We start from the raw sequence: 57,671 nt of genomic DNA, 5'->3' as shown, positions 1-57,671 counted from the left end.
CGCTCATCAATTTGGCTGGGCACAGGGTGTTGTAGCAAAATCCCATGCACGTCTGGATTGTTGTTAAGCTCGGCAATTTTTGCCAATAGTTGCTCGGTGGTGGTGGCTTGTGGCATGGCAACTTTTAAAGAATCCATACCCACACGTTGACAGGCATTGCCCTTCATTTTGACATAAGTTGCAGAGGCAGGATCATCACCCACCAAAATCGTTGCCAAAATCGGCGTGCGTCCAGAGTCTTGTTTTAACTTGGCAACCCGCTCGGCAAGTTCAGCTTCCATTTGTTTGGCATACGCTTTGCCATCTAACACTGTCGCAGTCATGGTGGTTCCTCAATCAATAACGAATCGGTCAACAAAAAGTTGGTTAGCAAAAAATTTGCGTTATTTTAACCGATTTTGCGGTGTGATAACATCCATTGAAAATGTTTAACCGCTAATTTAGCGCTCTAATACCCTTCACCATCCTTCATTACATTGCTCAAATGGCTAAAAAAGTCCTTGCACTTTTAAAAATTTTTGCTATCATAGCAAACCTAAATGAAATGGCTGGGTAGCACAGTGGCCATGCATCGGATTGCAAATCCGCGGACGCCGGTTCGATTCCGGCCTCAGCCTCCATTTTCATTTTGCGGTACTATTGTTTTATTATTATGGGTGTTTTGTTATTATGAGTCAGCAATAAACGCGAAAAAATATCGTAAAAAATTGCTTGCAAAGTTAACAAAACTGATTATAATAGCACCCACTTCTGACACAGACACCACACGACGCCAAGCGTCAGTGCTGTGACTACCCTGCCCGGGTGGTGAAATTGGTAGACACAAGGGATTTAAAATCCCTCGCTCTTACGAGCGTGCCGGTTCAAGTCCGGCCCCGGGCACCATTGATTAAGCCTAAACTTTTACGTTTAGGCTTTTTTGTTGCCGGTTATTTTTTAATTTTTACTTGTCATTTTTCAAATAATGTTTAGCTGCCTAATTTAACGGCACCACTCTCATCACTTCTTCAAACGTGGTAATACCTTCAGCAATCTTTTTCGCGCCTGCCAGTCTTAACGGCTGCAACCCATCTTGGTAGGCTTTTTGCGCGATTTGCGACAAGTCAGCGCCTTCGCTAATCAATTTTTTAAGCGCATTACTAAGCACCATGATTTCATACAATCCCACTCGCCCAAGATACCCGGTATTACGACAGTGTTCACAGCCCACGGCATGATTGATGGTATCTGGGGCTACGGCTTTCCAAGGACTGACTAACGCCTGCCAAGTCTGCTGCTCAATGTCATTCATGGGCTTATTGGATTTACAATGTGGGCAAAGGGTACGCACCAAACGCTGTGCCATGATGCCTAAGATAGTCGCTGAGGTTAAAAACGGCGCAACGCCCAAATCATGTAGCCTTGTTAACGAACTGGGTGCATCATTGGTATGTAAAGTCGATAACACCAAGTGCCCAGTCAGCGAGGCTTGTACCGCCATTTCTGCGGTCTCGGTATCACGAATCTCGCCAATCATGATGATATCGGGGTCTTGACGCATCAATGAGCGAATACCGTCAGCAAAGGTCAAATCAATATTGTTTTGAATTTGCATTTGGTTAAACGACGGCTCTACCATCTCAATGGGGTCTTCGATGGTACAGACATTGACTTCTTCTGTCGCCAGTTTTTTGAGGGTACTATACAGCGTCGTGGTTTTACCCGAGCCTGTCGGACCTGTGACCAAAATAATACCATTGGCTTTACGGGTCATGTCATCCCATTTTTGCAAATCTCGCCCTGTCAGCCCCAACTGTTCAAAAGAGCGCACCAGTACTTCTGGGTCAAATACCCGCATCACCAACTTTTCGCCAAATGCAGTCGGGAGTGTCGATAGCCGCAGCTCGGTTTCTTGACCTTTGGGGGTACGGGTTTTGAGCCGTCCGTCTTGCGGTTTACGTTTTTCAGCGACATTGAGTCTTGCTAAAATTTTTATCCGAGCCACTACCGCGGTCATAATCCCAGTCGGCATTTGATAAACGGTATGCAAAATACCATCGATACGAAAACGCACGTTGCTTTTATCTCGGCGCGGCTCTAAGTGAATGTCACTGGCACGTTGGTCAAAAGCGTACTGTAATAACCAATCGACAATTTTGACGATATGTTGGTCATTGGCATCGGGGTTTTCAATATTGGCGGCATTGCCCAGTTGTAATAACGCTTCGACATTGGTGATATCGGCATCCGCGCGTTTTTGCTGATGGTTTGCCCCGGCAATGGCTTTGGTGACTTGATAAAATTCTTGGCGATAGCGGTTGATTTGCTCGGGACTGATTAATACGGTTTTGATTTTTTTGGGCGACACGATATGCGCAATATTGAGCTGCCAATCTTGATAAAATGGCTGGTCAGTACCGATTTCCACCGTATCTTGGGTGACGGCGACTGGCAAAATGTGCTGCGAGCGCGCATATTCAAATGACATAATCGATGTCACTGAGGGCACATCGGTTTTCAGCGGGTCAATACGTACATAATCAACGCCTGCTTTTTGTGCCAACCAGCGATTGAGCTGGTCCAGACTGAGCGCCATGTGCGTGGTTTTATCGACTAGATGAAAGCCTGCAATCACTTGCAGGGGATGCAAGGTTTTGCGGTTATGGGTCATCACCAAATTATAATCACGTTGGTCAATGACGCCATCTTTTAGCAGTTCATTAAGACACCAACGGGTATCAATTATCATTGAAAAAGCATGGGATAGCATAGGGTTTCCAAAACGATTGCGCCAATAGAATAGCAATTAGGGTCAATTAGGGACAATCGGGTTAAAGGATTAAAATTATCATAAAAATGAGTGAAATATAAGGCCGACTACTGGTATAGTCCTTTGCCATCAAATCGGTGCAATCGCAAAAAATACAGCCCAGATAAAATCGTCATGATACCCAATATGATAAAACTGTATGAAAACGCGGTTTGCGTCTGTGCCAGCGAGGCGCGAGCGGGCGTCAGTAAATGTAACAGCATCGCCCCAAAGCCAATCCCAAAACTAATCGCCAACTGTTGGTTGACGGACAATAAACTATTGCCACTGCTGGTTTGACTTGGGCGAAGCCGTGCGATACTGATGGTGTTCATCGTGCTAAATTGTAGCGAATTACACGCCCCCATAAAAGTCAAAAATGGCACACTTAGCCAAATCGGCGTGGTTTGATTGAGTTGTGATAGCAGCATGATATTAACCCCAATCAACAAGGTATTGCCCGCCAATGTTCTACGATAGCCAAATCGCTTCACAATACGCGTGACCAGCGGCTTGGTCAACAGCGCGCCCACCGCAATCGGTGCCAACATCCAACCCGCTTGTGACGGCGAATAACCCTGCACCACTTGCAGCAGTAGCGGCAGTAGAAAAGGAATCGCACTCATCCCCAAACGGGTCAGCAAATTGCCAACAATGCCCACCCGAAAGGTACGCACTTGAAACAAATCCAAGCCAAATAGCGGTTGTTGCCCATTACGCGATTCTGAGTATTTGGCATGATAATAATAGCCAATGAGCAGCATAATCGCCAATAAAGCAACCATCACGGGAAAAACCGCTGAAGCCAGATTATCGGCATGAATATTATTGGCAAACTCGAGCGCAAAGGTAAAGCTTGCCATCGCGCCACCAAACAGCAAAACCCAAGCAAATCCATACTGGGATTGCGCTGTAGATAGTTGGGCATCAGTTTCCACCCTGCCCACATCCCCAATGCCCCCATGGGAATATTAATCAAAAAAATCCAATGCCAGCTTGCCAGCTCCACCAAATACCCCCCGACCAAAGGCCCAATCACTGGCGCAATCATCGCAGGCATCACCGCATAATTCATCACCGACAGCATACGTTCTCGCGGATAGCTTTTAATCAGCGTTAACTTGCCCACAGGCATGAGCATCGCACCGCCCAATCCTTGCACCACGCGAGAAAAAATTAGGCTATTGAGGGTTGGTGACACCGCACACATCATCGAGCCTGCGGTAAACACGCCAATTGCCACCATAAAGGTGGTCTTAGTGCCATACTTATCGGCAATAAAACCACTAATCGGGGTAAAAATTGCCAAAGTGAGCGCATAGCTAATCACTGTCCACTGCATTGATAACGCAGGCTGATTTAAATCATGCGCCATCGCAGGCAAAGCGGTATTGAGCACCGTTGAGTCTAAAATTTGCATAAACAAAGCGATTGCCACCACGATTGGCAAATATTTGGTTTGCGCGGGGGTTAAGGCAGCTATAGCAAATAGGTCATGCTGTGGCTTTTTGTCTTCGGTAATGATGGAATTTGGCATGGTTAACTTTTAACAATTGCTAAAGGGGCTGTAGTGAAGTGCATGTAATCAAGTAGCTATATAATTGCTTGTAATAAAATCACTAGGGTTAAATGACTAGGATAAATTGGCTATAAGCAAGCAAACTTACGTAACAACGTGGTTCACGATAATTGTTAACTTTCTAATGTTTTGACAGCAAATCCGCTAGTTTTCACTGCTGTGCGCAATTAGGGCAGTCACATAGTGATTTTGTGGTTGGGTGAAGATATTGTCTGTCGTATCATACGCTTGTGTTTCGCCATTTTTCAATACCAGTATCGTTTGGCACAATGCCTTAACCACCTGCAAATCATGGCTGATAAAAATATAGCTTAAACCAAATTTTGCTTGAATATCTCGCAATAACTTGACCATTGCCACTTGGGTGCTGCTATCAAGCGCCGATGTGGGCTCATCGAGTAACAAAATTTTGGGTTTCATCACCAACGCTCGCGCAAGTGCCACCCGCTGACGCTGGCCGCCTGAAAGCTCATGCGGATAACGGCTGACAAAATCTCGTGGCAACCGCACCGTGTCTAAGGCTGCTAATACCGCTTTTTCACGCTCCGTTTTTGCCATACCTTGAATGGTTAGCCCTTCTTCAATTATCTCAAACACACTAAACCGTGGATTGATACTGGCATATGGATCTTGAAATACCATTTGCATATCCGAGCGATACGGCAAAAAGGCTTTATTCGACAACGCTAAAACGTCCGTCATGTGAGCATTGGCTGACAGCAAAATCTGACCTTGCACCTTGATAGCATTAGCCAATAATTTGATGAGTGCCAAAGCCGTGGTGGTTTTGCCAGACCCCGACTCGCCCACTATACCCAAGGATTGCCCTTGAGTAAGGGTCAAATTTAACCCTTTGACCGCCTCAAACCATTGGGTGGTTTGACCCAATATATTGTTTTTTTGGGGGAAAGCAATGGTTAACGCTTTAACTTCCAAAACACTGGGTGAATTGTCAATGATGGGCAAACTTTGTCCAAAATCTTGATAAATCAATGAGCGAGTATAACTCTGCTGCGGATGGTCAAAAATCGCTTGGGTTGCCCCCTGCTCCATGACTTTGCCTTGTTGCATGACGATGAGATTGTCGCTGTAGCGTTTGACAAGGTTTAAATCATGGCTAATCAAAATCATCGCCATGCCGCGCTCGTGTTTTAGCCGATGCAGTAACCGCAAAATCTCATGGCGTAAAGTCACATCTAGGGCAGTGGTTGGCTCGTCTGCGATAATAATGTCAGGGTCTTGCGCGAGTACCATCGCTATCATGATACGCTGTCGTTGTCCACCCGACAGCTCGTGCGGATAGCGCGCAAGTTTGCTTTCAGGGTTGGCAATGTTGACTTGGGAAAGCAGCTCTAGGGTACGCTGTCGCCAGTGTTTTTTTGCCACGCCAGCCAGACTTAACGATTCAGCGATTTGTTTGCCCACCGTGTGCAAAGGATTTAAGGCGGTCATGGGCTCTTGAAAAATCATGCCGATGCGTTTGCCACGGATTTGGCGAAAGACATTTTGGTTTTGCTTTCTGCTTTTGGAATAGGTGCTTAGGCTATTTCTTTCAATCGGTAAACTGATTGCTTGGTCAGTTTGGCTGTCTGTTAAATACGCTTGTCCTGTGATACTTAGGCTATTTGGCAGTAGTCCGAGTAAAGCAAGGCTTGAGATGGATTTTCCCGAGCCTGATTCGCCAACGATGGCGAGCGTTTCGCCTGTGTGCAGGGTATAAGATAGGTTATCGACCAGCGTTTGGGTGGCGGATTTGATTGTTAGGTCTTTGACTTTGAGTAACTCGCTCATTTATCATTTCCTTGAATGGTCAAACTTTTATCCGTATGCACGAGCGTCCCCGCCACAAAACCTGAACTCATATTTTTATCCTTTTAACTATTTATTAAAATATGTATAATATTAAATAATCATACACAAAGGCGAAATGATATGCGAACTAACATCATAATAGATGACAATCTAATGCAACAGACCCTACAAGCCACAGGCATTAAAACTAAAAAAGAAGCCGTCGAACAAGGGCTAAAGCTACTCTTGCAAAAAAGCCAACAACAAAAAATCCGTGACTTACGGGGCAAACTGCACTGGGAAGGCGACTTAGCCGAAATGCGTAAAACAGGTGTTGAAGCGTGAACTTGCCTATCATCGCTGATACTAGCGTTTGGATAGACTATTTTAACGGTCATTCAACACCTCACACCGATTTTTTGGACACGCAACTTGAGGCAAGTAATGTGGCGATTTTTGATGTGATTTTGATGGAAATCTTGCAAGGTTTTCGCCTTGATACAGACTACAATCAAGCCAAAAATGCCCTTGATAGTTTATTATGTTACGATATTTTGAACCAACAAAATGCGATTAAATACGCTGATTATTACCGCCAATTACGCAAGCAAGGCATTACCATTCGTAAATCCAATGATGTGATGATTGCTAGTTTTTGCGTTGAATATCAATTACCCCTGTTATTTTGCGATAGGGATTTTATTCCGTTTACTCAGCATTTTGGGTTGATTTCTGCATTGAATTTTAGTTAGTTTAAGACTGCCGTGGGTCAAACGCATCTCTTAACGCTTCCCCAATAAAAATCAACAACGACAACACAATCGTCAAACTAAAAAACCCTGCCAAAGCGAGCCACGGTGAATCCAAATTATCTTTTCCCTGTGAGATTAGCTCCCCCAAAGATGGCGAACCTGCAGGCAAGCCATAGCCCAAATAATCAAGCGTGGTGAGTGCCGTGATATTTGCCGTCAAAATAAACGGCAACTGCGACAGACTCGACGACATCGCATTGGGCAAAATATGGCGAAACATAATTTTGGCATCTGACACCCCCATCGCTTTTGCTGACCGCACATAATCAAAATTTCTCGCTCGCAAAAACTCGGCACGCACCAGACCAACGAGCCCCATCCAGCCAAAGAGCAGCATCAAACCAAACAACACAAACACACTTGGGCTAAACAGACTGACCAAAATAATAATCATAAACAGCTGTGGTAGACCGCCCCACACTTCCATCAGCCGCTGACCCACCAAATCCGTCCAGCCGCCAAAATACCCTTGCACCGCCCCTACTGCAATGCCAATGATTGACCCTGCCACCGTCAACGCCAACCCGAATAATAGCGATACACGCAAACCATACAATACCCTCGCCAGCACATCTCGACCTTGGTCGTCGGTACCGAGCCAGTTTTGGGCATTGGGCAGCGCAGGAAAAGGCACCGAGCGCATGACACTTGGCGTTTGGTCGGCAAACGGTATCACAGGCTCAATCATGTAGCCATGTTGGTTGATTAGGTCTTTGACCACAGGGTCTTGGTAGTTGGCTTCGGTTTCAAACACACCGCCAAAGGTGGTTTCGGGGTAAGATTTGACGATGGGAAAATACCAGTGATTTTGGTAATTGACCAGCATCGGCTTGTCATTGGCGATAAGGTTTGCGCCCATGCAGGCAAGGAAAATCAGGCTAAACATAATGAGCGAAAAAAATCCCAACCGATTACGCCGAAAGCGGTGAATGCGGGCTTGCCAAACAGGATGTTTTATCAGCATTAGCGACCCTCAAAATCAATACGGGGATCAATGAGATGATAAGTCACATCACTTATCAACTGCAAAATCAGCCCCATCAAGGTAAAAATAAACAACGTGCCAAAAATCACCGGATAATCGCGTTGCCCAATCGCTTCAAACCCCAGTCGTCCCAAACCATCCAAATTAAAAATTACTTCAATCAAAAAATTGCCGGTAAAAAATATTCCTACAATTGCCGACGGCAAGCCTGCAATAATAATCATCATCGCATTGCGAAATACGTGACCGTATAGCACTTTTTTTTCGCTTAACCCTTTACTGCGAGCCGTCAGCACGTATTGTTTGTTTAATTCTTCCATAAAACTAAACTTGGTCAAATATGCGAGTCCCGCAAACCCGCCAATCGTGCTTGCGGTGATGGGTAATGCCAAATGCCAAAAATAATCTTTGATTTTGCCAAACGTGGACAGCTTATCAAAATTCTCACTCACCAAGCCTTGCAGCGGAAAAATCTGCCAATAACTCCCCCCTGCCAACATCACCAGTAACACCACCGCAAGCACAAACACAGGCACGGCATAACTCACAGCAAGCAGCAACGCGGTAGTTTTATCCATTAGTGAATTATGGCGTCTGGCTTTGGCAATCCCTAGCGGCACAGCGATTAAATAAATCAGTAGCGTACTCCAAAGTCCTAGTGAAATCGACACAGGCATTTTATCCAAAATCAGCTGTGACACCGGTTTGCCTTTAAAAAATGAGGTGCCAAAATCGCCCTTGGCATAGCTTGTCAACATGAGCCAAAACCGCTCGGGCGCGGATTTATCAAAGCCGTATTGTTTTTTGATAGCCTCGACCATGTCGGGCGATAAACCGCGACTGCCTTGATAAGTGGTCGTTGACAGTTGGGTTTGGGTTGAGCTGTGTTTTTGTTCTGCTTCAATTTGGGATATTTTTTGCTCGACAGGGCCTCCGGGAGCGGCTTGTACAATGATAAAATTGGTGAGCAAGATTAAAAACAAGGTGGGGATGATTAATAACAGCCGTTTAAGAATATATTTGCCCATGGTTACCCCTCATTGTTATCTCTCATTATTAGCCTTAATGGTTACCTTTAATTGTTGCCCTTAAAAGTTATTTTTTAGTTGACGTAAGGCTTTAAATATCTCAAACGGGCTGTCATCCTCAATGCCTGTCTGCGTTTGTACGGTGTTTATCATTTCATCACTGGGTGCAATCACTGCACGTATAAATGGATTGATGGCTTTTTCATCGGCTAATGAAGTTGGCAAAGTTGGCTTATTCTGACTGCGTAACTGGTTGTCGTGTTCAATCGCTTTCTGTATGGCAGGATTGTTTGGCTCAATAAACTGAGCAAATTTTAGATTGGATAGCGTATATTCATGGGCAGGATAAAATAGCGCTTCATCGTCATGTAACTGCGCAAAACGGTCAAAGCTTTCAAACAACGTCTCAATCGTGCCAGTGAAAACACGGCCACAACCTGCGCGAAATAGCGTATCTCCACAAAAAATATGCAGACGGTTATCAAGCGTCACTAAGTAAGCTAAATGATTTTCGGTATGCCCTGCCACCTGCCACACCTGCACAGGACTGCCCCAAGCGGTTAATTCGCGCCCTTCAGCGACAGGGATTAACTGTGTGGCATTGATTAATGGGTGAATATTGGCATGCGCAAAAATCTGTGCGTTTGGAAACGCATTTGCCAATGCTGTTACGCCGCCGATGTGGTCGCTGTGATGATGGGTCACCCATATTTGGGTGATGGTTAGATTTTCACGGTTGACAAATTCTATAACAGGCTCAGCATCGCCAGCATCGACAATAATCACTTCTTGTATTTCATCATTGATCATCGCCCAAATGTAGTTGTCAGTGAAGGCCGGGATTGGGTGGATTTTTAGCATTTTTTATTCCTAATTATTTTCCTAAATACTGCATGACTTGTGCTTGTTTATCTTTGTTCGCCCACCAATAATCGATGCCGATGGCATTGCTTGGCAGCGGCCCATGCTCATAAAATTTCCAATACGCCACATTGTCAGTATGCTTGCCATAAGTTGGCACGACATAATAGCCCGCCCGTAGCAGACGGTCTAATACTTTGCTGTATAGCACAATATCGTCACGATTCTTCGACACTATGAGCTTGGCAATCACCGCATCAATGGCTTTGTTTTTGATACCCGCTGAGTTTTGGTTGCCTTTTTCGTCTGCGGCTTGTGAGCCCCACATATAGGTTTGCTCGGCGCCAGGTGACAAACTTTGGGCAAACATATCGATAATCATGTCATAGTCGTATCTGCGAGTGCGCTCTAGGTACTGGGGGACATCGGCTTGGCGAAAGCTGGCATCAAACCCGAGTCGTCGCAGGTTACGTAAAAAAGGCAACACAATGCGCGCATTCTTGTCATCGGCGGATAAAAATTCCAGTTTGGCGGGCTGACCATTGGGCTGATATAGCTTCATATTTTGGTATTTGAAACCTGCTTGTAGCAGCAATTGACGCGCTTTTAATAAATTGTCTCGATTAAATCCATCGCCAGTTGATTTGGGGGCTTGCCAATCGCTTAAAACAGCCTGTGTTTGAATGGGCTCAAGGTCAGGTAATAGCGGATTGATAACCGCCAGCTCTTGGGGCGTTGGCATGCCGGTTGCGGCAAGCGCTGACCCATGAAAAAAGCTTTGCAAGCGTTCATACTGCCCATAAAACATGGTTTTATTGAGCCATTCAAAATCATACGCCAGTGTCATCGCTTGGCGCACCCGAATATCTTGAAAAATCGGTCGGCGCAAATTCATCACAATCGCTTGCATCGGTACGGGGTTGTTATTGGCGATTTGCGCTTTGGTGATCATGCCTGCTTTGACGGCAGGAAAGTTATAACCCGTCGACCATGTCCGCGCTTTGTTTTCGGCACGGAAAAAATATTCGCCGGATTTAAAGCCTTCAAATGCCACTTCGGGGTTTTGATAATACACATACTTAATTTGGTCAAAATTATACCGACCGACATTCACTACCACGCCCGCTTCAGGTTTGGCGCCCCAATAGTTGGGGTCACGCACATAGGTAATGGCGCGTCCTGCATCGATTGTGCCGACTTTATACGCGCCACTGCCCATCAGTGGCGTCAGTCCGACTTTATCAAAATAGCCATCAATCGATTTTTTTGACCAAATCGGCATTTGCGCGACGGTCAGTTTGATTTCTTGGTTGTCTTTAGATTTAAAAATAAATTTGACGGTTTGTCGATCTATCACTTGCGTTTCTTTGACATCCGATAAGTAGCTACGCATACTCATCACGCCTTTTGTGAGCAGTGCATCCATACTGGCTTTGACATCTTGCGCCGTCACAGGCGTGCCATCCCAAAAATAGGCTTTGGGGTTGATGTGATAAATAACCCAGCTTGGGTCATCTGGGTCATAAGTGACTTTATCCGCCAGTAGTGGGTACTGCACAAACGCTTCAGAGAGCGAACCTGTCATCAAACTTTCAAACAAATAATCGGTGCCGGTCACAGGCGTACCGACATCAATCCATTTATTAATGCTGTCAAAGGTGCCGATGGCAGATAGGCTCAACACACCGCCTTTGGGGGCGTTGGGATTGGCATACGGTAAATGAGAAACATTGGCAAATTGCGCGGTGCTGTTGTGAGCGATAGATGTGCCAGTGATGATAGTAGTATTGGCAGCGGACGCGACCACTAATAAGCCCAGCACCCAGTATTTTTTGCCGAATGTTTGGCGAGTGATTGCCCTCATCCAGTGGGCTGGTCTTATCATCCTGTCTTTTTTCACTTGCATCCCCATGACCCCTTCAACTATTTTTCAAAAACCCTTGGTATGGCTAGCTGTTATCCCTCATATGCCCCACACCCGCCAACTATAAAAAAGACTTAACAAGCATTTTAGCTGTTAAGTCTTAATGTAGCATGATTGTTAAATCTTTTTATACGCTAGTTTGTTCAAACTGCTGCATAAATTTGATTAACTTTTCAATGGTCGCCAAATCAATCGCGTTATAAATACTGGCGCGCATGCCGCCCACTGACCGGTGTCCTTTAAGATTTAAAAATCCTGCTTCGTCGGCTTTAGCTAAGAAGGTTTTATCAAGTTGACTATCTGCCAAGGTGAAGGGTACATTCATGATTGAGCGGTTGTCTTTGTTGACAGGGTTTTGATAAAAATCGCTTTGGTCGATAAATTCATACAGCTTTTGCGCTTTTAACAAATTTTGTTGATAGATTGCCTCGACACCCCCTTGCTCAAGCAACCATTCAAACACCAAACCTGCCAGATACCAAGAAAAAGTTGCGGGGGTATTGACCATCGAATCATTGTCGGCTTGGTTTTTATAGTCCAAGATACTTGGGCAAACCAAGTTGGCATGACCGATCAAATCATCACGGACAATCACAAGTGTCAAACCTGCAGGACCGATATTTTTTTGCGCACCTGCATAAATCAGTCCAAATTTTGATACATCTATTGGGCTAGATAGGATGCAAGATGACATATCCGCCACGATGGGTACATTGACCGCTGGCACATCAAACATCGCCAAGCCATTAATGGTCTCGTTGGGGCAATAATGGAAATAATCGGCGTTGTCATTAAGTTGCCAGCTATCACGTGGAGGGACAATAGTATAGTTGCTGTCTTTGGCAGAAGCGACGACATTGATTTTGCCTAGCCCCGCTTGCTCATAGCGTTTGGCTTCGCTGATGGCTTTTTTAGACCAAATGCCGGTGTCTAAATAATCAGCCTCCCCTTTGAGTAAATTCAATGGAATGGCTGAAAACTGCAAGCTTGCGCCACCTTGCAAAAATAGCACTTTATAATTGTCAGGAATGTTCATCAGCTTGCGCAAATCCTGCTCGGCTTTTGAGGCAATGCCCACAAATTCACTGCTACGGTGGCTCATCTCCATCACCGACATGCCTGAGCCCTGCCAATTTAACAATTCGGCTTGCGCTTTTTGCAGCACTGCAGTCGGCATAGATGCTGGGCCTGCACAAAAGTTAGCAACACGTTGATCAAAGCTGACACTCATAGCACGTTCCTTTTTATCGTGTGAAATGTTATCGTGTGAAATGACATAAAAAAATACTTTACCACAATATGGCTAGTCGATGAATCATAAAGATAAGTCATCAATCGGAGGCTTATTGGGTTTACCTTGATAGCAACTGCCAAAGTTGGCGTTTTAAGCGATAATCATCGAGCATATCTACCAGATACGGCAGACGCTGTATCGGTTGTTCATCTAGACAGTCAGGCAATGGTGTCAATGCCCCCACCTTGGGATTGCCTTGATTGATACGGTATAAAAACCCCGAAAATCCTGCAACTGCCATCGGGTAGCTGCTCATTAATTGCACCGTGGCTTTGGGTAAATGCTGGCTATCGGTGAGCAAGGGAAAGTTAAAAAAATGCACTGACGCTTTTAATCCACTGATGATTTGTTGCCATAACTGCTGTTGGCGGCTGTCCGTTTGCAAAAAATGACTGTCAACCACCAGTGTCCACTCACCCACGACTATCGCCTGCACATCAAAACTGGCAGTGAGCAATTCATCATTGAGCTGTTCATTATTGAACAGCTCATCACTCTGCCCTGCATCACTGTACCTATCATTATTTGGCGCAGGGTCGCTTTTTAAAGGTGAATCATGGGGTAAAGATAAATCGTTGGGTAAAGGTAAATCATGCGGGTGAAAATCTGCCAGACTCGTTGGGGGTAATTCTGCTACGCTCCCAACGGCATCATCCGCAATAACAGGATGATTGAAGTCTGGCGTTGTATCAATGGGCGCAAGTTCGCTCGTTAACCCAGTTTGAGCTGGTGGTAACTGCTGTGGCATGGCAGCAAGCGTCTCAACCGCTTGATAGGAAGAAACAACCTCAAAATCTTCTAGATTAGCAAACGTTTTGACAGGGCAATCTTGGCGCACCCAACGTGTAATACCCATCTGCGCCAGTATTTCGCTTTGCCAGGCATCGTACTGCTGCTCATCAAGGGTAAGGTCAGGCACAGTCATACCAATGTTAACTCAAGTTGAATGGGGCAACGCATTGTAGCAACCTTATAGCAACCAAATACCCCTATTAAAAAATTATACAATCGGGGTGAGCGGCATAGTGACATCTGCATTTTGCCCACGATGACGCAGATAATGGTCTAACAGCACAATGGCAAGCATGGCTTCTGCTATCGGCGTAGCACGCACACCGACACAAGGGTCATGGCGCCCTTTGGTTAGCATCTCTACGGCATTGCCGTGAACATCAATGCTTTGACCCGGCGTGGTGATACTGGCAGTAGGTTTTAGCGCAATACTTACTACAATCGTCTGACCCGATGAAATCCCCCCTAAAATTCCCCCGGCATGGTTGGCATTAAAGCCGTCCAAGGTTAACTCGTCGCGAGATTCATGCCCAAACTGTCCCGCCACTGCCATGCCATCGCCAATTTCAACGCCTTTGACCGCATTGATGCTCATCATCGCATGCGCGATATCCGCATCAAGTCTGTCAAACACAGGCTCACCCAATCCCACAGGCACACCCGATGCCAATATGGTAAGCTTTGCGCCACAACTTGTCCCTTGCTCACGGCATTGGGTAATCAGCTGCTCAAACTTTGGCAAGGCATCTATATCCGCACAAAAAAATGGGTTGCTGTTGACAAATTCCCAATCAATCATATTTTCAGGTATTTGTTTGGCAACCACATCACCAATCTGGGTCACATAACCGCGAACTTCTACCCCTAGCCGTTGTTTCAAATATTTCTTGGCAATCGCGCCCGCTGCCACTCGCATTGCCGTTTCGCGCGCTGATGAGCGACCACCGCCACGATAATCGCGAAACCCATATTTCATGCTATAAGTATAATCGGCATGGTTGGGACGAAAGGTGTCTTTAATATCGCTATAATCTTTGGATTTTTGGTTGGTATTGCGAATCAAAAGCCCGATAGACGTACCTGTCGTTTTACCCTCAAACACGCCAGAGATAATTTCAACTGCATCGTCTTCACGGCGCTGGGTCGCAAATTTTGAGGTACCAGGCTTGCGGCGATCCAGGTCTATTTGCAGATCTGCTTCGGTTAAAGGCAACCCTGGTGGCACACCGTCAACGATTGCCATAAGTCCTGCGCCATGTGATTCGCCACAGGTGGTGACGGTAAAAACTTGCCCGATGGTATTGCCTGCCATTTACGCTCCGCTTACTATTTCATGAATGCTTGCAAATAAAATCATGGATTTGTTACACACTGTTCATATATTGTTTTTTTAGCCATTATCTAACTCGTTAAATCCTCAAGCCTAATCAACCAGTTAAAGATAGCAACCCTAAACGACTGCCTATTGAGATACACTCACATACTGCTCAAAATATGCCCGATTTTCCATCAATTCATCATAATCCATGGCAAAAATCCCATGCCCGCCATGTGCAAAGGTTAACCAATCAAACTGAATTTCAGGATAGGCTTGGCGCAGTGCCCATTCACTATCCCCCACCTCGCACACCAGCAAGCCGTCACGAGTCAGATAATCTGGGGCGTTGTATAAAATATGATGCACCAAATCCAAGCCATCTTGTCCCGCTGCCAATGCATGGTCTGGCTCATGCAAGAACTCGGGTGGTAAATCTGCCATCGTCGCCGCATCAACATACGGCGGGTTGGTCACAATCAAATCATATTGATTTTCTGCAGGCACTTTTTCAAATAAGTTTGACTCAATCAAATTGACTTGATGGTTCATATGGTGATGTTCCACATTGACCGCTGCCACTTCTAGCGCGTTTTTATCGATATCACTGGCATCGACCATTGCATCAGGGAAACGGCTTGCCAAGGCAATGGCAATACAGCCTGACCCTGTACACAAATCGAGCATACGCTCTGGTTGTGCTAACTGCTTATCATACAATCCGTGGTCATGAAATTTTTTGTCATTAGTAGTGCCACTGATTTTTTCAACCAAATCATTGGGCTCAAAATACGGATAAAACTGCTGACGAATCAGCTCAGCAATTGGCGAGCGTGGAATCAATACCCGCTCATCCACATAAAATGGCAAATCGCAAAAATAAGATAAATTAATTAAATAGCTCAAAGGCTTACGTTCTACGATACGGCGCTGCAACAATGTCAACACTTCTGATTTTTCGCTATTGGTCAGGCGACAATCTAAAATTTGCTCATCGGCAGACCAATCAAGCGACAAGGTTTGTAGCACAATGGCAGAAGCTTCAGCAAACTCATCTGTGGTACCTTGCGCGACTACCACATCATGCTCGCGTAATTTACTGACCCCAAAACGGATAAAATCGCGAATCGTTTTTAGGGTTTGGTGTGCTTCAGCAAACTCTTGTTGCATGGTGTCAAAGATGTCATCTGATTCGCTTTCTTCATCCATATCAAGTGTTTGCAAATCGATTTGCAAATCATCAAGGTTTTGTAAATCTTGATTTTGGTCAAAAGATGGCGTGTGAGAAACATTGGCTGATGCAAATGGCGATGATGACATAGTGGTTAACCTAAAAAATTTTGAATTAAAATTATAATATACTTTGATTTTTTTACAAATTATTTAACGAGCTAAAGTCATTTAACAAGCTAAAAGGTCGCAGATTTGTACAATTCAATTTTTCATCATCGAGCTGTTCAATAAACATGGTAAAAATAAATGTTGCGCGCAGGTCTAAATGTTTCAAACCCTTTTTTAGGTTAACCTTGCTATAAAAATACCGCTTGGTTAAAAAATTTTACCATTGTCTATGGCGCGATTTGTTAATGTTAGACTTAAAGCATGTAAATTCGCCTATGGGACAATTTATCTATACAACATTTTAACGGCGTAAAAATTAAGTGTGCAGCGAATTTTCATGGCGCAAGGTTATTAAACGCTTTGGCAAACGCTACTTAGACTTAAATTGCTGTGCTGCCAACAAATGAGCCATTGCCCGAAAAGTTGGTTTTTATAGTATAATTGCTGCCAATTTATGCTTTTATTGTACGTTATTTATATTGTCCCTTATTTTTATTTGTTATTGCCGATTATTGAGTCAATCTATGAAAAAATTTGTACTGTCTACCCTAGCTTGTCTGATTGCCAATCAAGCATTTGCATCCACCAACACGGTCTCAGACACCACTACCGCCAAAACGGCACCCGCCACCAAAGCTGTGACCAAAACAACGACAACGACTAAAACTGCCACAACTAAAACTGCCACAACTAAAGCGGCCAGCGCCTCTACCGCAGCTGCGACTGCTAAAGAAACTACTACCGATAGTAAAACGGCTAAAAAATCGCAAAGCAAAGCCGCAACCACTACTGCTAAAAAACCGCAAACAGCCAAGCCCGCAGCTAGCGTCACACAATCTTCTACTACCCCCAAAGGCGCATCGGCTGCTGCGGCAACTGCGGTAAAACCAACGGCAACTTCAACCGATATTCCCTTGACGCCAGTCCCAGCCACCACCACGGCATTAGGCATTAAAGATGATGCCAACCAAACCGGTATTGATAATGACTATACCTCGGGTGCAGGTGTCGCAGGCGCGAGCTCTGAAGAAGTCAACAATACTACGACGGCTGCGCCAACTTTTGACCCGACGACGGTAGGTAACAATAAAACAGCAACGACACCTGCCAGTTTTTCTACCCTAAATTTGTCTGACTACGCACAGCTAGTCAATAGTGCCGACTGGAAACCTGGTCAAAATGTTAACTCAGCAACGACCTTAAAACTTCAAGCCTTGTTAGATTGGAATCATGCTTCACCGGGTCCAATTGATGGCGGTTGGGGTATGAATGCCAAAAAAGCGCTCAAAAATTTCCAAGCCATGCATGGACTACCCCAAGATGGCCGTATGAGCGCGGAAGTTTGGAAACTGTTAAATGAAAAAATTCCTGCCAATCAGCCTGTGTTGGTCGGTTATACCTTGACGCAAGAAGATATTAAAGGTCCGTATCAGCCAACACCGAGTGGTAGTGAAGCCAAATCTAAAATGAAAGGTCTATACTATCAAGACGTCCAAGAAATGTTGGCTGAACGTTTCCACATGGATATTCGCTATCTTAAAAAGCTTAATAGCGATAAAAAATTCACCGTGGGTGAAACCATCACCGTCTTTAACCCAGGCGCGCCGCTCAATGAGAAAATCACCCGTTTGGTTGCCAAAAAAGCCGACAATATCTTATACGCTTATAATGGCGATAGATTAATTGCCACTTATCCTACCACGGTCGGTAGTAGTGATACACCGTCTCCTACGGGTACCTTTAGTATTGTCAATCGTGTTAAAAACCCTTGGTACCGCGCCAGTAGCGGTGAAGGCAAAGATAAAAAAGTGTTTATGTTGCCGCCAGGACCCAAAAGTCCAGTCGGTGTGGTATGGATGGGACTGAGTAAACCCTCATACGGGATTCATGGCTCGCCCGTTCCTGAAGGCATTAGCCGTCAAGCCTCGCACGGCTGTGTTCGCTTAACCAACTGGGATGTGCTTGAAGTGTATGCCAATGTTGATACAGGCACTAAGGTAGATTTACAGTAGCTGTTGAGCCACAGCGTTTAGCACCACAGTTTAGCGTGAGTGCTATACTCTTTTAACCTTATTAACCATAAAAAAACCGCTTAACTATTATTAGTTAAGCGGTTTTCTCAGTTAAACGGTTTTTGCTATGTATTAATTATCTAGTGAGCTGCTGCATTATCAAAGCGCCATTTATGCTATGACAGTCAAGGTGTGACAGGGGTTTTATTCATACCCAAACTTTGTAGTTTTTTTACCACTACCCAAGCAATCGGAATCGACAACACCAGCCCTATAATGGCTGCCGTTACAATGTGTGGCGCCTCATCAAAACCGGTCACCAACGCAATGGTCATTAAAACACCGATAGTCACACCAGAAGCGATTGTAAAAATTGCGCTAAATAATTGCCAGTTCATAACAACTCCTTATCATTGCGTAAATAGATGTATTTGTTAGGTATAGTTATAGTCCAATTCCACACTCAAAACAAGGAAAAAAAAGATTAAACAAATGCGCAACCTAAAACAATTGGTTATCAATCCCACATTTTTAGTAAGGTTTAATTTGAATCAAATCTATCGAAAAATCCAAAAAATCCGTGTTTTTTTCCGATTAATATCACTGAGGTCGAGGAATTTAATTGGCTTTATAAACATTGATGAAAAAAAATCCCACCCAGTTTTTTAAGTTTGATGGCATATTTTTTAGTAACTATTTTTAATAACTATGACCCAATAACATGACTTGGTTAAAAAATTGTGGTAAAGAAATCTTCTGTAATCTGCTATGTTAGCGGTGTTTATCAATTGTTTAACACAATAAAGGACAGGAGTATTTGATATGCATCAACAATTTTCTTTTTTCGCCGCTATTAGGCTATCTACTAAACGCCTAGCTAATAAACGCCAAGCTACTAAATGCATAGGAAGTGCCGCTGCAGTGATTGGCTCAGCCCTAGCCTTGGGCGGCTGCGCCGCTACCACTGGTACCGGTGTGATGGATGCTAATAACACCATCGGCACTGCCAACAATGTCGGCATGGCGATATTTAAAGCCGCGGTGAATCAACAATGCCAAACTCAATTACAAAATAACCAATACTGGCGCTTGGGCAGCGTTTTGATGACTTCCGAGAAACAAGCAGAGGTAGCGAGCAATGTCTGTAGCTGCGTCAGCGAAAAAGCGCCGCAGTCCGTCACCATTGTCGATTTGACCACAGCAGCGGTTGACCCGACCGCGCGCAATGTCATTGTGGCGCGTGCCGTATCGAATACCTTGCAGCAATGCGTGGGCGAATTTGTTAAGTAAATATTAACTTGCTACTGAGTGTGCGCTACTATATAATAGCGCACCTTGTTTATACCAATATAGTTAGATGATTTTAACTTAGGTGCATTCAATCTCCTTGCTGTTGACACGGGGTCAACGGCTGTTTAATCCGTGAGGAGTCTTTATGAGACATTATGAACTGGTATTATTGGTTCACCCAGACCAAAGCGACCAAGTGGTTGGCATGGTTGAGCGTTATATCAACTTAGTAAAAGAACAAGGTGGTGCTATCCATCGCCTAGAAGATTGGGGTCGTCGTCAATTAGCTTACCCAATCAACAAAGTTCACAAAGCTCACTATGTGCTATTAAACATTGAAGCGGGTCAACAAACGCTTGATGAGCTTGAAGAATTATTCCGTTATAACGATGCTATCATCCGTAGCTTAGTTATCCGTCGTGACGAAGCGATTACTGAAGAATCACCATTAGCAAAAAGTGCTGAAGAAAAACGTGCTCGTAAAGCTTCACGCCGTAACGATACAGCTCAAGATGACTATCAATCAAATGATGATGAGTCAGAAGTTGATGCTGAAGACAACAACGACGAATAATTAAGGAGACTAATCATGGCACGTTTTTATCGCCGCCGTAAATTTTGCCGTTTTACTGCTGAAGGCATTACCCATATCGATTATAAAGATATCGAAATCCTAAAACAGTATGTCACTGAAAGTGGCAAAATCGTACCAAGCCGTATCACTGGTACTTCAAACAAATATCAACGCCAATTGGCTGTAGCAATCAAACAAGCGCGTTATCTTGCGTTGGTTCCTTACACTGACAGCCAAAAATAAACCAAGGAGTGATATATGCAAGTTATTTTATTACAACGTATCGCTAACCTAGGTAAACTAGGCGATACTGTTAATGTAAAAGCAGGTTACGGCCGTAACTTCCTTGTACCACAAGGTAAAGCATTACCAGCCACTGCTTTTAACATCGAAAAATTTGAAGCACGCCGTGCAGAACTTGAAAAAGTAGAAGCTGATGAATTAGCCGCTGCTAATGCCCGTGCTGAAGCGCTACAAGACGTCAATGTTATCATCCGTGCAAAATCAGGTGATGAAGGCAAACTATTTGGCTCTATCGGTACTCGCGATATCGCCGATGCCTTAACTAAATCTGGTTTACCTGTTGACCGTTCAGAAGTTAAATTGCCTGAAGGTGCATTACGTCAAATTGGCGAATATAATGTTGACATTCAATTACATCACGATGTAATGACCAACATTCAAGTCACTATCTTGGCAGAAGATTCAGCTGCTTAATTGATAGTTTACTTTAAAAAAGAGATGGCTTTGCTGTCTCTTTTTTTTATTGTTTGCGGCGTAAAAATTCAACAAGAAAGCCTAAAATTCAAGCTGATTTCATTCAAAAAAATTGCCGTTTTTTTATATTTTTCTCATTAGAATTTGGATGGTTTTTTCGGTATATTGACTGTTCTATTTTGATGCGTGTGTTAGACTCACCATTTGCAACCGATAACTTTTAGCAAAATTTTGCCCTTTCAAACTATTTAAAATAACTTTATCACAGGTCATCATGGCAGACGATAAAACCAAAGAGAACGATCTTAAGAATACTTCGCTGACGCAGCACCAACCGCACAGTATGGATTTAGAAAAGTCCGTCCTAGCGTCGCTGATGAGCCTTGAAGAGTCGTTTGATCGCATCTCAGATATTATTACCAAATATGATTTTTATGCACAGCGCCATCAATATATTTTTGATGCTATCTCTCATCTTGCCAATGCCAATGAGCCGTATGATGCCACCATGGTGATGGACTGGCTCGATATGCAAAAACTGCTTGAACCTGCAGGTGGTAGCGATTATCTAGGCGATATCCTATCACAAAGCCCAGCGACGCTGTTTAACTTGACTGCTTATGCGCAGCGGGTAAAAGAATTCTCGACCTTACGCCAAATCATCAAAGCCGGCAGTCATATGCTAGAGCTTGCCTTTGACCCAAAAAATCAAAGTGTCAGTGATATTTTAGATACCGTTGAAAGCGAAATTTTTGCCATCAATGAAACCCATAGCCGCCATTCAAAACACAAGGGTCCTACCCAACTGAGCGATGTTATTACCAATGTCGTCAACAATATCCAAGAACTTAAAGACCATCCTGAAGGCATGATTGGGCTTAAGACCCCGTTTGAAGAACTCAATAACAAAACCCAAGGGCTACAAGCGGGCGATCTCATTATTGTGGCAGCGCGTCCTTCGATGGGTAAAACCACATTTGCGATGAATTTGGCAGAGAGTATTTTATTTCATACCGATTTACCGGTGGTGGTGTTTTCAATGGAAATGCCTGCCGAGTCAATTGTGATGCGTCTATTGTCCTCTTGGGGGGCTATCAACCAAACGCATTTGCGCTCAGGTCAAATGAACGAAGACGAATGGGGTAAACTCTCCAACGCCATCGCCCATCTGCATGCTAAAAAACTGTATATCGATGACAGTACCGCGCTACCCCCATCTGAGGTTCGTTCACGCTGTCGCCGTATTGCCAAAGACAATGATGGCAAACTTGGGATGGTAATGGTCGACTATCTACAACTGATGAAAGTGCCAGGCTTAGGCGACAACCGCGTGGGTGAGATTTCGGAGATTTCTCGAAGCTTAAAAGCGCTTGCCCGTGAGATGAATTGCCCTGTGGTGGCTTTATCACAGCTAAATCGAAGTTTGGAGAATCGACCCAACAAACGCCCGATTATGTCGGACTTACGGGAGTCGGGTGCAATTGAGCAGGATGCCGATTTGATTATGTTCATTTATCGTGATGAGGTTTATAATGAAAATAGCGATGCTAAAGGCACAGCTGAAATCATTATCGGTAAACAGCGTAATGGACCTATTGGGACAGTGCGCCTATCCTTTGAAGGGCAATTTACCCGTTTTGGTAACTTAACCCCTGAATTTTACCAAACCGCTTCCTTTAGCGAACCTGATGAATAAAAATTTTACTGCAACAAGGTCAAGATTGTGCGTCAAACCAGCATCACCATCGATTTAGCAGCGCTTACCCATAACTTACAACGCGTCAAAGATTATGCCCCTACCGCCAAGGTATTAGCCATGGTGAAAGCCAATGCCTACGGGCATGGCGCCGTCAACTGTTTACCCGCCGTAGCACAAGCCGATGCCCTAGGTGTCGCTTGTTTGCAAGAAGCGATAGAACTACAACAGGCGGGCTGGCAAAAATTAATGGTAGTGATTGAAGGCGCGTTTTCATTAGCAGAATGGCAATATTGTATAGCGCATCAAATCGAGTGCGTGGTACACCACCAACGCCAATTAGACTGGGCGTTGCAGCAGCCTGCAAAAACCGGCGCAACCGTCTGGCTAAAACTAAACACTGGCATGAACCGCCTTGGCTTTACATCGGATGAAATCAAGGAAATTGCTCAGCAATTAACTAGCTCAGGCTATGAGATTGTTTTGACCACCCATTTTGCCAACGCTGATGCCATCGATCATCCCAATAACCAACAACAATTTGAATTATTTGATTCAACCCTACAAATGCTACGTGACCAAGTAAACCCAGCGATTAAAGGCTCATTGTGTAATTCAGCAGGGATTGTGAACTGGTCAGACCGCCATTATGATTGGGTGCGCCCAGGCATTATCTTGTATGGGGCAACGCCTGTAAATCATGCCACTGCCAAACAGCTAAATCTGCAACCCGTCATGCATTTTAACGCCAGTATCATGGCAATTCATACGCTAAAAGCGGGCGATAGCGTGGGTTATGGTAGTCGCTGGACTGCCCGAGCCCCAGCGCGCATCGGCATTGTCAGTGTGGGTTATGCCGATGGCTATCCAAGGGTGATTAGCGATGATGCGTATGTCGTCGCCGCAGGTCAACAGGCGCCTATCATCGGTCGGGTGGCGATGGATATGTTGATGGTTGATTTGACCCATACCACTGGGGTAAACCTTGACTGCCCTGTCCAGCTTTGGGGTAATGCACCGAGCATTGATGAGGTGGGTGGCTGGAATGATACCATTAGCTATGAGCTGTTAAGTGTGGTCACCCGACGTCCAACATGGATTTATCAGTCATAACTGTTAACTATGTGACGGATGTTAAAGTGACACAAATGCGTCAATTTGCTAGACAGTTTGGATAAATCCGCTATACTGATAGTTTACTGTAATGTTTATTGACAAAATTGGGATGTAGGACAGGCAATGAGTACCCGCCATTTTTTGACGTTATTGGATTTTAGCAAAGAAGAATTAATGCAAGTGATTAAACGTGGCAGTGAACTGCGTTTGATGCAGCATGAAGGGGTTATTTATCAGCCTTTTGTCGGTCGTACCTTGGGGATGATCTTTGAAAAATCGAGTACCCGTACCCGTATTTCGTTTGAAACAGGGATGGGACAGTTTGGCGGTCATGCCATATTTCTATCACCTCGCGATACCCAGCTAGGTCGTGGCGAACCGATTGAAGATTCAGCACGTGTCATCTCACGCATGGTCGATATCGTCATGATTCGCACCTTTGAACACAGTATTGTTGAAAAATTCGCCCAGTATTCACAAGTGCCTGTTATCAATGCACTCACTGACGAGCAGCATCCTTGTCAGCTACTAGCCGACATCCAAACCTTTATAGAGCACCGTGGTAGCATCGAAGGCAAAACAGTGACTTGGATTGGGGATGGCAATAATATGTGCGCTTCTTTTATCCATGCTGCGCATCAATTTGGCTTTCAACTGCGGGTTTCCGCGCCTTATGGGTTTGAACCCAATGCCGACCTCATCAAGCAGTATTCGCACTGTGTTGAGCTGGTCGAAGATGTTAATGAGGCGGTCAAAGGCTCGCATTTGGTCGCCACCGATGTATGGGCAAGTATGGGGCAAGAGAGCGAGCAAAATACTCGTGCGCGGCGATTTGCCCAGTATATGGTGACCCGCTCATTACTGGATAAAGCCGATCCAGACGTATTATTTATGCATTGTCTGCCTGCCCACCGCGGCGAAGAAATCTCCTATGATTTGCTTGAGGATCCGCGCGCTGTGGTATGGGATGAAGCCGAAAATCGTCTGCATGCCCAAAAAGCGCTGATGGAATTCTTGTTAACCGATAAAATCAAACTCGCCTAGTCTATGTGGCTTGGGCGTTATCTTTGCGCCCTGCGCTGCCATTATCATTATCTTAACCGCTCTAATTCTTAACCGATAAAGTAAACGGAACATAGCCATGTACTTTGTGCTCTCGCCTGCCAAAAATTTGAATGAAAAAAATGATTTACCTTTTGATTTTAGTCAGCATTATACCCAGCCTGCTTTGATGGCGCACGCTTGCGAATTGATGAGTGAATTAAAAACATTAGCGCCAACCGATTTGTCGGCGTTGATGAGTATCTCAGCTAAACTTGGGCAATTAAATGCCGTGCGCAACCAAAATTGGCGATGGGATACTACCCAGCCATTTAGTACCGATCATGCTGACATACCTGCTAAAGCGGCGCTGTATTTATTTGATGGCGATGTCTATACAGGTTTGGCAGCGCAGCAAATGACTGAACAACAAGTCCATTATGTCAATGAGCGATTAGGAATATTATCTGGGTTGTACGGCTTGTTAAAACCGCTTGATTTGATGCTACCTTATCGCTTGGAAATGGGCACAAAACTAAAAAATCCTAGAGGCGATAATTTGTATCAATTTTGGGGCGATACGCTTGCCAATCTCATCAATCAACGCATGGCAGAAAATAAACACAAAGTTTTGGTAAACTTGGCTTCCAACGAATACTTCAAGGCGGTTAATCCCAAAAAAATCAGCGCGGATATTATCACGCCCCGTTTTGAAGACGGCAAAGATGGTCAATATAAAGTGGTAAGTTTCTATGCCAAAAAGGCACGCGGCTTGATGGTGCGTTTTGCCGCTGAAAATCAGCTGACAACCGCGCAACAGTTAAAAGACTTTAACTTGGAAGGCTATCAGTTTGTTGAAAATGCTTCAAGCTCAACTGAGTATGTTTTTAGACGGGATAATGATTAACTGCGCCGCCATTTAACGCAAAATATTCGCCCATAAATCCACACTCATACTATCTTTTAACACATTTTTATTGAATACACCGATGGTGTTGGCTTGTGGTAGTGAAGCGGTCGGTAGTTCCATCGTCATGGTTGTGATAATTTCCCTAATTAAAAAACCCTATTAAACTGAAGTTTAATAGGGTTTTAATTTTAGCTAAATGGCTTGAGTAGGATATAATCTTTAGATTACATCATGCCGCCCATACCACCCATGCCGCCCATACCACCCATGGCAGCAGCGCCAGCGTCGTCTTTTGGCAGGTCAGTAATCATTGCTTCTGTCGTAAGCATCAAGCCTGCCACAGATGCTGCGTTTTCAAGCGCTGAGCGAGTGACTTTGGCTGGGTCTAAGATACCCATTTCAAGCATATCGCCATATTCACCAGTCGCTGCGTTGTAACCGTAGTTACCTTGACCGCCTTTGACTTGGTTTACCACCACAGATGCTTCATCACCTGCGTTGGTCACGATTTGACGAAGTGGGGCTTCCATCGCACGGCGTAAAATGTTGATACCCGCGGCTTGGTCGTCATTGTCACCATTGACATTGTCAAGCGCAGAGATAGCACGAACCAATGCCACACCACCACCTGCTACAACGCCTTCTTCGACGGCAGCACGAGTTGCATGCAAGGCATCATCCACACGGTCTTTTTTCTCTTTCATTTCAGTTTCAGTCGCCGCACCGACTTTGATAACTGCCACACCGCCTGCGAGTTTAGCAATACGCTCTTGTAGCTTTTCTTTGTCATAATCAGAGGTTGATTCTTCCACTTGGCGACGGATAGAGGCAACACGATCATCGATTTCAGTTTTTTGACCGGCACCATCGACAATCACAGTGTTTTCTTTACCAACCGTCACTTTTTTGGCAGTACCTAATACTGATAAATCCGCAGTTTCTAAGCTCATGCCCAGTTCTTCTGATACAACTGTACCACCCGTTAAGATTGCGATATCTTGAAGCATCGCTTTACGACGGTCACCAAAACCAGGGGCTTTGACAGCACAAACTTTTAAACCGCCGCGCATGTTATTCACAACTAAAGTTGCCAAGGCTTCGTTTTCAACATCTTCAGCAATGATCAGTAAGGCTTTACCAGATTTCATCACGTTTTCAAGCAGTGGAATCAACTCACGGATATTGCTGATTTTTTTGTCGACTAACAAGATTAATGGGTTTTCTAGTTCAGCGGTCAACGTATCTGCTTTATTGGCAAAGTATGGGCTGATGTAGCCACGATCAAATTGCATACCTTCAACGACTTCAAGGGTATCTTCAAAGCCTGAACCTTCTTCAACTGTGATTACGCCTTCTTTACCCACTTTTTCCATCGCTTGAGCGATTAAGTCACCGATAGTTTGGTCAGAGTTAGCTGAGATAGAGCCAACTTGTGCGATGGCTTTAGTGTCATTGGCTGGGGTTGAAAACGCGTGGATTTGTGCAACAACAGCACGTACACCTTTATCGATACCACGTTTTAAGTCCATTGGGTTCATGCCAGCGGCAACTGATTTCATGCCTTCTTGCAAAATCGCTTGGGCTAAAACAGTCGCTGTGGTAGTACCGTCACCTGCAACATCATTGGTTTTGCTTGCAACTTCACGAACTAGCTGTGCACCCATGTTCTCAAATTTGTCATCAAGTTCGATTTCTTTAGCCACTGATACGCCATCTTTAGTGATGGTGGGTGCGCCAAAAGATTTGTCGATAACCACGTTACGACCTTTAGGGCCTAATGTCACTTTAACCGCATTTGCCAATACGTTGACGCCATCAATCATTTTTGCACGGGCATCAATACCAAATTTTACATCTTTAGCCATGTTAAATTCTCCAAATTATAAATTTTTATTTGTATAAGGTAGTCCAAATTGCTACCACGGTTGCTATCAATTACTTTACCAAGTACTTAACCAGTTAGATTAAGACCAGGTAAATTAAGACTAAGTAAATTAGCTTTTGGGTAAAAAACGATTGTTTAAAGTAATGACTGATTAACCTTCAATCACACCCAATACATCACTTTCTTTCATAATCAATAATTCTTCACCATCTACTTTAACCGTTGAGCCGGCATATTGACCAAAGAGTACTTTGTCGCCGACTTTGACATCGAGCGCACGTACATCACCGTTTTCACGGATTTGACCATTACCTACTGCAATGACTTCACCTTGAGACGGTTTTTCTTGGGCGCCGCCTGCTAGCAATAAACCGCCAGCTGTTTTTTGTTCTTCTTCGCTGCGACGCACGACGATACGATCATGTAAAGGACGAATTGCCATAATCTACTCCATAAATTAACTGTTAAATTATTGTTTGAAAGCCGTAGTTAGCTTTGAAAGCTGTGATCAGCTCAGAGGTTGGCTCAAAAGACCCCCTCTATTTTGCCGACCACAAAAAGATGATAACTATCTGTTTACATAAATAATCCTATGCTTATCACATGTTATCAATTCACTGTCTAACAGTGGGGATGTATGCCAATTTGTTCAAGCAGAAAATTACGAAATTTTGCAATTTGTTGTCAATTTTTTAACCCCTTCACCCAAATACCTCATAAAGACTGTCGTTTATTGCACAATCACAATCTTTTGTTAACTGGCTTGTATTTGCTTGCCATCAATACTACTGTATGCATACCAAATAGATTTAACCTTATCTGATGAACGTTATTTGATGGATGAAACATGAAAAATTCTTTAGTAAAAAAACTGTTAGTAAGTACTTCACTCGTGTCAGCGATGGCTATCACTTCTATAGCGAATGCGGCAGTTGCCCCTTTTAATGCAACCTATAATTTTAATATTGAAGGCAAATATAATGGTACCGCAAGCCGTGTATTGACCCAAACTGGCAATCAGTATTTTTATAATGTTAATGCAAGTGTCGGTAAATTAGCCAGTGCCAAGCAAACCGCCAATTTTGTCAATACCAATGGCGCTATCTTACCGGTGAGCGCATTAACCCAATACAAAATCTTAGGGACGGGTCGAACTACCACATTAAACTTTAATAACGCAAAAAAACAACTGGTCACCAATTATAAAGGTCAAAACAAAGTCATTGCTTTGCCACAGCCTGCGTATGATGATTTAAGTTTAGAAATTCAAATTCGGGAAGATTTAAAAGCAGGCAAGTTCCGTGGTAACTATTACATGGCAGATCGCAATACCGTTGAAGCGGTGCCCTTCAAAAAATCTGCCATGACTCGCATTACCGTGCCAGCGGGTACTTTTGATGTGGTGCGTATCGATCGCGTACATGATGATAAAGACCGTCAAACCAGTTTTTGGTTAGCCCCAAAACTTGATTATCTACCTGTTAAAGTCGTTCAAAACAATGATGGTAGAAAAATGGAAATGAATCTGGCTAGAGTAAATTAATACTTTGTCATGCTTTGACTCAAACACCGATTATATTAATCGGTGTTTTTTTATGTTTATGTCACTGTAAATACGCTATTAGTGACTTATCAGGTCAGAAATTGGCGTCATTTTTGTAAGCCATAAGTTGTCAAGGCGTAAGTTTTTAACTATTCTTTGTGGGTCCATTGGAAGGCCTCACTATCCTGTCTAAGTTTCTCATACCTTTTAGCAACCTTTAGCAAGCTCTCCAATTCGCACTTTATCAATATCCATGTAAAAGGGAGTATTTCATGTCATTAAGATTGCAATCCTTAACACTCGCTATTGCCAGCATTTCATTTGCTAGCGCTGCCCAAGCCGCAGGGCTTGACCGCTCAACTCAGCCAAGTTGGGGGTTTACGCAAGATGGCACTTTTGCGTACATCGAACGAATCACCATCGACCCATCGATTAGTGGCAAAGACAATGCGGCCACCACCCCTTCGCCAACCACGTACGAAGAAGGTCGCGATACCAACAACATGGCGCTAAACTATGATTTTATCAATTATGGGGCAAAAGCAGACATCAACGATAAAGTCAGTGTGGGTGTGTTTTTTGACCAGCCGTGGGGCGCGGATGTTGAGTTCACCGGCAATAATAACTTTGTCAATGGTACAGTCAGCGCGCAGCAGGTTGCTGCTGCAGGACAAGCGGCGCTAGCAGCCGCCACAGCTGCAAAAACTGCCGCTGCTGCTTATCAAGCAGATCCAACCAACCAAACACTCGCTTATAACGCGGCTACCGCGCTTAAAACCGCACAGCAAGCAGGGGCAGCCTACAATCTAGCAAGCAATATCGCTCAGCATCCCAACGAAGGTACCAATGCCTCCGTTGATAGTAAAAACTTCACGGGTTTGGTGGGGGTCAAATTTGGCGAAAAAAATAACTGGCAAGTATATGGCGGGCCGGTATTACAAAAATTAGAAGGTGAAGTGCATTTACGCGGTACAGCCTACAATTCGACCCAAGGTTATGATGGTATCTTTGCCCAATCGAATGGTTATGGTTGGATGGCAGGTTTGGCCTATAGCAAACCTGAAATTGCGCTTAAAGCGGCGTTGACTTATCGCTCTGAAATTGATCATGACACCGTAGCGTATGAATACATGCCAGCAACTGGCGAATCAGGCAGTTATGACATGACCATCACTACCCCAAAATCTGTGAATGTTGACTTTCAAACAGGTCTTAATCCAACCACGCTGTTGACCGCAAAACTGCGCTGGGTACCTTGGAGTGATTTTTCAATCAAACCGCCTCTGTATAATGCAACGACCAAAAAAGCCACCGGCGCGGATTTTAAACCCCTATATCCCAATGGTTTAAACTTGATTGATTACTCAGATGATGGCTGGGCAGCAGAAGTGGGCTTGGGTAAAAAATTAAGTAATCAATGGGCAGTATCAGGCTCAGTGGGTTGGGATAGCGGCGCGGGTGATCCCACCACCACCTTAGGACCTGTGGAAGGTCATTGGAATGTGGGTCTAGGCGCCAAGTACAATGTTACACCCGAAGTCGCCGTGTCGGCAGGCGTGAAATATTTGATGTTTGGCGATGCCAAATCAAAAATCCCCAATGGCGACTTAGTGGGTGATTTCCAAAATAACGATGCTTGGATTTACGGGCTGCGTTTAACTTATCAGAAAAAATAAGTCTCATAAAAAAAGCCTATCACATCGATAGGCTTTTTTTTATGTCGAACCATTAATCGCGATGTTTACCATCCACCTCTAATCCTAACATATCAAGCAAGGCTGCCATGCTTGCAGATACCGTGATATTGGGGTTAGTGACCAACCCCAAATAGCGTTGTAACTCAACGGGGGTATCCATGTTAATCGGCTGTAAATCTTGATTGACTAACGTCTGCGGTAACACCGACCAGCCTAGCCCAACCGATACCAACATACGAATCGACTCCAGCGGATTGGTGCTCATGGTGGCATACGGTTTTAAGTTATATTTGGCAAATTCAGCTAAAGTGATTTGGCTGGTAAAGGTATTGGCGGCGGGTAGAATCGCTGGATAATTTGCCAATTGCTCAAGCGTCACGTTCATTTTATGCGCGAGTGGCGATAAAATGCCTGTCACAAAATGCAGCGGATCTGACCATAGCATATGATAATTTAGACGTTTATCATACACAGGGGGTAGCGTTAAAAAAGCCAATGACAAGTCGCCATCAAGGACTGCTTTATGCGCTTGCTCAGAATCGACAAAATGCACTTCAAGCTGTACCGCAGGATAGCTTTGGATAAATTGTTTGAGGACAGCTGGCAAATGATGTAAGCCAATATGATGACTGGTACCGATAATCAGTTTGCCTGATACTGTTTGCTGGCGGTTTTTAAGATTAATTTTTAGATTGTCGTAATCATCTAGCCAGCGTTTGGCATGGGGTATCAAGTCATGCGCCGCTTGGGTTGGGATAATACCACGACCCACTGTATCAAAAAGGGTGACATCAAATTCGTCTTCTAAGTTTTTGATACGCTTACTTACTGCAGGCTGTGTAATAAATAATTTATCAGCCGCCTGCGAGATACTACCTGTTTGCATAACCGCTAAAAAAGTATTTAAATTTGTGGTATTCATCTTTCCCCCAACAATAAAATCCTACCATTTGATATAAATAAAAGTTTCATTCTTTAAAAAATACATTAAATAAGATTATAAGATAACGTATGGACAAATACAATTTATTTAATCGTCCAATACATTCCTAAAATTTTTATAAAATATAAAAATCATCAATTAAAATTATCATTTTTCTTTGTTATAATGGCGTTATTGTGTACCCAATTACTACGCCCTTTTATAAAAAAACCATAGGATATGTGTCATGGCAGCACAAACGCTTTATGATAAACTTTGGCAAGACCACTTAGTCAATCAACGAGACGACGGTTCTAGTCTTATCTATATCGACCGTCATTTATTACACGAAGTCACAAGCCCACAAGCATTTGAAGGCTTGTCATTGGCAAATCGTGACCCTTGGCGTTTGTCAGCAAACGTCGCCACCCCTGACCATAATGTTCCAACAGTGGCAAGCGAACGTAAAGAAGGGGTGGCAGGTATTAAAGATGACGTCTCTCGCTTGCAAGTAGCCACACTTGATGAAAACTGTGCCAAATTTAACATCACTGAATTTACCATCAATGACGTGCGCCAAGGTATTGTGCATGTGGTAGGCCCAGAACAAGGTTTGGTATTACCTGGGATGACCGTAGTGTGTGGCGACTCACATACCGCAACCCATGGTGCGTTAGGCTGTCTTGCCCACGGTATCGGTACCAGTGAAGTTGAGCATGTATTGGCAACGCAGTGTCTTGTGCAAACCAAGATGAAAAATATGCTTATCAAAGTCGATGGCAAATTGGGTGAAGGTGTCACCCCCAAAGACGTGGTACTAGCGATTATTGCAAAAATCGGCACCGCGGGCGGAACGGGCTACGCCATTGAATTTGCAGGCGATGTGTTCCGTGACATGAGCATGGAAGGACGTATGACCGTGTGTAACATGGCGATTGAAGCCGGTGCGCGCGTTGGTATGGTAGCCGTTGATGACACCACCATTGAATACGTCAAAGGTCGTCCCTATGCGCCTACCGGTGAAATGTGGGATAAGGCCGTGGCTTACTGGCAAACCCTACACTCAGATGGCGATGCTGTATTTGATACCGTCATTGAGATGGCAGGCGCGGACATCGCACCCCAAGTGTCTTGGGGCACATCCCCTGAAATGGTGGTGGATATCAGCGCGCACGTCCCTACCCTAGATGCGGCAAAAGATGACGTACAAAAAGAGGCTTGGACACGCGCTTATGAGTATATGGGTTTGACCGCAGGCCAACCGGTCACTGACATCAAAGTCGATCGGGTGTTTATCGGCTCTTGTACCAACTCACGTATTGAAGATATTCGCGCGGCGGCGGCGGTTATCAAAGGTCGCAGAGTCGCAGATAGCGTCAAAGAAGCGATTGTGGTAGCTGGTTCTGGGTTGGTTAAACAACAAGCAGAAAGCGAAGGGCTAGATAAAATCTTTACCGCAGCCGGTTTTGAATGGCGGGAGCCAGGCTGCTCGATGTGCCTCGCCATGAACGCGGATAAATTGCAGCCAAAAGAACATTGCGCTAGTACCTCGAATCGTAACTTTGAAGGTCGTCAAGGCAATGGCGGACGCACCCATTTGGTCAGCCCTGCGATGGCAGCTGCCGCCGCATTAGCGGGTCATTTTGTTGACGTGAGAAATTTTTAAGGTAGAACTATGAAAAAATATACCCTTGAGCAAGGCATTGTCTGCCCACTAGACCGCTCAAACGTGGACACTGACCAAATCATTCCAAAACAGTTTTTGAAATCTATCAAACGCACAGGATTTGGTGCCAATCTATTTGATGAATGGCGTTATTTGGACGAAGGCTATCCTGGTCAAGACAATAGCAAACGCCCCATTAACCCTGATTTTATTTTGAATCAGCCCCGTTATCAAGGTGCTAACATTTTGCTTGCGCGTAAAAACTTTGGTTGTGGTTCAAGCCGTGAGCATGCCCCTTGGGCGCTCGAAGAATACGGTTTTCGTACGGTGATTGCCCCCAGTTTTGCCGATATTTTCTACAATAACTGCTTTAAAAATGGCATGTTGCCAGTGATTTTAAGCGAAGATGCGGTCAGTGAATTGTTTGCCGAATGTTTTGCCCAAGATGGCTACCAATTAACCGTGGATTTAGAAAAACAGCAAGTGATTTCACCCTCAGGTAAAAGCTATGCGTTTGACGTCGATGAATTCCGTAAGCACTGTCTGCTCAACGGTTTAGACGATATTGGTCTTACCTTACAGCAAGCTGATAGCATCAAAGCGTATGAAGAGAACGCCAAACAATCACGCCCTTGGGTATTTGGCACAGGCGCTGTTTAGGCTGCTGCTTGGTTAAGTAAATGTCCACTGTTAGTAGCGTTTCATCATTGATGATTTATCATTGATAGTTTATCCATCATGTATCCCATCCTGCGTATAAGCCGTGTCTAAAGAAGCATTTTTTGACAAAGGCATTTTTTGACAAAGGTTGGCATATTGGTTATGTTAGTCACATTTTAGCGTGCCTATGACTGTGTTTAAATCATGGCATCATCCGCCATAATTATCATCGTCTAACTATGGCAGCCACCCTGTTACTGCAATATTTTAGTTGCCTTTTTTGATTTGAGGGAATAACGACCATGATGTTTACGAAGCGCTTTTTTCGCCCTGACTGTTTGCCTGTTGTAGGTATAGCCATTGCGATTTATTCGGCAGTGGCGCTATCTGGCTGTCAATCAATGACAAAGCAACCAAGCGCACGCGCCAAACCCTCAGTGGTAACAGCGCCGCAACCGATTGCTGCAGGCAAAAGCACACTAAAATGCACAGGCGTTTATGCCTGTGAAATCAATCGTATTGGCACATTGGCAGTTATTAATCAATCGACTCACACCCCGAGCGCTACCCTTGGCAACCATAGCCAAGTTGCCAGCCCTGTGACCGTCACACCCTTGATGAGTAAGCCGCAGAGCAAGTCTACTATGCCAAACTACTTGGTAAGTTTTCCGAGTGGTCAGCACATGGTTGCCACCCGTTTTTATTTGGATGAGGACTTGACGACGGTTGAAAGTTTTAGTTTTATCCATCGTTTTGAAAGCGGTAAACGCTATGAGCTCAAAGCCTACCGCCAAATTCAAAAGACCGATTATAGTTTGCTAGCGCAGTCTGCCCCAACGCCCCTGTGTATTGATTTGTATGAAAATGCCAAACTTACCAATCAATGGTGTAAAAAACCTAATCAGCAAGGCGCTTTATCGAATGAATTTATAAAGATTGCTTTATAGATGCGCCTTAAAGCGTGACGCAAAAAAGCGTCATTCAATAATGCCTGATTCGATTATTTTTTAGAAACTAACAAAATTTTAAAAGCTGCGTTGTCAGCAAAAAGTTGTGGATTAACGTGAAGGAAGTAACATGACAAAACAGATCGCCGTATTACAAGGTGATGGTATTGGTCCTGAAATCATTGGACAAGCTGTCAAAGTATTGGACAAATTAATCGAGCAAGGATTAGACGCTCGCTATGAGTATGGGCTGTTAGGTGGCTCAGCGTATGATGCGCATGGCTCACCCTATCCAGAAGCTACCCAAAATTTGTGCCGCAAGGCTGATGCGGTATTGCTCGGCGCTGTAGGCGGCCCACAGTATGATAACCTTGAACGCTCAGTGCGCCCAGAGCGTGGATTACTGGCGATTCGTAAAGACTTAAATCTATTTGCCAATCTTCGCCCAGCCATTCTTTATCCAGAGCTTGCCAATGCCTCAACTTTAAAACCTGAGGTGGTATCTGGCTTAGATATTTTGATCGTCCGTGAGCTCACCGGCGATATTTATTTTGGTGAACCACGCGGTATTCGCACGCTTGAGAACGGCGAGAAAGAAGGCTACAACACCATGAAATACAGCGAATCAGAAATTCGCCGTATCGCCAAAGTCGCCTTTGAAGCGGCGCAAAAACGCGGTAAAAAACTCTGCTCAGTTGATAAAGCCAACGTACTTGAGACCACAGAGTTTTGGAAGCAGATTTTCACTGAAGTCGCTGCCCAATACCCCGATGTTGAATTGACTCACATGTATGTCGACAATGCAGCGATGCAGCTGGTCAAAGCCCCAAAACAGTTTGATGTAATTGCCACTGGCAATATTTTTGGCGATATTTTGTCAGATCAAGCCTCGATGCTGACTGGCTCTATTGGTATGCTGCCATCCGCGAGCTTAAATGACACAGGCAAAGGGCTATATGAACCATCGCATGGCTCTGCCCCTGATATTGCAGGTCAAAATAAAGCCAACCCATTGGCAACCATTTTGTCATTGGCGATGCTGTTACGTTATAGCCTCAATGATGAAGCCCGTGCCACACAGGTTGAGCAAGCAGTGCAAAAAGTATTACAGCAAGGGTTACGCACAGGCGATATCTTTGAACAAGGCACCACGCTGGTTTCTTGTTCAGACATGGGGGATGCGGTCATCGCTAACTTATAATCTTTGATTAGCCTAATTTTTACCCTGCATTAAAGGCAGTGTTAGCTGGTCTAACCTGCCTTTTTTTATGGCATTTTTGCCAACATTTTTTTGAAAAATTTGTAAAATCCTGCTTATCTTCAACTGGGTTTTGCTATAGTATGCCATGATCGTTTCTCTAAAACTTCGATGACCTTCCATCCTCACTTGCTAAATTTTTCTCAAAATTCAATGCCTATGTTTTCTCATCATAAAATCTTACCTTGCTTCACAAGCGTGCTGCTTGCTATCAGTTTATCTGCCTGTCAACAGTCACCCAATCAAGCGATGGATGTACCCACAGTTGCGACAGCAAATACTGCAGCCAGCACAACCGCAAGTGTCGCTGCCTCTTCGCCTGCCCCAACGCTAAAAGCCAATGTCAGTCAACAGTTTATTGGCACAAGCTTGGTGCAGCAACGACTGAAACAAGCCTTGCCAGAGATTGCCTACACCACTGATAATTTACCCATGGTTGCCCAGCAAGTGAACCAAGTGAGTTGGTCACCAATAGGCGCTATTGAATTAAAAGCCATGCCTGCCTCTGCGGTGGTGGCGTCACAAGCCGCATCAACCGCATCTGCTTCAACGACCCAATCTGCATCGGGTTTTCAATCAACTATTGACTATACTGCGCTCAAACAATCAACGAATGACAATTCGTCAACCGTGGCTAACAAAGACGCGTTACCATCAAAACAAGTGTTCATTAAGCCTGATGAACTGCTGGTATTTAAGACCCAAGCACTGCTTAACTGGCATGGGCATAGTGTGGGTGCGCTGACAGGGATAATGAATAAAAACACCATCAAAGCGATGCAGATTTTTCAGCAAAAGCACAATCTGCCCGTAACCACCACGATGAATGAAGCCACTTGGTCAGCGTTAACCAGCAACGACACTTTAAATAAGCAGCCGATTTTTATCAATTATCAGCTAACGCGCGATGATTTGGTTATCACCAAAGCGCCTAAAGACATGCAATACAAATCAGCGCGTGAAGCGGTAGCTGAAAAGTTCCATATGAGTCAAAAACTGGTGAGTCGATTAAACCCCACCACGCCACTCAAAGCGGGTAACGTTATCACCGTCTACAATCCTTATCAGCCCAATATGACGGAAGTGACCAAGGTTGTGAGCGATAAAAAGAAAAATATCTTGTACGCCTATGCCGCTAGTGGTGAGCTCGTTGCAAGCTACCCGACAACCGTGGGTTCCAACTACACCCCCTCACCGTCTGGCAGTTTAAAAGTTAAAAATCGGGTATTAAACCCCACCTATAATACTGATTTTTCTTCCAAAGAAAAGTGGCTACCACCAGGACCCAACAACCCTGTGGGGCGCGCTTGGATTGGACTTTCAAAAAGAAGCTTTGGCATTCATGGCTCGCCTGAGCCTGAGTTAATCAGCGCGCAAAAATCACACGGTTGTGTGCGTTTGACCAATTGGGATGCGCTAAGTCTGTATGGCACAATAGCCGATGGCGCAGACGTGGTATTTGAATAAGTTTATATTGTATGGGCATCAAATAAACACCCCAAAATCTGGGGTGTTTGGTTATTACGATTCCTGTCGCCAAACTTGTTTTCGCAAATCCTGCTTGGTCTGCCTGCGTTGTTTCTTACGGGCGATTTCGACATCGTCTTTTTCATGCAGTCCGCCTTTTTGCAAAAGCGGATTTAACGCCAAGTAATTACGGGGTTTAACAGCCAAATTGGATTGAGCGATTGACGGATTTTTCTCCAGTTGCTCGCCCAATTTGATTAATTGTTTTTGGTTTTTCATGGTTTATCCTTTAATACACATCACTTGTTTGAGCGTATGGACGACTTCGACCAGCGCCGACTGATTCGCCATCACCGCATCAATATCTTTATACGCCTCTGGAATTTCATCCATCACGCCCTTGTCTTTACGGCACTCCACGCCCGCCGTCTGTGCTCTTAGGTCATCAAGGTTAAAATGCCGAATCGCTTTGCCACGGCTCATGCGTCGCCCTGCCCCATGCGAACAGGAACACAGCGACTCGCTATTGCCTTTGCCTTTGACGATATAGGATTTTGCCCCCATCGAGCCAGGTATAATACCAAGCTCACCCTCGAAAGCAGAAATTGCCCCTTTACGGGTCACATAAACATCCTCACCATAGTGGTGTTCTTGGCTGACATAATTGTGATGGCAATTAATCGCCTCGCGAGTCAAGGTAAAATGCGGTAACTCACGCTGTAAGACATTGACAATGAGTCGCATCATCTCGCGGCGATTCTCCAGCGCATAATCCTGCCCCCACTGCACCGCCTCAAGATAATCGTCAAAACTATGGGAGCCTTGGGCAAAATACGCCAAATCACGGTCAGGCACATGCCCAAAGCGGCTTTGCTGCTTTTTTTTGGCAAGGGTAATAAAATACTCACCAATACAGTTGCCAATGCCGCGACTGCCCGAATGCAGCATCACCCAGACATCCTCATTTTCATCGATACATAGCTCAATAAAATGATTACCACCACCCAGCGTACCGAGCTGTTTTGCCCAAGTTCGCTCAAAGTTTCGCAGCATTTTGAGCAGCCCCTTGTGCTTGTCGGTGATGCGCTTTAAGCGTTTGGCAAGCGGGTCAAGCGTAGTCATTTTCACCGTGATGACTTGGTGCTGGTTAAAACCGACAGGGACTTTGGCTTCAATCGCTGTACGGATTTTAGCTAGATTATCGGGCAATTGGTGGGCTTTTAGCGACAGTCGCACCGCGTTCATGCCGCAGCCGATATCCACACCCACCGCCGCAGGAATAATCGCATCTTTAGTCGGAATGACACTACCCACAGTCGCACCTTTGCCCACGTGCACATCAGGCATCACTGCAATGTGGTGATGGACAAATTCAAGTTGGGCAAGATTACGTAACTGCTGGATGGCTTCTTGTTCAATATCTTTGGTAAATACTTTGACAGGTACGCCATGTTGCGCAGATTTATTTAATACTAATTGAATACTCATATATTTTTTCTGTTTTAATGCTAAATTCACACCCTTAAAATTTTTAGCGTAGCAAATTTAGACCAATAAGTGATAATTAAAATTTTTTAAAATAACTTTGATAAGTAAATTTAAACAATAAGACGCCATCCAATCGTTTAACACGACTGGCAAACAAGACTGACACACATAAATGCGCTTGAAAAACTAGCTGCTCTGAGAAAGTTTGTTACCGCAGGGTGCGTTTTAGCTATCCGACGATTTCTGTGACATGTAAAAATAGGGACATGGGAAAATAGGAAAATTTTAGACAACAAAAAACCCAAATTATTACCATCACAACAAACATAATCAAAAGCCAAAATTCGCTTTATTATCCGTCAGTTACTATTGATGGTGATGCTTTGGGTTTGATAAATCAAAATCGGTAAATGTGGGGCGTATCGCATATACGCGGTTAAAAAACCAAATTTTAATTAGTTAAAACAGACGGCAGACACATCAACAGTGTTGTTTAGAAGTTTTACGTTGTGAGTAAGTACGGACATCATGTGTCTCCTTTTTCCCTTTTGCTAGGGTGGCGGTTTTGGCGATGGTACTAACATCAAAATGCCAAAACAAAGCTGAAATAAAATTTTGAGTGCATTCACAGTTTGATATGTTATCGAAACTAATGAATCAGCGGCATACTATAAAACTTTATTTGTCGATATGCAAATTTTTTTATAAAAAAACCAGCGACAGCGGTCACTGGTTGTTTATAAGGCTTAAGGTAAAAATTAAGCTGGAATACGCAGTACTTGACCTGGATAGATTTTGTTTGGGTCAGATAGTAATGGTTTGTTGGCTTCAAAGATTTTGTTGTATTGGTTAGGATCGCCATATACTTCTTTTGAAATTTTTGACAGCGTATCGCCTGATTTCACTGTGTACATACGAGATTCTGGCTCTTGCGTCGCAACCGTGATATGGTCTTCCACTTGTGCAACATACTGTACATTACCTGCCGCTAGAATGGCTTTTTCGCGCTCTGCTTGGTTAGCAGCAGAACCATTAATGGTTACTTTGTCAGTGTTGCCGTCATAGGTGACTGATAGATTGTCAATGTGTGCATTTTGTTGGATACGCTGAATCAATAAGTTTGCAATCTCTTGGGCAGATGGCTCAGTAGAGGCTGCAGGCGCTGTGGTTGGTGCGACATTTGATGCAGGTGTCGATGCTGGCGCTGCGTCTTTGTTACGATGAAAGATTTTATCACCGATGTCTTTTGCAAAACTAAATAGTCCCATTTGTTTTTCCTTATGTTGTAATATTTTAATGTGCGATTTTTAATGTCTGGTTGGTTGAAACTCCTAAATGACCGTTTCAACACCTCAAATGACTAGAACGACCTCAAATCACTACAACGATAATCGTGTTAATGATGGCGTTATTCTAGTTGCCCTCTAGATTATCAAAAACTTAAATCGATGAGCATAAGTATTTAGTAAAGGAATGTTACTGATTGCAAGTATCCTTTCATTTATTACGTCATTTATTACGTCATTTATTACGTCATTTATTACGCCAATTTTCTATGCCATTTATACCATTCATTCCATTAGGGGATAATCGAGAAAAACACAAAAGTGGCTAACATGACCAAATGGATGATGCCATGTAAAAAAGTGGTACGCCCGGTACTTAAGGTATTGATAGTTATCATCAGCGTAATGACTAGCATTAGCCCTTCTTTGGCAGACAACCCAAACATAACGGGCGTTGATGTAAACATTGAATAAAGCGCGATAACAGGAATTGTCAGCGAAATAGACGCCAAAGCCGAGCCGAGCCCCAAATTTAAACTGTTTTGCAGTTGGTCGTTGTAGGCAGCTTTTACCGCAGCAATAGATTCAGGCAACAGTACCAAGGCAGCAATGATAATCCCTAACACGATTTTTGGCATACCCATCGCCAGCAGCGCCGCTTCCATCGCAGGCGACAACATCTTAGCAAGACCCACCACTGTCACCAAACTGAAAAACAAAAATCCCACACTCATCGCCGTGGTTAGCGCATTATCACTGTGATGCTGATCATCTACACCGTCGGCAATAAAATAATCCCGGTGACGAATGGTTTGGGTAAAGATAAATGCGGCATACAAAATCAAACAGCAAATCGCTACAAACATTAGCTGAGCGCCAATCATAAAACCGCCTGCGGCAGAGGTGGTAAAATTGGGTAAAATAAATACGATTAATGCAATCGCCAATAACACACTAATTGCCGCTTTACTGCCGTGCAAACTATAACGCTGTACATAATTTTTGATACCACCAATTAACAGGCAAATACCAATAATCCCGTTACAAATCAGCATCACTGCTGCAAATACCGTATCACGGGCAAGCACCGCGGCATCGGTGGGTGTGCTACTACTCATGAGTGCCAAAATAAGTGCCACTTCAATCACAGTGACCGCCAATGCCAAAACCAACGTACCAAAAGGCTCACCCACTTTGTGAGCAATCACCTCAGCATGATGCACGGCAGCAAAAACTGACCCCATCAAAAAAATCGCCGTCACGGTATTCATGATGATACCCGAGGGATGCCAAATCAAATGCACCGCAAGCACTAAAGCGGCAATACTTGGTGACAATAACGTCCAAATGGGTAGATTGATATTAAATTTTTGGTTCAGCCAAAATGTTTTTGCCATAGCCCCTCCGCTCTGTATATGCTTCTTAATTTATCATATAAATAGATAATATGGTCAAAAATATCAAAAATCAATTAAAAATGAAATTATTTCTCATTATTTTTCATTATTTCTCATTATTTTTCATTATTTCTCATTATTTCTCATTATTTCTCATTATTTCTCATTATTTTGTAATTTATGCCAGTAAATTATTGGCGTAAGACACACAAAACCAATCAGCATACTCACCAAAAAATGCCATTGATAGCCCAAAAAATGTGCCATATAGCCGCTGGCAAAATGCGCTGAGCCACCCAACACCGTCAACAGACAAACCTGCACAGTAAAATCGCTCCCCGCATTGGCAGGGCGTGAATAATGCATAATGGTCGTGAGCATCGCAATCAGCGCCAACGACGCACAAAAATGCTCCAGCGCATTGACAACATAGAGCCACAAAAAATCAGTCAGTAACTGATGATAAAACCCATAAGCGACCAAGCCGTACAGTCCTGTGGTCAGCGCTTGGGCAAGATTAAAATATAGTAGTGACCTAAAGCGAGTGAGTCGTTTCATCAAAATTGTGGCGACCCCTGCCCCAGCGACTGAGGCAGCCGAGCCCAAAATAGTTGCCCAAAAGCCAATTTGCTGCAAGTTGATACCGACATCGACCATCATCGGTTTGACCATACCGCTTGAAATACCATCAGCAATTTTGAAGGTCAGTAACACGCCTAGCCAAGCTACCATCTCCCGCGATGACCAAAAATACTGATAATGGTGGCTAAGGTAATTTTTTAGTGCCTTAAAACTGCCAGATTTTGCTGTTTGTACTTGTTTTTTTAGGGGCTCAACCGAGGTGTGGGCGTGCTCTTTAAAAAACACGATGGGCACGGTATTCATTGCCACCAAAGCCGCCATGGCAAGAAAACTGTTGCGCCAGCCCCATTGCTCGAGCAGCATCAGTAAAACACCGCCACCGATAATCAGCCCCAGCCGATAGCCGATGACTTGTATGGCATTGCCTTGGCTTTGGCGATGATGGTGATTGGTCGTCTGATTCACCGAAACAGACGCAGGCGCAGGCATATCATGGGTCAGCGGCTCTTTGGGCGCCATAGCCGCTTTAAGCAAACGCGTTGCTAGCCCATCCGTCGCCACATCGTGTGTCGCCCCAATGAGACTTAAGGTAAATAACATCCCGTACAATGTTATCACCGAACGGGTTTGTGCCAAATTATGCGGTTCAAAAAACGCCACCGCAACCAGTATGACAATCGACAGCCCTTGCATCGGCAAAATCCAGCTTTTGGCGCGTCCGATTTTCTGTGAATAATAGCCGTCCACGACAGTAGCCCACAGGAATTTAAGCCCCCAAGGTACCAAAATCAGCCCTGACCAACCAATGGCAACCAGTGAGACGTTGTATTCACGTAAAATCGCTGGCAAAGCTTGGGTAATAAATCCTGCGGGCAAGCCTTGTGCCAAGTATAAGGTGAGCAGTAAGCCCAAGGTTTTATAGTGGGTCAAATGAGAATTGGATGGGGGCGCAGGCGACTTTGATAACGGCATAGGACTACCACAGGTAGATTATTTTTATAGTCGGGAGAGGGGCGTAAAATCCACGCCCTCATATAACAAGATAAGCTGCAATGACAACAAATAACGGATGAAAAATTAGTTAAATACCACGGTTTTATTGCCTGTGACAATCACCCGGTTTTGTAGATGCCAACGCACGGCACGGGTCAGCACGCTACGCTCGACATCTTGCCCAATCGCCCGCAATTCTGCCACATGGTGGCGATGGCTGACACGGTGCACGTCTTGCTCAATAATCGGTCCTTGGTCAAGGTCAGCTGTGACATAATGCGCGGTGGCACCAATCAGTTTGACCCCTTTTTCATACGCTTGGCGGTATGGATCGGCGCCGACAAAGGCTGGCAAGAATGAGTGGTGAATATTGATAATTTTCATGTGCCAGGCGGCGGTAAATTCAGCGGATAAAATCTGCATATAGCGCGCCAGCACCAGCAAATCACAGTCTTTGACCAGCGCTTGAATCTCGGCTTCTGCTTGTGCTTTATTGTCTTTGCTCACAGTCACTTGATGAAATGGCACGCCAAAATTTTCTACCGCTTGGCGCAAATCATGATGATTACTGACGACACAGGTAATCTCACAATCTAGTTGCCCTTGTTGCCAGCGCCATAGCAAATCAAGTAGCGCATGGTCGTATTTGGACACCAAAATCGCCACCTTTTTACGTTTACTATTATCAAATAGTTTCCATTCCATTTGATAGATGCGAGCAACGGTATGCTCAAAACTGCCTTTCATATTATCGATGATATTGTCTAAATCATTGATAGCCATTTCAAGGCGCATAAAATATTGACCGCCTTCGGGCTCAGTCGAGTATTGGTCAAGGCTGATAATATTGGCGCCATAACGATAAAAAAATTCGGATACAGCTTGCACAATGCCTGCGCGGTCTTGGCATTTAATCAATAAAGTTGCAGTAGCTAGTTGACTCATGAGGTACTTCTTGTGTTCAGTTTTCAAAAGATGCCATTGTAGCGATTTTTGTGCTGACAAAGAAGTCTAAACCCATCAAAAGCCTTGTGGGATATAAAAATTTTCTTGAGATTCGTTTACCCACTGCCTTTTAACCTAACTTTTAACCTATCTTTTAACCTGCCTTTTAACCTAAATTACCCAAATCAACGTCGGTCAAGCGCCAGCGCCCTTTTTTCTTTGAACGTCCACCTGCGCTTTGACCACCGACTACCGCGGCGCCACCGAGCAATTTATTCAGCGTCTGACTATGATAGGCATGACAAATCGCACACGCTAACCCATCTGCCGCATCCGCTTGCGGCTGTATCTCAAGGCTCAACAAGCGCATGACCATAAGCTGAATCTGCTCTTTGTCTGCCGCGCCATAGCCACATACCGCTTGTTTGATTTGCCGTGCGGTATATTCAGCTACTTGCAAATCTTTGGCAACCATGGCGGCAATCGCTGCACCCCGCGCCTGCCCAAGCTTGAGCGCGGTGTCGGGGTTCGATGCCATAAATACTTGCTCGATGGCAGCGGTCATGGGTTCATTGGTATATTTTTGATAATGCTCAACGATACGGCTAACCCCATCAAATATCCGCTTGAGCCGCTCGGGCATGGTTTCCCCTTGGCTATAAGCATGAATCGTGCCTGCATCCAAATGTTCAAGTTTATCCCCACTCAACCGAATGATGCCATAGCCTGTCAGACGTGAGCCTGGGTCAATACCAATAAAGATACTCATAAAAAATGCTCGTACAAAAAAAGATACCCACAAAACAATTTTGCTAAAAATGCAGTCAAAGCTAAAAATATCGAAGCTAAAAACGAAGTCAAATTATAGCATTTATCAAAAATTTAACGAAAAAATTGCTGAATTTCAAAAAACTATTTGATAGTTTTATTCTTTACCCCCATCATTATTGCATTGGTTAATGATGCATCATTTGTTGTTGATAGTTTATTCACAATTTAGGAATCGTATTTTCATGGGAAACATAGTTGGGATTGCCATTGTCTGGTTGATTATTGAGATGCTGATTTGGTATCTAATCGCACAATTTGTCAGTGGCTGGTGGGTATTTTTGTGGTTTGTCGTGGCGGGCTTTGTGGGTGCAGCCCTGATTAAAAAAGGCATAGCCACCTTAAAACCGATGGCTGGACAAGCGCAAGCCGCCATGCTTAACCCTGCCATGCGTCCCAATGAAAATTCCGTAGTTAAAGCGATTGCTTTTGCGGTGGCAGGTATCTTGTTGGTACTGCCAGGTATTTTGAGTGATATTGCGGCACTTATTGTGCTATTACCTGCGGTACAAAATAAGTTCAAAGCCTTTGCCAAAGACTATGCCACTAAAAACCCAGAAAAATTGATGCAAATGATGGCAAGCAAAATGGGTGGTATCGATCCCTCAAAAATGGGTGGCTTAGGGGGTCTTGGCGGCATGGGCGGACAAAACCCGTTTGGCGGTCAAAATCCATTTGGCGGTATGGGCGGACAAAATCCTTTCGGGGGCTTTGGTAGCAAAAATAACAACGGCGGTAAATTTGGCACGACCATTGACGGACAAGCCAAAACGGTCAACTCGAACGCCAAACGCATCACTCGCTCTGCCAATGATGACTAGAAAATCGATAAAAAATTGACTGTTAAAAATTGATAAATTTAAGGCATCCCTAGGATGCCTTTTTTTATGCTTTATTTTTGCGAAAAACTGGGTTTACTTTTTGCAAAAATTCATGCAATGTGATTTACTTAAGACAAAATTTGTTATATAAATTCTATAATGATACAATTTGTTTCGTTTTGGAGTTTTTAGGTTTGAGCGTGATTTTTATTTTTGGTAAATAATATTAACAACATTGGTTAGCGACAAGGAGTGAATGTATGACCAGCAAAGTATATGACAGCGCAGCTAGCGCACTTGAGGGCGTCATCAAAGATGGACAAACGATTGCGGTGGGTGGTTTTGGTCTGTGTGGTATCCCCGAAGCTTTAATTGAAGCCTTGCGAGATAGCGGTGTTAAAGATTTGACCTGTATCAGCAATAACGCCGGAGTCGATGGCTTTGGTTTAGGATTATTGCTAGAGACTCGTCAAGTCAAAAAAATGATTGCGTCGTATGTGGGTGAAAACAAAGAATTTGAACGGCAGTTTTTATCGGGTGAATTGGAAGTGGAATTGACCCCACAAGGGACACTGGCAGAAAAATTGCGTGCCGGGGGTGCGGGCATCCCTGCGTTCTTTACCGCAACTGGCGTAGGCACCCAAATTGCTGAAGGTAAAGAAGAACGTGAATTTGACGGTCGTCAATATATCCTTGAGCGCTCATTAGTCGCTGACGTGGCACTGGTCAAAGCCCAAAAAGCGGATAAAGCGGGCAACTTAATATTCAATAAAACGGCACGTAACTTTAACCCAGATGTCGCCACGGCAGGTAAAGTCACCATTGTCGAAGTTGAGCAATTGGTGGAAACTGGCGAGCTAGACCCTGACCAAATTCATTTGCCGGGTATTTATGTGCATCGCATCGTGGTCAATGCCAACCCAGAAAAACGCATCGAAAAAGTGACGACCAAAGAACAGACAAACTAGGATATAAGGAGATTACCATGGCATGGACTCGTGAACAAATGGCACAAAGAGCCGCAAAAGAACTACAAGACGGCTTTTATGTCAATCTAGGTATTGGTTTACCAACCTTAGTGGCGAACTATATTCCAGAAGGCGTCAACGTTTGGCTACAATCAGAAAATGGGCTGCTTGGGATTGATGAATTCCCAACACCCGATAAAGTTGACCCCGATCTAATCAATGCGGGTAAACAAACCGTCACCACAGCGACCGGTGCGAGCTTTTTCTCAAGCTCACAGTCATTTGCCATGATTCGTGGCGGCAAAGTCAACCTTGCTATCTTGGGGGCGATGGAAGTTTCAGACACTGGCGATCTTGCCAACTGGATGATTCCTGGCAAGATGGTTAAAGGCATGGGCGGCGCGATGGACTTGGTCGCAGGCGTTCAACGCGTCATTGTATTGATGGAACATACCAACAAACATGGTGAGCCAAAAGTATTGGCTGAATGTACGTTACCCCTGACAGGCAAAAAAGTGGTGAATCGTATCATCTCTGATTTGGCCATCATGGATGTGACCGATAACGGTCTAAAACTGGTTGAGCTGGCAGACGGTGTCACGTTTGAAGAATTACAATCAAAAACGCCCGTAACCATTGCCCAATAACACCTGCAAAATAGCGCTGTCACAAGTCAGCGTTAAATTGCCATTAACAGGGCAGTGAAAAAAGACAATAATAAAGGACAGTGACGCTGTCCTTTTTTATGGTTTTGGCTTTTTTACTTTCGGTGATTTGTCCTCTATAATGACATCACTATCAACATTTATCCAACACCATGATTGCATCTCGCTTCTCTCATTCCCAATTTGTCACCGATGAAGACAATCCGCTGATTGATCGTAAATATCCCAATGAGATGGCAGCCGATGACGGCGTGGTATTGCCGCAAATTTATCGGTTTGACTTTACCGAGGTGCCAGATTTTAGCCAAACAGTGATGCAAATCACCCCTCTGATTGATACAGCCAATATAATGGATACGTCCAATGATCATAAAGCGGTATCAGAGAATGTCACCCCTGCTACTGATAAACCTGTGCACATGGCTCAACAAACGGCGTCATCGGTGCCGCCCACTCCGCTCAAAAACCCCCTTACTTCTCAATCGCTAACCAGCAAAATCCCATTAAAAACACGCTTAAATCGCCAAATCATTGCGCAAGCAAGGGCCCAAGCCAAACAGATTGAACAGCAAAAACAACAACAAGAACAGCAACGCCAAGCACATGAAATCGCCCGCTATAAGGCAGAAGTTGAAGCCGCGCTACTCAATCCCACACTGCATGAAGGACTGCTCAATCAGCGTAAATCCATTGCCGAATCACAGGCAGTGGTCAATAAACATGCGATTTTTGGCGAGCTTACACAGGATTTGCAGACCATTCAATGGCTTGATTCAGACATGGCAGAACAAAGCCGAACAATGTATGAAAAAGCGGTTGCACTGATTCAAACAGCGCAATCAAGGGACAATTTATTAAAAAGCAACGTATTAGAAATCAATGCATTAGAAAATAATGTACTCGAAGAAAATGTAATCGAAAACACTCTATCAGCAGATAATTTGTCAAAAGCCGTACAAATAATTGATGAATTTGCCAAGAATGGTCTTGCTGATGCATTGCTGCGCCAAGCGCTGTGGCTATTTGAAGGCAATCACTTACTCAAGATTTCTCAAAACTCCCAACAAGCCTTGCTACTGTTGCAACAAGCAGCCTCGCAACAAGACAATCGCGCAGAGAAATTACTCAGTAAACTCTACTATGCAGGACATGGGGTCGAGCAAGATAGCGAGATGGGCAAATACTGGCTAGAGCTGGCTGCGGCACATGGTCACCCTGACGCCATGCGAATTTCGCAAGGTATTGCCACCCTGTCATTACTCAAGCAAACCCAACGCGAAGATACTAGCTATGGCAAAAAAATGGTGCTTGCAACTGCGGCGCTGATTGTGTTAATGATACTGATATTTGTAGCAGTTAAAGTTTAAAGATTTGGATGAATGACGTGATTTGGGATTAAACAAGATTAAACATCCAAATCACTACCAAAAAATTTAGCCATCATTTGGGTCATCAGATGACACTAGTGCACCCTCATCATCGCTATCCTGACGCTCATCACGCTCCTCATCATTAGGCTCATCGCTCGCTAAGTTTGGCGTCAGCAGCGGATAATTGTTTAAGATATAACAAAACAATTCAGCCGTTTTTTGGGTGTCATATAAGGCAGAATGCGCTTCATTACCATCAAATTCTAGTCCAGCGAGTTTGCACGCTCTCGCCAGTACCGTTTGCCCAAACGCAAGCGCGGATAAGGTGACGGTATCTAACACGGAGAACTGGTGAAATTGGCTTTGATTTTTGCTATTGGTACGCTCAATTAAAGCATTTAAAAAGCTCAGGTCAAAATGCGCATTATGCCCCACCAAAATACATTTGGTACATTGGGTCGATTGACGCACCGTTTTTAAATATTTAAAAATACGGCGAATGGCGGTTTTTTCATCTTCGGCAATGGCTTTTCGCATCGGGCTATGCGGATTGATGCCGGTGAATTGCAGGGCACGCGCTTCAAGATTTGCCCCTTCAAACGGCTCAATATGGGCATTGACCGCCTCACCTGGGTAAAAACGCCCGCTATCATCCATCAAAATTGGAATACAGGCAATCTCAAGCAAGGCATCGGTTTTTGGATTGAACCCTGCTGTCTCTACATCCACCACCACGGGCAAGTAATTGCGAAAACGGTTGGCAATAGTCATGGGTTCAGTTGTGGCGGTCATACGTTACCTTGCGGAAAAAAAACAGAAAAATAAAGGGTGAACAATCATACGGCTAAATTAAATGGCATCACTTTCCAGTCCAGCGTTTGCCCAGCCATCAGCGGGGTCAAATCTTTACCGTCAAGATAAGGATAATGCTCGGGGACTTGCCAGGCTTCACGCACCAAGGTCACTTTATCACTATTGATAGGTAAGCCATAAAATTTTGCCCCGTGAATACTGGTAAAGCCTTCTAACTTATCAAGTTTGCCCACGCTTTCAAAGGCTTGTGCATACAAAGGCAGCGCAATCGATGCACTATAACAGCCTGCACAACCGCAAGCATTTTCCTTAGTATGAGTCGCATGGGGCGCAGAGTCAGTGCCAATAAAGAATTTGGGATTACCACTGGTTGCCACATCAAGTAATACTTTTTGGTGACTTTGGCGTTTTAAAATCGGCAAGCAATAAAAATGCGGTTTAATGCCGCCCACCAGCAGGTGATTACGATTAAACAGTAAATGCTGCGGGGTAATCGTCGCTGCGACATTTTTGCCCTGTGACAACACAAAGTCAGCGGCGTCACTGGTGGTGATGTGTTCAAAGACGATTTTTAGTTTTGGAAATTTATCAATGAGATTGACCATCACTTCATCAATAAAGCGTTTTTCACGGTCAAAAATATCAATATGGTGGTGCGTCACTTCACCATGAACCAACAGCGGCAAACCCAACGCTTCCATCTTGGCAAATACATCGGTGCAATGATTGATATGGCTCACCCCATCCGCAGAATTGGTGGTCGCACCTGCAGGATATAACTTGACTGCTTTTACTACCCCTGAATCAACGGCGGTTTCGATGTCTGCTGCCGTCAGTGACTCGGTTAAATAAAGCGTCATCAATGGCTCAAATTGCTGAGAAATACTGTCATTGGGCACTTGCGCCAAAATACGCTCACGATAAGCGACAGCATCAGCGGCTGTTTTGACGGGTGGCACCAAATTTGGCATACAAATGGCGCGGCGAAAATTGGCAGCAGCATGTGGCACCGTCGTGGCAAGCGCCTGCCCGTCCCGTAAATGAATATGCCAGTCATCAGGGGCAGTAATAGTAAAAGTATTGATAGGTGCAGTCGCTGCGCTCATGATTTCCTCGAACAGTTTTGAGAGTGCCTTAAAAAAACAACGTCAAAAACCGATAATTGAAGCGTTGAAAAACTTGTGCATGATAGCAGTTTTAGGCAAAAAACAACATGAAAATATTCGCAAGCCAAGCACACCGACAAATAATACGTCAGTTTATGTCGTTTTAATAACGGTGTTAATGGATTTTGGATTTATTGCTAGGTTCGTTATTCACCTTATTGTTTACCTTATTACCCACCTTGTTATTCGCCTTGTCATCTGCCTTATTATCCATCGTGTTATTTGCCTTTTTGTCAGGCTTTTTAGCGGATTTTTTGTCAGTGGCGGTTGTTGACGATGAGGCTTTCTGCGCTTTTTGTGGCGATTTTTGTTTTACAGTTTTATCGTTAGCTGCTGATTTTTTGCTAGCGCTAGTGGTTTTTTCAGAAGGTTGCTTGTCGCCTTTGGTCGCTAAGTTAGCTTTTTTAACATCTTTTTTAGAGTCAGCATTAGAGTCATTGCCAAAATCCGGGCTGGTGGTTTTTTTGCGCTCTTTGTTAGGCTGCTTTTTATCTGATTTTTTCGTGTCTTGCGCTTTTTTAGCTTGCACTGAATGCTTATTATCTTGTGATTTGTGATTATCTCGTGGTTTATTATTCTCTTGTAATTCAGAGATAGCTGCTTTTTTGCCACGCTCAGTCATTGTAATCGGATTAGTCTTAGCCGCTACAGAGGCGACTTTTACTATTGCCACATCGTGATAAACTGGGTGTGCCACTGACATTTCTGCCGAGGGTTGAGTGGCGGCAGGCTTATCTTTGACGCTCACCAACGCGCCTATTCCGCCAAAAACGGCGACAGATAATACGGTGGCGGTCGCAATCCAATTTTTTTGTAGCTTATCTATCCAATGAGCGGGTTTGCGAACTTGCGGTTTGGCAAAAATATCGCTGGCTGAAAGGGCTGTTTGTGCGTTTGACGTCACCGTTTTATTTATTTGGCGATTAGGGTTTGAAGTCACATGTTGATTGAGGTGAGCCTGCGGGATGGTCATTGGCGCAATGTTAAAAAAATTGGACGCTTTATAAATAGTCATTTGCTGAATAACATGCTGTTGATAGACAGGCAAATCGGTAATATTTTGAATTTTTGACCATTTTAATTGCTGTTGCTGCATTGATTGAAAACTGACAGCGCGCCTAAAACCTACTGCATTTATCAGCCCCGCATCTTCTGGCGACATAAAAAAAACGGGCTGCATCGCAAGCCACTCAGTAATCTGCGCTGAGTCTATGGTGTTTTGTAGTGAACTTATCATATCTGCCAAATTTATCACCGCCAATGCAGTGATAGTCTGCCAAATAGTTAACAGGTTATCTAAGGGCAGATGGGTTTTTTCCAGTAGCACGCCGGCAATCATGGTTTTTTGGGTTTCATCATTAAACAACTGCTCAAAAATCGATGGGCTATTTTTAGACAGTTGCTTTAAGGTTACAAAGTTGATGCCGTTTTCAATGAAATTTTTTGTAACTAAAGCAGTGAAAAATTCGGGGGTAAAACTTTTTTTATCTGTTACCTGCGGCAAAGTTTGATGGATTAATGACGGATTTTGCTGAATTTTTGCCGATAACTGATAAAGCACGACTTTTAACAGCTCAGGCACCACTTTTTTTAGATAACAAATTGATACGTGCGATCCATCTGCTACTATTGGCAGCACTGGTGGCAGAGTGTTTGCCCAAAAATGATATAACGATATATGGTCAATGATATTACAAGGCATTGAAGGATTTTTTGACAGCATACTTTATCACTTAATTTACATTTTTTGGCATTGGGATGGTTAGTGAGTTTTTAGCAATATTGTAGATGTAGGGCAACTTCTTTATACGCCCTCTAAAAAAATAGCGTTAAATTTAGAAATCTTGTTGATAATTTATAATTTCAATTCGATTAAAATCATCAAATTATGATTAGAATTTGTTGTAACTTTTGTGCAAACTTAGTAAAGTAGACAACATCAAAAATTATATTTTAGCATCAATTACGTAACATTTTCTGCTCATCGAAAAATTGGTAATTTTTTCTGATTCTATTTATCTCTATCGCTTTATTTAGCAGTCTTACTCACTTTAGGATAACTTTATGGCTATCTCTACCAACCTAATCAAGTCCTTTCAACTCTCTGCATTGACGACCGCACTTGCCCTCGCTGGTTGTGGCGGTGGTGGCGGTAATGATACATTGCCCCCGCCTTCGAAGCCAGGTCAAAGTAATGGGGATACCACAACTCCCACTACTAATGTTAAAGATGTTGATAGTATGACTATCACCAAATCTTTTAATACTTTCATTCTTAAACAAGACGAAAAGTTTACAATTATTGCTAATGCGTTAAAAAGTGGTAAACCTGTAGAAGGTGTAATTGTCGATGCAACCATTCCAGACCCAGCGACAAGCGGAATCTATGTCATTACACCAACACCTATTACCACCAATGCCAATGGTGAAGCAGCGATTGAACTGCAAATTAAAGATTTGGCAAAAGCAACCGCTTATTTAAAAGCAAACAGTGATAAACTTTCAATTAGTGTGAAACCAACCAATACCAAGCAAGCCATTACGAATGGAACAATTAGCTTAACTGGTGCTGCACCCTCTATATCTACTGAAATAACTAATGTTATTAACGATGCCCGTTCACTTATGCTTTCTCCCTCCAATGCAAACTTCAAACTTGAGGTAGGTACGCAAATTACAGTAAGTGCATTTGTCGCTGACAGTAAAGGCGGCGCTTTAAAAAATGTACCTGTTACTTTTGATTTATCAAATTTACCAAGTCTAGGTATTTATAATCTTTCTGGCTCTACTGTAAATACTGATGATAGAGGTATTGCTACAATTACTTTGCAAGTCATGTCTTTAGATAAAAGAGAAGATCTAAAAAATGGTTTCCAAGTTGATGCCTTTATTGATAGAGATATTGATTTAAAAGCGTCAAATAGACCCACCTTTAAAGGTGTTGATAACCTTGATACCAATAGTGGTTCGGTTACCGCTGAAAGCTTAGTTAACTCTATTATTCTAACCCCTAATGTGGACTCTATTCCCTTAACTACTGGTTCAACATTCACATTAACTGTAACGACTAATGATAAAGACAACAAACCTATTGGTAATGCGCCTATTGCCTTCACTTATCCAACACTTGCAGAATACGGACTGACGGTAGCAAATTCTTCGGCAACTACGAATGGATCTGGTCAAGCTACTGTTACTTTCACAGTAAACTCACTGACTACTGCTCAAAAAGCTAAATTAATCGAAGGCTTCACCGTTAATGCATCTTCTAATGGTAAATTTGCCCAAGCAAGCTTGACGGCTAAAAATGAAACAGCTGAAAGTTTAGTAAACTCAATTAGCTTAACCCCGAGCGTTGATACAATCTCTTTAGCGCCTAACGCTCAGTTTAGTATAACCGCAACAACGCTTGGTAAAGATGGCAGACCTGTTAGCAATGCACCTGTCGCATTTAGTTATCCCACACTCGCTGATTATGGACTAACCATAGCCAGTTCTTCTCCTAATACGAATGGTTCAGGCCAAGCAGTGATGACTTTTGCTGTCAACGCTTCTTTGACCACAGCCCAAAAAGCTAAACTAGCTGAAGGCTTTACGGTAAATGCATCTTCAAACGCTAAGACCGCTACTGCCGTTACTTTAAAATCTATTAAAGTAGCAACTGTTGCAGATATCGCTAAAGTTGATTTAGTTACAGACAAGGACACATTGACAACCAACACTGGCGACACCATCAATGTAACCGCGCAAGTAAGAGATACAAATAACGTTAGCTTAGCGAACATGCCTGTCAGCTTTACGCTATTGGATTCGGCAGCTGCAACTGGTATAACTAATACCACCCCACTTCAGGCAATCACCAATGCCAATGGTGAAGCGGTATTAACTTTAAAAGTCGGCGCGCTCACCCCAGACCAAAAATACTACTTGCAAACTAGTGGACTATCATTTAAGGCAACTGCTGGTGCTATCACTAGCTCAACGGTCACCTTAAAAACCCAAGAAGCTATTACGGCCAATAGCGTCAACTCATTGCTATTAACCAGTGATTCAGCAATTCAATTGGCTGTTGGCTCAAAAGTTAAAGTCACAGCGCTGGCAATAGATAAAAACGGCGCCGTCGTGCCAAATGCGCAAGTCAGCTTCAAAGTTCCAACGGATTCTGGCCTGGTCAATAACACAGGTGCGGTTGTCAATACCAATGCCAATGGTGAAGCGATTATTGAAGTTGAAATCAAAGACCTTGCCAAGGCAACCACTGCTTTACAAAATGGTTTAGTCGTCACTGCCCAATCTGGTGTGTCTGTGGGTACTACTACCGTCCGCAGTGCGACAAGCAATGCCAATACTCCTGCTTATCAATTCTTTGTCAATAAGTCAAAAGATAGCTTAACTACTGGCAGTGATGAAATGACTCTAACGATTCATGTCACTGATACTAAAGGTGGTATCAAAGCGAATGTCCCTGTATATCTACAAATATTGGATAATGGTGTTAGCTATGGTCTATCTTTTGATAAAACTTCATCCTTAACTACTGACAGCAGCGGCAATGTCGTTGTCACGCTTAAACAAAGCGATATAGGCTTGTTATCCAAACTTAACCATGATGCTAAAGTAAAAGTAATTGTCAATGATGGCAATTACCAAGCCGAAGAACAGACATTAGATATTGCAGTATCAGGCACAGTGATTCAAAATGCTACTGCTTCACAAACCTCTGTATTGCCAACTGACAATGTGACATTGACAGGGACACTACTTGATGGCACCCAAAAGGGCATCGCTAATACCAACATCGAATTATTTAACGAAAATGACCCAACGACTGTTGTCGCGACAGCTGTTACCAATGCGGCAGGTACCTATAGTATTACCAAGACTGTTTCGCAGTTAGGCGCCGATGTCGGTAGTAAAATCAACCTAGCAGTTCGTGTAAGTAATCAAGCTAACCCAGCGAGTTATCAAGTATTTAGCAATCTTTATACTTTGACCAAGCTTACCCCAAATACCACCACCATCACTGTTAGCCAAAATGGGGTTAATACAGTCAGTAATGAAGCATTGGTTGATCAGCCTTATACGATTACCGTCAATACTCCAACAGTTGCTGACAATACCAAAGTGTATTTATCAACCACCAAAGGACAACTCACTGTTAATGGTCAGTCAGGTACGCGTATACCAGCGGTTATCACAGGTGGGAAAGCTGTGTTCAGCCTTACCTCAGGTACCCCAGGTAATGCAGTATTGACAGTTGAAGATGAACAAGCCAAGCCATTACTCAGTGATAATATTAGCTTTATTTCAAGAGATGTACAGAAATTCTTCTTAAACTCTGACATCACGATTGTTAATACCAATGGTGAAGCCAAAGTTGTAGCAACTGTCAAAGATAGCCTAGATCGTCCTATCAAAAACGCGATTGTTGAGTTCTCACTTGTCAAAGATGCTTCAGGCGGCAGAATTAGTAATGCATATGTGCTCACTGATGAAACGGGTCTTGCAACTATTCGCTACTATGCAGGTAAAGTGCCTACCGCAGTCGATGCCGTACAAATCAAGAGTGATGTCAAAGCCGTACGCGTTGGCAATACTGATATGCTGATTAACTCACCAAAAACTGCTATCAAAACACTCACGGTACAAAATCAAGCCGCATCGATTGGGGTGAGCTTCTCTGATAAAGTTGCCTCAAGCGATGATGAAGTATACTACATCATGAATGGCTCTATTTATGTGGTTAATAGCACTGGTAAACCTGTGGTGAATCAACCTGTTTCTGTTTCTGTGATTCCTGACTACTATCGTGGTGGCGAGTTCTATGCCGCCAGAGATGCCTCTGGCAATGCAGTCGCTTGGGGTATGCGTGCTTACCGAGACTTTAGCAAAACTCTTGGCATCATACCAACCAAGATTGAAGATATTACCTGTCGTGCTGAAGACCTTAACCTTAACAACATTCTGGATGTTGGCGAAGATACTAACACCAATGGTAAACTAGACCCATTTAATCCAGTCGCTATTTTAGGTGGCGATGGTAGCGTACTAACGCAAGATGGCACAGCGACGTTAACCACCGATGCCACAGGTAAGCTTGACATCAAACTACGCTATGCCAAAGATACCGCCAACTGGTTTACCGCAAATGTGCGTGTCACTACTAAAGTCGATGGGACTGAATATGTACAGCAGCGTTCAAAATTTGAATTTCCAGTACTAGTAACAGATATCACCGATTTTACTATTCGTCCAAACTGGCGTAGTCCCTTTGCTGATGGCGCGGTTATCAATCCAATAGACAGTGGTTCTGGTTATAATGTGTGTTTAACACCTTATAAATAACTAACCCTATTAAATTAGTAAAAACCCCTTACACAATGTAAGAACCTGTTCACGATTAAAAAATATGCTAGGATAAGCTACATAATCAATTAA

Annotated in this window: 50 protein-coding genes and 2 tRNA genes (1 of these 52 running past the window's edge); 25 read left to right on the top strand and 27 right to left on the bottom strand. The window is 43.9% G+C overall.

Annotated elements, in window-relative coordinates; genetic code table 11:
• Positions 1-323, bottom strand: the beginning of a protein-coding gene (gene folD, locus RTL34_RS08990; protein WP_036589930.1) for a bifunctional methylenetetrahydrofolate dehydrogenase/methenyltetrahydrofolate cyclohydrolase FolD. Its footprint begins 547 nt before the window's first position; the window shows 323 of its 870 coding nt (coding positions 1-323); it begins with the start codon at positions 321-323; the stop codon falls past the left edge of the window.
• A gap of 223 nt (positions 324-546) precedes the next feature.
• Here folD and RTL34_RS08985 point away from each other — a divergent pair.
• Both RTL34_RS08985 and RTL34_RS08980 read left to right on the top strand, forming a co-directional pair.
• Positions 547-620, top strand: a tRNA-Cys gene (locus RTL34_RS08985).
• Positions 621-798: 178 nt separating this feature from the next.
• Positions 799-885: transfer RNA gene (locus RTL34_RS08980), tRNA-Leu, on the top strand.
• 91 nt (positions 886-976) lie between these two features.
• Here the strand turns inward: RTL34_RS08980 and tfpB are convergent.
• The 4 genes from tfpB to RTL34_RS08960 all read right to left on the bottom strand — a co-directional run bounded on the left by tfpB (position 977) and on the right by RTL34_RS08960 (position 6,158).
• On the bottom strand, positions 977-2,749 hold the full coding sequence (gene tfpB, locus RTL34_RS08975; RefSeq protein ID WP_312116329.1) for a type IV pilus assembly ATPase TfpB: 1,773 nt from the start codon (positions 2,747-2,749) through the stop codon (positions 977-979).
• 107 nt (positions 2,750-2,856) lie between these two features.
• On the bottom strand, positions 2,857-3,651 hold the full coding sequence (locus RTL34_RS08970) for an MFS transporter (protein WP_312116327.1): 795 nt from the start codon (positions 3,649-3,651) through the stop codon (positions 2,857-2,859).
• Positions 3,573-4,325 (bottom strand): MFS transporter, encoded by a 753-nt coding sequence (locus tag RTL34_RS08965; protein ID WP_312116325.1) that lies wholly within the window; start codon positions 4,323-4,325, stop codon positions 3,573-3,575. Before RTL34_RS08965 ends, RTL34_RS08970 begins: the two co-directional genes overlap by 79 nt.
• A 186-nt stretch (positions 4,326-4,511) precedes the next feature.
• Positions 4,512-6,158, bottom strand: a complete 1,647-nt coding sequence (locus tag RTL34_RS08960; protein ID WP_312116323.1) for an ATP-binding cassette domain-containing protein — start codon at positions 6,156-6,158, stop codon at positions 4,512-4,514.
• Positions 6,159-6,299: 141 nt separating this feature from the next.
• Here RTL34_RS08960 and RTL34_RS08955 point away from each other — a divergent pair, with 141 nt between their 5' ends.
• Both RTL34_RS08955 and vapC read left to right on the top strand, forming a co-directional pair.
• Positions 6,300-6,503: a type II toxin-antitoxin system VapB family antitoxin gene (locus tag RTL34_RS08955; RefSeq protein WP_040403039.1), complete on the top strand. Its 204-nt coding sequence runs from the start codon at positions 6,300-6,302 to the stop codon at positions 6,501-6,503.
• The gene (vapC, locus tag RTL34_RS08950; RefSeq protein WP_172823564.1) at positions 6,500-6,910 is read left to right on the top strand and encodes a type II toxin-antitoxin system VapC family toxin; all 411 of its coding nucleotides are present in this window, start codon (positions 6,500-6,502) and stop codon (positions 6,908-6,910) included. The genes RTL34_RS08955 and vapC overlap by 4 nt, the downstream gene beginning before the upstream one ends.
• Position 6,911: 1 nt before the next feature.
• On the opposite strand, the gene RTL34_RS08945 is transcribed toward vapC, so the two are convergent.
• The 8 genes from RTL34_RS08945 to prmB form a co-directional block, all read right to left on the bottom strand.
• Positions 6,912-7,934: an ABC transporter permease gene (locus tag RTL34_RS08945; RefSeq protein ID WP_312116319.1), complete on the bottom strand. Its 1,023-nt coding sequence runs from the start codon at positions 7,932-7,934 to the stop codon at positions 6,912-6,914.
• Entirely contained in the window at positions 7,934-8,983 is a 1,050-nt protein-coding gene (gene yejB, locus RTL34_RS08940) for a microcin C ABC transporter permease YejB (protein WP_160001464.1), read from the bottom strand. The genes RTL34_RS08945 and yejB overlap by 1 nt, the downstream gene beginning before the upstream one ends.
• A gap of 60 nt (positions 8,984-9,043) precedes the next feature.
• A complete protein-coding gene (gene gloB / locus RTL34_RS08935; RefSeq protein WP_312116316.1) occupies positions 9,044-9,844 on the bottom strand; it encodes a hydroxyacylglutathione hydrolase in 801 nt (266 codons plus the stop codon).
• A 13-nt stretch (positions 9,845-9,857) separates the two neighbouring features.
• Positions 9,858-11,729: an extracellular solute-binding protein gene (locus tag RTL34_RS08930; RefSeq protein ID WP_312116314.1), complete on the bottom strand. Its 1,872-nt coding sequence runs from the start codon at positions 11,727-11,729 to the stop codon at positions 9,858-9,860.
• A gap of 166 nt (positions 11,730-11,895) precedes the next feature.
• Positions 11,896-12,999: a 3-phosphoserine/phosphohydroxythreonine transaminase gene (serC, locus tag RTL34_RS08925; protein WP_312116312.1), complete on the bottom strand. Its 1,104-nt coding sequence runs from the start codon at positions 12,997-12,999 to the stop codon at positions 11,896-11,898.
• 121 nt (positions 13,000-13,120) lie between these two features.
• Positions 13,121-13,987 carry a hypothetical protein gene (locus tag RTL34_RS08920; protein ID WP_312116311.1) on the bottom strand — a complete coding sequence of 289 codons (867 nt, stop codon included), beginning with the start codon at positions 13,985-13,987 and terminating at the stop codon, positions 13,121-13,123.
• Positions 13,988-14,062: 75 nt separating this feature from the next.
• A complete protein-coding gene (gene aroC, locus RTL34_RS08915; protein WP_312116309.1) occupies positions 14,063-15,166 on the bottom strand; it encodes a chorismate synthase in 1,104 nt (367 codons plus the stop codon).
• A gap of 150 nt (positions 15,167-15,316) precedes the next feature.
• Positions 15,317-16,339 (bottom strand): 50S ribosomal protein L3 N(5)-glutamine methyltransferase, encoded by a 1,023-nt coding sequence (gene prmB, locus RTL34_RS08910; RefSeq protein WP_409455453.1) that lies wholly within the window; start codon positions 16,337-16,339, stop codon positions 15,317-15,319.
• A 695-nt stretch (positions 16,340-17,034) separates the two neighbouring features.
• Here prmB and RTL34_RS08905 point away from each other — a divergent pair.
• Entirely contained in the window at positions 17,035-18,522 is a 1,488-nt protein-coding gene (locus RTL34_RS08905) for a L,D-transpeptidase family protein (RefSeq protein WP_312116307.1), read from the top strand.
• Positions 18,523-18,707: 185 nt separating this feature from the next.
• Here the strand turns inward: RTL34_RS08905 and RTL34_RS08900 are convergent, their stop codons facing one another.
• Positions 18,708-18,920 (bottom strand): hypothetical protein, encoded by a 213-nt coding sequence (locus RTL34_RS08900; protein WP_312116305.1) that lies wholly within the window; start codon positions 18,918-18,920, stop codon positions 18,708-18,710.
• A gap of 424 nt (positions 18,921-19,344) precedes the next feature.
• Between RTL34_RS08900 and RTL34_RS08895 the strand changes: the two genes are divergently transcribed.
• The 8 genes from RTL34_RS08895 to yaaA all read left to right on the top strand — a co-directional run bounded on the left by RTL34_RS08895 (position 19,345) and on the right by yaaA (position 25,863).
• A complete protein-coding gene (locus RTL34_RS08895; RefSeq protein WP_312116303.1) occupies positions 19,345-19,812 on the top strand; it encodes a hypothetical protein in 468 nt (155 codons plus the stop codon).
• Between the two features lie 145 nt (positions 19,813-19,957).
• Positions 19,958-20,386, top strand: a complete 429-nt coding sequence (gene rpsF / locus RTL34_RS08890; RefSeq protein WP_007114929.1) for a 30S ribosomal protein S6 — start codon at positions 19,958-19,960, stop codon at positions 20,384-20,386.
• Between the two features lie 15 nt (positions 20,387-20,401).
• Entirely contained in the window at positions 20,402-20,629 is a 228-nt protein-coding gene (gene rpsR, locus RTL34_RS08885) for a 30S ribosomal protein S18 (protein WP_036594162.1), read from the top strand.
• 15 nt (positions 20,630-20,644) lie between these two features.
• A complete protein-coding gene (rplI, locus tag RTL34_RS08880) occupies positions 20,645-21,103 on the top strand; it encodes a 50S ribosomal protein L9 (protein WP_060994380.1) in 459 nt (152 codons plus the stop codon).
• A gap of 274 nt (positions 21,104-21,377) precedes the next feature.
• A complete protein-coding gene (dnaB, locus tag RTL34_RS08875; RefSeq protein WP_312116298.1) occupies positions 21,378-22,799 on the top strand; it encodes a replicative DNA helicase in 1,422 nt (473 codons plus the stop codon).
• A 27-nt stretch (positions 22,800-22,826) separates the two neighbouring features.
• Entirely contained in the window at positions 22,827-23,912 is a 1,086-nt protein-coding gene (alr, locus tag RTL34_RS08870; RefSeq protein ID WP_312116295.1) for an alanine racemase, read from the top strand.
• 126 nt (positions 23,913-24,038) lie between these two features.
• Positions 24,039-24,959, top strand: a complete 921-nt coding sequence (argF, locus tag RTL34_RS08865) for an ornithine carbamoyltransferase (protein WP_096489138.1) — start codon at positions 24,039-24,041, stop codon at positions 24,957-24,959.
• Positions 24,960-25,056: 97 nt separating this feature from the next.
• Positions 25,057-25,863 carry a peroxide stress protein YaaA gene (yaaA, locus tag RTL34_RS08860; RefSeq protein WP_050325047.1) on the top strand — a complete coding sequence of 269 codons (807 nt, stop codon included), beginning with the start codon at positions 25,057-25,059 and terminating at the stop codon, positions 25,861-25,863.
• Positions 25,864-26,090: 227 nt separating this feature from the next.
• Here the strand turns inward: yaaA and groL are convergent, their stop codons facing one another.
• The gene (gene groL / locus RTL34_RS08855; protein ID WP_007114919.1) at positions 26,091-27,731 is read right to left on the bottom strand and encodes a chaperonin GroEL; all 1,641 of its coding nucleotides are present in this window, start codon (positions 27,729-27,731) and stop codon (positions 26,091-26,093) included.
• Between the two features lie 171 nt (positions 27,732-27,902).
• Positions 27,903-28,196, bottom strand: a complete 294-nt coding sequence (locus tag RTL34_RS08850; protein ID WP_197931485.1) for a co-chaperone GroES — start codon at positions 28,194-28,196, stop codon at positions 27,903-27,905.
• Positions 28,197-28,598: 402 nt separating this feature from the next.
• Here RTL34_RS08850 and RTL34_RS08845 point away from each other — a divergent pair, with 402 nt between their 5' ends.
• Together RTL34_RS08845 and RTL34_RS08840 are read left to right on the top strand one after the other, a co-directional pair.
• Positions 28,599-29,294, top strand: coding sequence for a DUF3108 domain-containing protein (locus RTL34_RS08845; RefSeq protein ID WP_312116290.1), 696 nt, complete (start codon positions 28,599-28,601; stop codon positions 29,292-29,294).
• 272 nt (positions 29,295-29,566) lie between these two features.
• The gene (locus tag RTL34_RS08840) at positions 29,567-30,970 is read left to right on the top strand and encodes an outer membrane protein transport protein (protein WP_312116288.1); all 1,404 of its coding nucleotides are present in this window, start codon (positions 29,567-29,569) and stop codon (positions 30,968-30,970) included.
• 52 nt (positions 30,971-31,022) lie between these two features.
• On the opposite strand, the gene RTL34_RS08835 is transcribed toward RTL34_RS08840, so the two are convergent.
• The gene (locus RTL34_RS08835) at positions 31,023-31,913 is read right to left on the bottom strand and encodes a LysR family transcriptional regulator (protein WP_065252955.1); all 891 of its coding nucleotides are present in this window, start codon (positions 31,911-31,913) and stop codon (positions 31,023-31,025) included.
• 247 nt (positions 31,914-32,160) lie between these two features.
• Between RTL34_RS08835 and leuC the strand changes: the two genes are divergently transcribed.
• From leuC to RTL34_RS08810, 5 genes are all read left to right on the top strand, one after another.
• Complete coding sequence (gene leuC / locus RTL34_RS08830) at positions 32,161-33,579, top strand: 3-isopropylmalate dehydratase large subunit (protein ID WP_312116285.1); 1,419 nt, start codon at positions 32,161-32,163, stop codon at positions 33,577-33,579.
• Between the two features lie 9 nt (positions 33,580-33,588).
• A complete protein-coding gene (gene leuD, locus RTL34_RS08825) occupies positions 33,589-34,239 on the top strand; it encodes a 3-isopropylmalate dehydratase small subunit (RefSeq protein ID WP_076774050.1) in 651 nt (216 codons plus the stop codon).
• A gap of 302 nt (positions 34,240-34,541) precedes the next feature.
• Positions 34,542-35,186 (top strand): hypothetical protein, encoded by a 645-nt coding sequence (locus tag RTL34_RS08820; RefSeq protein ID WP_312116283.1) that lies wholly within the window; start codon positions 34,542-34,544, stop codon positions 35,184-35,186.
• Positions 35,187-35,316: 130 nt separating this feature from the next.
• Positions 35,317-36,387, top strand: coding sequence for a 3-isopropylmalate dehydrogenase (gene leuB / locus RTL34_RS08815; RefSeq protein WP_312116281.1), 1,071 nt, complete (start codon positions 35,317-35,319; stop codon positions 36,385-36,387).
• Positions 36,388-36,603: 216 nt separating this feature from the next.
• On the top strand, positions 36,604-37,911 hold the full coding sequence (locus RTL34_RS08810; RefSeq protein ID WP_312116278.1) for a L,D-transpeptidase family protein: 1,308 nt from the start codon (positions 36,604-36,606) through the stop codon (positions 37,909-37,911).
• A gap of 54 nt (positions 37,912-37,965) precedes the next feature.
• Here RTL34_RS08810 and RTL34_RS08805 read toward each other — a convergent pair whose 3' ends face one another.
• The 7 genes from RTL34_RS08805 to ruvC form a co-directional block, all read right to left on the bottom strand.
• On the bottom strand, positions 37,966-38,190 hold the full coding sequence (locus RTL34_RS08805) for a hypothetical protein (protein WP_160001443.1): 225 nt from the start codon (positions 38,188-38,190) through the stop codon (positions 37,966-37,968).
• A gap of 3 nt (positions 38,191-38,193) precedes the next feature.
• Positions 38,194-39,399 (bottom strand): RtcB family protein, encoded by a 1,206-nt coding sequence (locus RTL34_RS08800; RefSeq protein ID WP_312116274.1) that lies wholly within the window; start codon positions 39,397-39,399, stop codon positions 38,194-38,196.
• Positions 39,400-40,157: 758 nt separating this feature from the next.
• The gene (gene lysM / locus RTL34_RS08795) at positions 40,158-40,667 is read right to left on the bottom strand and encodes a peptidoglycan-binding protein LysM (RefSeq protein WP_312116272.1); all 510 of its coding nucleotides are present in this window, start codon (positions 40,665-40,667) and stop codon (positions 40,158-40,160) included.
• A 311-nt stretch (positions 40,668-40,978) separates the two neighbouring features.
• Positions 40,979-42,082: a calcium:cation antiporter gene (locus RTL34_RS08790; RefSeq protein WP_312116270.1), complete on the bottom strand. Its 1,104-nt coding sequence runs from the start codon at positions 42,080-42,082 to the stop codon at positions 40,979-40,981.
• A gap of 156 nt (positions 42,083-42,238) precedes the next feature.
• A complete protein-coding gene (locus RTL34_RS08785) occupies positions 42,239-43,636 on the bottom strand; it encodes an MFS transporter (RefSeq protein ID WP_312116268.1) in 1,398 nt (465 codons plus the stop codon).
• A gap of 105 nt (positions 43,637-43,741) precedes the next feature.
• Positions 43,742-44,602, bottom strand: coding sequence for a formyltetrahydrofolate deformylase (gene purU / locus RTL34_RS08780; RefSeq protein WP_248145806.1), 861 nt, complete (start codon positions 44,600-44,602; stop codon positions 43,742-43,744).
• Positions 44,603-44,768: 166 nt separating this feature from the next.
• Complete coding sequence (gene ruvC / locus RTL34_RS08775) at positions 44,769-45,371, bottom strand: crossover junction endodeoxyribonuclease RuvC (protein WP_312116264.1); 603 nt, start codon at positions 45,369-45,371, stop codon at positions 44,769-44,771.
• 244 nt (positions 45,372-45,615) lie between these two features.
• On the opposite strand from ruvC, the gene RTL34_RS08770 reads away from it, so the two are divergent.
• The 4 genes from RTL34_RS08770 to RTL34_RS08755 all read left to right on the top strand — a co-directional run bounded on the left by RTL34_RS08770 (position 45,616) and on the right by RTL34_RS08755 (position 49,251).
• Positions 45,616-46,251 (top strand): FxsA family protein, encoded by a 636-nt coding sequence (locus tag RTL34_RS08770; protein ID WP_312116262.1) that lies wholly within the window; start codon positions 45,616-45,618, stop codon positions 46,249-46,251.
• 260 nt (positions 46,252-46,511) lie between these two features.
• The gene (locus RTL34_RS08765) at positions 46,512-47,219 is read left to right on the top strand and encodes a CoA transferase subunit A (RefSeq protein ID WP_036599674.1); all 708 of its coding nucleotides are present in this window, start codon (positions 46,512-46,514) and stop codon (positions 47,217-47,219) included.
• Positions 47,220-47,236: 17 nt separating this feature from the next.
• Entirely contained in the window at positions 47,237-47,866 is a 630-nt protein-coding gene (locus tag RTL34_RS08760; RefSeq protein WP_065252965.1) for a 3-oxoacid CoA-transferase subunit B, read from the top strand.
• Positions 47,867-48,036: 170 nt separating this feature from the next.
• Positions 48,037-49,251: a hypothetical protein gene (locus RTL34_RS08755; RefSeq protein ID WP_312116258.1), complete on the top strand. Its 1,215-nt coding sequence runs from the start codon at positions 48,037-48,039 to the stop codon at positions 49,249-49,251.
• Between the two features lie 66 nt (positions 49,252-49,317).
• Here the strand turns inward: RTL34_RS08755 and rnt are convergent, their stop codons facing one another.
• The 3 genes from rnt to RTL34_RS08740 all read right to left on the bottom strand — a co-directional run bounded on the left by rnt (position 49,318) and on the right by RTL34_RS08740 (position 52,956).
• Positions 49,318-50,046: a ribonuclease T gene (gene rnt / locus RTL34_RS08750; RefSeq protein WP_312116257.1), complete on the bottom strand. Its 729-nt coding sequence runs from the start codon at positions 50,044-50,046 to the stop codon at positions 49,318-49,320.
• A gap of 44 nt (positions 50,047-50,090) precedes the next feature.
• Positions 50,091-51,173: a dihydroorotase gene (gene pyrC / locus RTL34_RS08745; RefSeq protein ID WP_312116256.1), complete on the bottom strand. Its 1,083-nt coding sequence runs from the start codon at positions 51,171-51,173 to the stop codon at positions 50,091-50,093.
• A 175-nt stretch (positions 51,174-51,348) separates the two neighbouring features.
• Entirely contained in the window at positions 51,349-52,956 is a 1,608-nt protein-coding gene (locus RTL34_RS08740) for a hypothetical protein (RefSeq protein ID WP_312116254.1), read from the bottom strand.
• A gap of 341 nt (positions 52,957-53,297) precedes the next feature.
• Here RTL34_RS08740 and RTL34_RS08735 point away from each other — a divergent pair, with 341 nt between their 5' ends.
• Entirely contained in the window at positions 53,298-57,578 is a 4,281-nt protein-coding gene (locus RTL34_RS08735) for a beta strand repeat-containing protein (RefSeq protein WP_312116252.1), read from the top strand.
• Positions 57,579-57,671: the final 93 nt, after the last annotated feature.

The sequence above is a fragment of the Moraxella sp. CTOTU47915 genome, from assembly GCF_031986685.1.
Taxonomy (GTDB): Bacteria; Pseudomonadota; Gammaproteobacteria; order Pseudomonadales; family Moraxellaceae; genus Faucicola; species Faucicola tetraodonis.
This window is presented reverse-complemented; position numbering and strand designations above follow the sequence as displayed.

What these genes read in the sequence shown, in the direction of transcription:
- tfpB (WP_312116329.1), bottom strand. Translation starts at nt 2,749, where the DNA reads ATGCTATCCCATGCTTTTTCAATGATAATTGATACCCGTTGGTGTCTT.
- RTL34_RS08970 (WP_312116327.1), bottom strand. Translation starts at nt 3,651, where the DNA reads ATGGCAAGCTTTACCTTTGCGCTCGAGTTTGCCAATAATATTCATGCC.
- RTL34_RS08965 (WP_312116325.1), bottom strand. Translation starts at nt 4,325, where the DNA reads ATGCCAAATTCCATCATTACCGAAGACAAAAAGCCACAGCATGACCTA.
- RTL34_RS08960 (WP_312116323.1), bottom strand. Translation starts at nt 6,158, where the DNA reads ATGAGCGAGTTACTCAAAGTCAAAGACCTAACAATCAAATCCGCCACC.
- RTL34_RS08955 (WP_040403039.1), top strand. Translation starts at nt 6,300, where the DNA reads ATGCGAACTAACATCATAATAGATGACAATCTAATGCAACAGACCCTA.
- RTL34_RS08945 (WP_312116319.1), bottom strand. Translation starts at nt 7,934, where the DNA reads ATGCTGATAAAACATCCTGTTTGGCAAGCCCGCATTCACCGCTTTCGG.
- yejB (WP_160001464.1), bottom strand. Translation starts at nt 8,983, where the DNA reads ATGGGCAAATATATTCTTAAACGGCTGTTATTAATCATCCCCACCTTG.
- gloB (WP_312116316.1), bottom strand. Translation starts at nt 9,844, where the DNA reads ATGCTAAAAATCCACCCAATCCCGGCCTTCACTGACAACTACATTTGG.
- RTL34_RS08930 (WP_312116314.1), bottom strand. Translation starts at nt 11,729, where the DNA reads ATGATAAGACCAGCCCACTGGATGAGGGCAATCACTCGCCAAACATTC.
- serC (WP_312116312.1), bottom strand. Translation starts at nt 12,999, where the DNA reads ATGAGTGTCAGCTTTGATCAACGTGTTGCTAACTTTTGTGCAGGCCCA.
- RTL34_RS08920 (WP_312116311.1), bottom strand. Translation starts at nt 13,987, where the DNA reads ATGACTGTGCCTGACCTTACCCTTGATGAGCAGCAGTACGATGCCTGG.
- aroC (WP_312116309.1), bottom strand. Translation starts at nt 15,166, where the DNA reads ATGGCAGGCAATACCATCGGGCAAGTTTTTACCGTCACCACCTGTGGC.
- prmB (WP_409455453.1), bottom strand. Translation starts at nt 16,339, where the DNA reads ATGCAACAAGAGTTTGCTGAAGCACACCAAACCCTAAAAACGATTCGC.
- RTL34_RS08905 (WP_312116307.1), top strand. Translation starts at nt 17,035, where the DNA reads ATGAAAAAATTTGTACTGTCTACCCTAGCTTGTCTGATTGCCAATCAA.
- RTL34_RS08900 (WP_312116305.1), bottom strand. Translation starts at nt 18,920, where the DNA reads ATGAACTGGCAATTATTTAGCGCAATTTTTACAATCGCTTCTGGTGTG.
- RTL34_RS08895 (WP_312116303.1), top strand. Translation starts at nt 19,345, where the DNA reads ATGCATCAACAATTTTCTTTTTTCGCCGCTATTAGGCTATCTACTAAA.
- rpsF (WP_007114929.1), top strand. Translation starts at nt 19,958, where the DNA reads ATGAGACATTATGAACTGGTATTATTGGTTCACCCAGACCAAAGCGAC.
- rpsR (WP_036594162.1), top strand. Translation starts at nt 20,402, where the DNA reads ATGGCACGTTTTTATCGCCGCCGTAAATTTTGCCGTTTTACTGCTGAA.
- rplI (WP_060994380.1), top strand. Translation starts at nt 20,645, where the DNA reads ATGCAAGTTATTTTATTACAACGTATCGCTAACCTAGGTAAACTAGGC.
- dnaB (WP_312116298.1), top strand. Translation starts at nt 21,378, where the DNA reads ATGGCAGACGATAAAACCAAAGAGAACGATCTTAAGAATACTTCGCTG.
- argF (WP_096489138.1), top strand. Translation starts at nt 24,039, where the DNA reads ATGAGTACCCGCCATTTTTTGACGTTATTGGATTTTAGCAAAGAAGAA.
- yaaA (WP_050325047.1), top strand. Translation starts at nt 25,057, where the DNA reads ATGTACTTTGTGCTCTCGCCTGCCAAAAATTTGAATGAAAAAAATGAT.
- groL (WP_007114919.1), bottom strand. Translation starts at nt 27,731, where the DNA reads ATGGCTAAAGATGTAAAATTTGGTATTGATGCCCGTGCAAAAATGATT.
- RTL34_RS08845 (WP_312116290.1), top strand. Translation starts at nt 28,599, where the DNA reads ATGAAAAATTCTTTAGTAAAAAAACTGTTAGTAAGTACTTCACTCGTG.
- RTL34_RS08840 (WP_312116288.1), top strand. Translation starts at nt 29,567, where the DNA reads ATGTCATTAAGATTGCAATCCTTAACACTCGCTATTGCCAGCATTTCA.
- RTL34_RS08835 (WP_065252955.1), bottom strand. Translation starts at nt 31,913, where the DNA reads ATGAATACCACAAATTTAAATACTTTTTTAGCGGTTATGCAAACAGGT.
- leuC (WP_312116285.1), top strand. Translation starts at nt 32,161, where the DNA reads ATGGCAGCACAAACGCTTTATGATAAACTTTGGCAAGACCACTTAGTC.
- leuD (WP_076774050.1), top strand. Translation starts at nt 33,589, where the DNA reads ATGAAAAAATATACCCTTGAGCAAGGCATTGTCTGCCCACTAGACCGC.
- RTL34_RS08820 (WP_312116283.1), top strand. Translation starts at nt 34,542, where the DNA reads ATGATGTTTACGAAGCGCTTTTTTCGCCCTGACTGTTTGCCTGTTGTA.
- leuB (WP_312116281.1), top strand. Translation starts at nt 35,317, where the DNA reads ATGACAAAACAGATCGCCGTATTACAAGGTGATGGTATTGGTCCTGAA.
- RTL34_RS08810 (WP_312116278.1), top strand. Translation starts at nt 36,604, where the DNA reads ATGTTTTCTCATCATAAAATCTTACCTTGCTTCACAAGCGTGCTGCTT.
- RTL34_RS08805 (WP_160001443.1), bottom strand. Translation starts at nt 38,190, where the DNA reads ATGAAAAACCAAAAACAATTAATCAAATTGGGCGAGCAACTGGAGAAA.
- RTL34_RS08800 (WP_312116274.1), bottom strand. Translation starts at nt 39,399, where the DNA reads ATGAGTATTCAATTAGTATTAAATAAATCTGCGCAACATGGCGTACCT.
- lysM (WP_312116272.1), bottom strand. Translation starts at nt 40,667, where the DNA reads ATGGGACTATTTAGTTTTGCAAAAGACATCGGTGATAAAATCTTTCAT.
- RTL34_RS08790 (WP_312116270.1), bottom strand. Translation starts at nt 42,082, where the DNA reads ATGGCAAAAACATTTTGGCTGAACCAAAAATTTAATATCAATCTACCC.
- RTL34_RS08785 (WP_312116268.1), bottom strand. Translation starts at nt 43,636, where the DNA reads ATGCCGTTATCAAAGTCGCCTGCGCCCCCATCCAATTCTCATTTGACC.
- purU (WP_248145806.1), bottom strand. Translation starts at nt 44,602, where the DNA reads ATGAGTCAACTAGCTACTGCAACTTTATTGATTAAATGCCAAGACCGC.
- ruvC (WP_312116264.1), bottom strand. Translation starts at nt 45,371, where the DNA reads ATGAGTATCTTTATTGGTATTGACCCAGGCTCACGTCTGACAGGCTAT.
- RTL34_RS08770 (WP_312116262.1), top strand. Translation starts at nt 45,616, where the DNA reads ATGGGAAACATAGTTGGGATTGCCATTGTCTGGTTGATTATTGAGATG.
- RTL34_RS08765 (WP_036599674.1), top strand. Translation starts at nt 46,512, where the DNA reads ATGACCAGCAAAGTATATGACAGCGCAGCTAGCGCACTTGAGGGCGTC.
- RTL34_RS08760 (WP_065252965.1), top strand. Translation starts at nt 47,237, where the DNA reads ATGGCATGGACTCGTGAACAAATGGCACAAAGAGCCGCAAAAGAACTA.
- RTL34_RS08755 (WP_312116258.1), top strand. Translation starts at nt 48,037, where the DNA reads ATGATTGCATCTCGCTTCTCTCATTCCCAATTTGTCACCGATGAAGAC.
- rnt (WP_312116257.1), bottom strand. Translation starts at nt 50,046, where the DNA reads ATGACCGCCACAACTGAACCCATGACTATTGCCAACCGTTTTCGCAAT.
- pyrC (WP_312116256.1), bottom strand. Translation starts at nt 51,173, where the DNA reads ATGAGCGCAGCGACTGCACCTATCAATACTTTTACTATTACTGCCCCT.
- RTL34_RS08740 (WP_312116254.1), bottom strand. Translation starts at nt 52,956, where the DNA reads ATGCTGTCAAAAAATCCTTCAATGCCTTGTAATATCATTGACCATATA.
- RTL34_RS08735 (WP_312116252.1), top strand. Translation starts at nt 53,298, where the DNA reads ATGGCTATCTCTACCAACCTAATCAAGTCCTTTCAACTCTCTGCATTG.